At 32.9% G+C, this 57,671-nt stretch carries 56 protein-coding genes, 1 tRNA gene and 1 pseudogene (2 of these 58 running past the window's edge); 43 read left to right on the top strand and 15 right to left on the bottom strand.

Going from position 1 to position 57,671, the window contains the following annotated elements; translation table 11 throughout:
- The 3 genes from cls to pepF all read left to right on the top strand — a co-directional run.
- On the top strand, positions 1–95 hold the 3' end of the coding sequence (cls, locus tag ACSBO6_RS05120; protein WP_098844229.1) for a cardiolipin synthase. It extends 1,453 nt beyond the left edge of the window; the window shows 95 of its 1,548 coding nt (coding positions 1,454–1,548); its start codon lies off the left edge, out of view; the stop codon is at positions 93–95.
- Positions 96–259: 164 nt separating this feature from the next.
- The gene (locus ACSBO6_RS05125; RefSeq protein ID WP_098844227.1) at positions 260–1,465 is read left to right on the top strand and encodes a competence protein CoiA; all 1,206 of its coding nucleotides are present in this window, start codon (positions 260–262) and stop codon (positions 1,463–1,465) included.
- A 51-nt stretch (positions 1,466–1,516) separates the two neighbouring features.
- On the top strand, positions 1,517–3,337 hold the full coding sequence (pepF, locus tag ACSBO6_RS05130; protein ID WP_098844224.1) for an oligoendopeptidase F: 1,821 nt from the start codon (positions 1,517–1,519) through the stop codon (positions 3,335–3,337).
- 270 nt (positions 3,338–3,607) lie between these two features.
- Here the strand turns inward: pepF and ACSBO6_RS05135 are convergent, their stop codons facing one another.
- Both ACSBO6_RS05135 and ACSBO6_RS05140 read right to left on the bottom strand, forming a co-directional pair.
- Positions 3,608–4,480 carry a DsbA family protein gene (locus ACSBO6_RS05135; RefSeq protein ID WP_098844221.1) on the bottom strand — a complete coding sequence of 291 codons (873 nt, stop codon included), beginning with the start codon at positions 4,478–4,480 and terminating at the stop codon, positions 3,608–3,610.
- Positions 4,481–4,862: 382 nt separating this feature from the next.
- Entirely contained in the window at positions 4,863–5,453 is a 591-nt protein-coding gene (locus ACSBO6_RS05140; RefSeq protein WP_098844220.1) for a CYTH domain-containing protein, read from the bottom strand.
- 135 nt (positions 5,454–5,588) lie between these two features.
- Here ACSBO6_RS05140 and ACSBO6_RS05145 point away from each other — a divergent pair, with 135 nt between their 5' ends.
- From ACSBO6_RS05145 to ACSBO6_RS05160, 4 genes are read left to right on the top strand one after another with little or no spacing between them, the layout of a single operon-like run.
- Positions 5,589–5,969 (top strand): UPF0738 family protein, encoded by a 381-nt coding sequence (locus ACSBO6_RS05145; RefSeq protein ID WP_498844263.1) that lies wholly within the window; start codon positions 5,589–5,591, stop codon positions 5,967–5,969.
- A gap of 15 nt (positions 5,970–5,984) precedes the next feature.
- Entirely contained in the window at positions 5,985–6,608 is a 624-nt protein-coding gene (gene yjbM, locus ACSBO6_RS05150; RefSeq protein WP_498844264.1) for a GTP diphosphokinase, read from the top strand.
- Between the two features lie 15 nt (positions 6,609–6,623).
- A complete protein-coding gene (locus ACSBO6_RS05155) occupies positions 6,624–7,415 on the top strand; it encodes an NAD kinase (protein WP_098844215.1) in 792 nt (263 codons plus the stop codon).
- Positions 7,416–7,429: 14 nt separating this feature from the next.
- Positions 7,430–8,317 carry an RluA family pseudouridine synthase gene (locus ACSBO6_RS05160; protein ID WP_498844265.1) on the top strand — a complete coding sequence of 296 codons (888 nt, stop codon included), beginning with the start codon at positions 7,430–7,432 and terminating at the stop codon, positions 8,315–8,317.
- 203 nt (positions 8,318–8,520) lie between these two features.
- On the opposite strand, the gene prpE is transcribed toward ACSBO6_RS05160, so the two are convergent.
- Positions 8,521–9,279, bottom strand: coding sequence for a bis(5'-nucleosyl)-tetraphosphatase PrpE (gene prpE, locus ACSBO6_RS05165; RefSeq protein ID WP_098844210.1), 759 nt, complete (start codon positions 9,277–9,279; stop codon positions 8,521–8,523).
- Positions 9,280–9,403: 124 nt separating this feature from the next.
- Positions 9,404–10,567 carry an FtsW/RodA/SpoVE family cell cycle protein gene (locus ACSBO6_RS05170; RefSeq protein ID WP_498844266.1) on the bottom strand — a complete coding sequence of 388 codons (1,164 nt, stop codon included), beginning with the start codon at positions 10,565–10,567 and terminating at the stop codon, positions 9,404–9,406.
- 381 nt (positions 10,568–10,948) lie between these two features.
- Between ACSBO6_RS05170 and fabI the strand changes: the two genes are divergently transcribed.
- Entirely contained in the window at positions 10,949–11,719 is a 771-nt protein-coding gene (gene fabI / locus ACSBO6_RS05175) for an enoyl-ACP reductase FabI (protein ID WP_098844207.1), read from the top strand.
- A gap of 166 nt (positions 11,720–11,885) precedes the next feature.
- Here fabI and ACSBO6_RS05180 read toward each other — a convergent pair whose 3' ends face one another.
- Together ACSBO6_RS05180 and ACSBO6_RS05185 are read right to left on the bottom strand one after the other, a co-directional pair.
- Positions 11,886–12,551, bottom strand: a complete 666-nt coding sequence (locus tag ACSBO6_RS05180) for a YwrJ family protein (protein ID WP_098844204.1) — start codon at positions 12,549–12,551, stop codon at positions 11,886–11,888.
- Positions 12,552–12,923: 372 nt separating this feature from the next.
- Complete coding sequence (locus tag ACSBO6_RS05185; RefSeq protein ID WP_098844202.1) at positions 12,924–13,397, bottom strand: DUF2642 domain-containing protein; 474 nt, start codon at positions 13,395–13,397, stop codon at positions 12,924–12,926.
- 242 nt (positions 13,398–13,639) lie between these two features.
- Here ACSBO6_RS05185 and ACSBO6_RS05190 point away from each other — a divergent pair, with 242 nt between their 5' ends.
- Positions 13,640–14,134, top strand: coding sequence for a CotO family spore coat protein (locus ACSBO6_RS05190; RefSeq protein WP_498844267.1), 495 nt, complete (start codon positions 13,640–13,642; stop codon positions 14,132–14,134).
- A 61-nt stretch (positions 14,135–14,195) separates the two neighbouring features.
- Here ACSBO6_RS05190 and ACSBO6_RS05195 read toward each other — a convergent pair whose 3' ends face one another.
- Positions 14,196–14,726 (bottom strand): CotY/CotZ family spore coat protein, encoded by a 531-nt coding sequence (locus ACSBO6_RS05195; RefSeq protein WP_098844197.1) that lies wholly within the window; start codon positions 14,724–14,726, stop codon positions 14,196–14,198.
- Between the two features lie 268 nt (positions 14,727–14,994).
- Here ACSBO6_RS05195 and ACSBO6_RS05200 point away from each other — a divergent pair, with 268 nt between their 5' ends.
- Complete coding sequence (locus ACSBO6_RS05200) at positions 14,995–15,345, top strand: DUF1360 domain-containing protein (protein ID WP_498844268.1); 351 nt, start codon at positions 14,995–14,997, stop codon at positions 15,343–15,345.
- Between the two features lie 54 nt (positions 15,346–15,399).
- Here the strand turns inward: ACSBO6_RS05200 and ACSBO6_RS05205 are convergent, their stop codons facing one another.
- From ACSBO6_RS05205 to ACSBO6_RS05225, 5 genes are all read right to left on the bottom strand, one after another.
- The gene (locus tag ACSBO6_RS05205) at positions 15,400–15,540 is read right to left on the bottom strand and encodes a hypothetical protein (protein WP_180232796.1); all 141 of its coding nucleotides are present in this window, start codon (positions 15,538–15,540) and stop codon (positions 15,400–15,402) included.
- Positions 15,541–15,861: 321 nt separating this feature from the next.
- Complete coding sequence (locus tag ACSBO6_RS05210) at positions 15,862–18,156, bottom strand: ATP-dependent helicase (RefSeq protein WP_498844269.1); 2,295 nt, start codon at positions 18,154–18,156, stop codon at positions 15,862–15,864.
- A gap of 182 nt (positions 18,157–18,338) precedes the next feature.
- Positions 18,339–18,770, bottom strand: a complete 432-nt coding sequence (locus tag ACSBO6_RS05215) for a GNAT family N-acetyltransferase (RefSeq protein ID WP_098844189.1) — start codon at positions 18,768–18,770, stop codon at positions 18,339–18,341.
- Positions 18,767–19,282, bottom strand: coding sequence for a YjcG family protein (locus tag ACSBO6_RS05220; RefSeq protein WP_098844187.1), 516 nt, complete (start codon positions 19,280–19,282; stop codon positions 18,767–18,769). Before ACSBO6_RS05220 ends, ACSBO6_RS05215 begins: the two co-directional genes overlap by 4 nt.
- 113 nt (positions 19,283–19,395) lie before the next feature.
- Positions 19,396–20,124 (bottom strand): alpha/beta hydrolase, encoded by a 729-nt coding sequence (locus ACSBO6_RS05225; RefSeq protein WP_098844185.1) that lies wholly within the window; start codon positions 20,122–20,124, stop codon positions 19,396–19,398.
- A 116-nt stretch (positions 20,125–20,240) separates the two neighbouring features.
- Here ACSBO6_RS05225 and ACSBO6_RS05230 point away from each other — a divergent pair, with 116 nt between their 5' ends.
- The 6 genes from ACSBO6_RS05230 to ACSBO6_RS05255 all read left to right on the top strand — a co-directional run bounded on the left by ACSBO6_RS05230 (position 20,241) and on the right by ACSBO6_RS05255 (position 25,205).
- Positions 20,241–21,155, top strand: coding sequence for a DMT family transporter (locus tag ACSBO6_RS05230; RefSeq protein WP_498844270.1), 915 nt, complete (start codon positions 20,241–20,243; stop codon positions 21,153–21,155).
- A 145-nt stretch (positions 21,156–21,300) separates the two neighbouring features.
- Positions 21,301–22,617, top strand: a complete 1,317-nt coding sequence (locus ACSBO6_RS05235) for a potassium transporter TrkG (RefSeq protein ID WP_098844179.1) — start codon at positions 21,301–21,303, stop codon at positions 22,615–22,617.
- Between the two features lie 14 nt (positions 22,618–22,631).
- A complete protein-coding gene (locus ACSBO6_RS05240; protein ID WP_098844176.1) occupies positions 22,632–23,288 on the top strand; it encodes a potassium channel family protein in 657 nt (218 codons plus the stop codon).
- Between the two features lie 99 nt (positions 23,289–23,387).
- Positions 23,388–24,593 carry a DUF6944 family repetitive protein gene (locus ACSBO6_RS05245; RefSeq protein WP_498844271.1) on the top strand — a complete coding sequence of 402 codons (1,206 nt, stop codon included), beginning with the start codon at positions 23,388–23,390 and terminating at the stop codon, positions 24,591–24,593.
- Between the two features lie 211 nt (positions 24,594–24,804).
- Positions 24,805–24,999, top strand: coding sequence for a hypothetical protein (locus ACSBO6_RS05250; protein ID WP_098844172.1), 195 nt, complete (start codon positions 24,805–24,807; stop codon positions 24,997–24,999).
- 133 nt (positions 25,000–25,132) lie between these two features.
- Positions 25,133–25,205: transfer RNA gene (locus tag ACSBO6_RS05255), tRNA-Val, on the top strand.
- Between the two features lie 167 nt (positions 25,206–25,372).
- Here the strand turns inward: ACSBO6_RS05255 and ACSBO6_RS05260 are convergent.
- Positions 25,373–26,287, bottom strand: a complete 915-nt coding sequence (locus tag ACSBO6_RS05260; RefSeq protein ID WP_498844272.1) for a proline dehydrogenase family protein — start codon at positions 26,285–26,287, stop codon at positions 25,373–25,375.
- Between the two features lie 43 nt (positions 26,288–26,330).
- A pseudogene (locus ACSBO6_RS05265) lies at positions 26,331–26,508 on the bottom strand (L-glutamate gamma-semialdehyde dehydrogenase); the annotation flags it as partial.
- Positions 26,509–26,809: 301 nt separating this feature from the next.
- On the opposite strand from ACSBO6_RS05265, the gene ACSBO6_RS05270 reads away from it, so the two are divergent.
- The 22 genes from ACSBO6_RS05270 to ACSBO6_RS05375 all read left to right on the top strand — a co-directional run bounded on the left by ACSBO6_RS05270 (position 26,810) and on the right by ACSBO6_RS05375 (position 49,608).
- Entirely contained in the window at positions 26,810–28,372 is a 1,563-nt protein-coding gene (locus ACSBO6_RS05270; RefSeq protein ID WP_498844273.1) for a sigma-54 interaction domain-containing protein, read from the top strand.
- 262 nt (positions 28,373–28,634) lie between these two features.
- Complete coding sequence (locus ACSBO6_RS05275) at positions 28,635–30,677, top strand: hydantoinase/oxoprolinase family protein (RefSeq protein WP_498844274.1); 2,043 nt, start codon at positions 28,635–28,637, stop codon at positions 30,675–30,677.
- Between the two features lie 2 nt (positions 30,678–30,679).
- Complete coding sequence (locus ACSBO6_RS05280) at positions 30,680–32,437, top strand: hydantoinase B/oxoprolinase family protein (protein ID WP_498844275.1); 1,758 nt, start codon at positions 30,680–30,682, stop codon at positions 32,435–32,437.
- Positions 32,437–32,757 (top strand): cupin domain-containing protein, encoded by a 321-nt coding sequence (locus ACSBO6_RS05285; protein WP_498844276.1) that lies wholly within the window; start codon positions 32,437–32,439, stop codon positions 32,755–32,757. Before ACSBO6_RS05280 ends, ACSBO6_RS05285 begins: the two co-directional genes overlap by 1 nt.
- 44 nt (positions 32,758–32,801) lie before the next feature.
- Positions 32,802–33,578, top strand: coding sequence for an aspartate/glutamate racemase family protein (locus ACSBO6_RS05290; RefSeq protein WP_498844277.1), 777 nt, complete (start codon positions 32,802–32,804; stop codon positions 33,576–33,578).
- Between the two features lie 146 nt (positions 33,579–33,724).
- On the top strand, positions 33,725–35,080 hold the full coding sequence (locus ACSBO6_RS05295; RefSeq protein ID WP_498844278.1) for an MFS transporter: 1,356 nt from the start codon (positions 33,725–33,727) through the stop codon (positions 35,078–35,080).
- A 217-nt stretch (positions 35,081–35,297) separates the two neighbouring features.
- The gene (locus ACSBO6_RS05300) at positions 35,298–35,840 is read left to right on the top strand and encodes a helix-turn-helix domain-containing protein (protein ID WP_498844279.1); all 543 of its coding nucleotides are present in this window, start codon (positions 35,298–35,300) and stop codon (positions 35,838–35,840) included.
- A gap of 558 nt (positions 35,841–36,398) precedes the next feature.
- Positions 36,399–36,560 carry a YetF domain-containing protein gene (locus ACSBO6_RS05305; RefSeq protein WP_498844653.1) on the top strand — a complete coding sequence of 54 codons (162 nt, stop codon included), beginning with the start codon at positions 36,399–36,401 and terminating at the stop codon, positions 36,558–36,560.
- Positions 36,561–36,957: 397 nt separating this feature from the next.
- Positions 36,958–37,707 (top strand): sugar phosphate isomerase/epimerase family protein, encoded by a 750-nt coding sequence (locus tag ACSBO6_RS05310; RefSeq protein ID WP_498844280.1) that lies wholly within the window; start codon positions 36,958–36,960, stop codon positions 37,705–37,707.
- Between the two features lie 208 nt (positions 37,708–37,915).
- Positions 37,916–39,187 carry an MFS transporter gene (locus ACSBO6_RS05315; protein WP_498844281.1) on the top strand — a complete coding sequence of 424 codons (1,272 nt, stop codon included), beginning with the start codon at positions 37,916–37,918 and terminating at the stop codon, positions 39,185–39,187.
- A gap of 113 nt (positions 39,188–39,300) precedes the next feature.
- Positions 39,301–39,951: a bifunctional 4-hydroxy-2-oxoglutarate aldolase/2-dehydro-3-deoxy-phosphogluconate aldolase gene (locus ACSBO6_RS05320; RefSeq protein ID WP_498844282.1), complete on the top strand. Its 651-nt coding sequence runs from the start codon at positions 39,301–39,303 to the stop codon at positions 39,949–39,951.
- A 127-nt stretch (positions 39,952–40,078) separates the two neighbouring features.
- On the top strand, positions 40,079–41,089 hold the full coding sequence (locus ACSBO6_RS05325) for a LacI family DNA-binding transcriptional regulator (RefSeq protein WP_498844283.1): 1,011 nt from the start codon (positions 40,079–40,081) through the stop codon (positions 41,087–41,089).
- Between the two features lie 497 nt (positions 41,090–41,586).
- Positions 41,587–42,549: a sugar kinase gene (locus tag ACSBO6_RS05330; protein ID WP_498844284.1), complete on the top strand. Its 963-nt coding sequence runs from the start codon at positions 41,587–41,589 to the stop codon at positions 42,547–42,549.
- Between the two features lie 43 nt (positions 42,550–42,592).
- Positions 42,593–43,228 carry a 3-hexulose-6-phosphate synthase gene (gene hxlA / locus ACSBO6_RS05335; protein ID WP_498844285.1) on the top strand — a complete coding sequence of 212 codons (636 nt, stop codon included), beginning with the start codon at positions 42,593–42,595 and terminating at the stop codon, positions 43,226–43,228.
- A 1-nt stretch (position 43,229) separates the two neighbouring features.
- Complete coding sequence (gene hxlB, locus ACSBO6_RS05340) at positions 43,230–43,781, top strand: 6-phospho-3-hexuloisomerase (protein ID WP_498844286.1); 552 nt, start codon at positions 43,230–43,232, stop codon at positions 43,779–43,781.
- Positions 43,782–43,799: 18 nt separating this feature from the next.
- The gene (locus ACSBO6_RS05345) at positions 43,800–44,792 is read left to right on the top strand and encodes a Gfo/Idh/MocA family protein (RefSeq protein ID WP_498844287.1); all 993 of its coding nucleotides are present in this window, start codon (positions 43,800–43,802) and stop codon (positions 44,790–44,792) included.
- A gap of 445 nt (positions 44,793–45,237) precedes the next feature.
- Positions 45,238–45,378: a transposase gene (locus tag ACSBO6_RS05350; protein WP_498844288.1), complete on the top strand. Its 141-nt coding sequence runs from the start codon at positions 45,238–45,240 to the stop codon at positions 45,376–45,378.
- A 273-nt stretch (positions 45,379–45,651) separates the two neighbouring features.
- A complete protein-coding gene (locus ACSBO6_RS05355; protein ID WP_098844153.1) occupies positions 45,652–47,118 on the top strand; it encodes an alanine/glycine:cation symporter family protein in 1,467 nt (488 codons plus the stop codon).
- Between the two features lie 329 nt (positions 47,119–47,447).
- A complete protein-coding gene (locus tag ACSBO6_RS05360) occupies positions 47,448–48,362 on the top strand; it encodes a hypothetical protein (RefSeq protein ID WP_498844289.1) in 915 nt (304 codons plus the stop codon).
- Between the two features lie 65 nt (positions 48,363–48,427).
- Complete coding sequence (locus ACSBO6_RS05365) at positions 48,428–48,619, top strand: hypothetical protein (RefSeq protein WP_098844149.1); 192 nt, start codon at positions 48,428–48,430, stop codon at positions 48,617–48,619.
- A gap of 67 nt (positions 48,620–48,686) precedes the next feature.
- Entirely contained in the window at positions 48,687–48,869 is a 183-nt protein-coding gene (locus ACSBO6_RS05370; RefSeq protein ID WP_498844290.1) for a hypothetical protein, read from the top strand.
- 403 nt (positions 48,870–49,272) lie between these two features.
- Positions 49,273–49,608 (top strand): dockerin type I domain-containing protein, encoded by a 336-nt coding sequence (locus tag ACSBO6_RS05375; protein WP_498844291.1) that lies wholly within the window; start codon positions 49,273–49,275, stop codon positions 49,606–49,608.
- 272 nt (positions 49,609–49,880) lie between these two features.
- On the opposite strand, the gene ACSBO6_RS05380 is transcribed toward ACSBO6_RS05375, so the two are convergent.
- A complete protein-coding gene (locus tag ACSBO6_RS05380) occupies positions 49,881–50,789 on the bottom strand; it encodes a LysR family transcriptional regulator (RefSeq protein ID WP_498844292.1) in 909 nt (302 codons plus the stop codon).
- 291 nt (positions 50,790–51,080) lie between these two features.
- Between ACSBO6_RS05380 and ACSBO6_RS05385 the strand changes: the two genes are divergently transcribed.
- The 5 genes from ACSBO6_RS05385 to ACSBO6_RS05405 all read left to right on the top strand — a co-directional run.
- A complete protein-coding gene (locus ACSBO6_RS05385; protein ID WP_498844293.1) occupies positions 51,081–52,598 on the top strand; it encodes an aldehyde dehydrogenase family protein in 1,518 nt (505 codons plus the stop codon).
- 57 nt (positions 52,599–52,655) lie between these two features.
- On the top strand, positions 52,656–53,864 hold the full coding sequence (locus ACSBO6_RS05390) for an iron-containing alcohol dehydrogenase (protein WP_498844294.1): 1,209 nt from the start codon (positions 52,656–52,658) through the stop codon (positions 53,862–53,864).
- A 92-nt stretch (positions 53,865–53,956) separates the two neighbouring features.
- Positions 53,957–55,474: a long-chain-fatty-acid--CoA ligase gene (locus tag ACSBO6_RS05395; protein ID WP_498844295.1), complete on the top strand. Its 1,518-nt coding sequence runs from the start codon at positions 53,957–53,959 to the stop codon at positions 55,472–55,474.
- Between the two features lie 37 nt (positions 55,475–55,511).
- On the top strand, positions 55,512–57,416 hold the full coding sequence (locus tag ACSBO6_RS05400) for an alkyl/aryl-sulfatase (protein ID WP_498844296.1): 1,905 nt from the start codon (positions 55,512–55,514) through the stop codon (positions 57,414–57,416).
- Between the two features lie 137 nt (positions 57,417–57,553).
- Positions 57,554–57,671, top strand: the beginning of a protein-coding gene (locus ACSBO6_RS05405) for an MFS transporter (protein WP_498844297.1). The gene runs 1,154 nt beyond the window's last position; 118 of the gene's 1,272 nt are visible here — the first part of the coding sequence; the start codon lies at positions 57,554–57,556; its stop codon lies beyond the right edge, outside the window.

Genomic DNA, 57,671 nt, shown 5'->3' on the forward strand with positions numbered 1-57,671 from the left:
ATTCTGAAGCAATTATTTTTAAAGATTTTAAAAAGCGACCTATATTCAAAAGGATATTTGAATCATTATCAAGATTAATGGCACCACTTTTGTAATGTGCGTTCTTAATTGATAGAACATTGATAGAACAATATTTATAGTCACCTACCAAATAGAAAGTTTAATTTGGTAGGTTTTTTATTTGAAAAATCGTTTTTAAGTTTTTTGAAGGAAAATACAAATATGATAGTGAAGTAATTTTGGAAAGGAGGTAATAAACATGATTGTCGCATTAAATACAAAAAGCCATACCATTAACCTATTTGAAATTAATACGAAAGAGGAGTTATTAAGATTAAAGGAAAACGGACCATACTATTGCCCAATTTGTAAAAAGCAAGTTAGGCTCAAAATTGGAGTAAAGAGAGTAACTCATTTTGCACATATTGATTTGACTGAATGTGAAAATGAGAGAAAAGAGAGTATCGACCATTATAAGGGTAAGCTTGCTTTGTATCAATTTTTTAAAAGATTAAATGTAAATGTTGAGGTTGAAAAATTTATACCAGAAATAAATCAAAGACCTGATTTATTTATTAGATTAAATAGTCTAAAAATGTGTGTTGAATATCAATGTTCGCTTATTCCTTTAGAAATAATGATCAAAAGGACTAACTCATTTAAAAAAAGTGGTATGAAGGTTTTGTGGATTCTAAATGACAAATTATTAAATCAAAAAAGATGGTCTTCATTTCAAATTAATTCACTTTCAATTTATTCACTAGTTAGAATTAACTCTTTTTCACTCCTCTTTTATAATCCTACATTACAATCATTTACAGTACTTTCCTCGTTAATCGCATTTTCTCCAGTCCAATATATTGGTCAAAAGAGCGTATTTCCAATAAATAATTTCAGCCTTAAGGAATTTTTATCTCAAAATGGTATGGATAAAAAGGTATTTGTATCGAAATGGACTCGCCTAAAAAAGGATTTTAGACTATATCAACATTTGCATACGAAAGGTAATTTAAAAATTTTTAAACAGTACTTGTACAATGCAAATATTAATTATTTTCCGGCAGTCATTGGGGTTCCTCTAGAAAGTAACTGCATTATTAAAGAAAATTGTATCTTTTGGCAAGGGGTAATCTATTTTAAATTTTTTCATGAGGCAGAAATTGGACAATTGATTTTTTTAGATAAAATATATCAGTTCGTAAAATTGGAAGTACAGAATGGCAAATGGAGAGTAAATCAATTTCAAGATAATGAAATAGGTAATTTGGAGAAATGTGTAGAAAAGTATATTGACTTTTTAGTAAAAATTAGAATCGTAAAACGTATTAAAAATGGTAAAATAATGAAGATAGCTAATGCTATTATTTCAACAACATTCCAACAAGCATTGGATGAAGACCGTCTGAGCACTAATACAGCATTTGATTTGTTGTTTAATGCAAGAACTGATTCAAATGATTATTAATATCGGACATTGGAATGTTATTAATAACTAATAATAATAGGGGGATCAGACATGCTAGAACAAAAAGCTGTAAAAAAATTACCAACTAGAAGTGAAGTTCAAGAAGAATTAACTTGGAAGTTGGAAGATATTTATGAAACGGATGAAGTATGGGAAGCAGAGTATAAAAAAGTACTTGAATTAATCCCATCATTTTCAGAGTTTAAAGGTAAATTAGGTGAGTCATCACAAACACTTTTAAATGCATTAAAAAAGCAGGATGAAATTTCGTTTTTATTAGGTAAATTGTATACATACTCTCATATGCGTTACGATCAAGATACAACAAATTCTAAATACCAAGCTTTAGATGATCGAGCAAAAAATCTGTATACTAAAGCAGGAAGTGCAATGTCATACTTTGTGCCTGAGTTATTAACCATTTCAGAAGATACATTGAAGAAATTTATTGAAGAAAATGATGAACTGAAATTGTACAAGCATTCTTTAGAAGAAATTTTAAAGCAAAAACCACATGTTCTTTCAGCAGCTGAAGAGGAAATTATGGCACAAGCTTCTGAAGTGCTATCTGCTTCTAGTAATACGTTTGGAATGTTAAATAATGCGGATTTAAAATTTCCGACGATTGAAGATGAGAATGGTGAAGAAGTAGAAATCACACATGGTCGTTATATTCACTTTTTAGAAAGTGCAGATCGTCGTGTTCGTAAAGAAGCTTTTGAAGCGGTTTATCATACGTATGATGCGTATAAAAACACATTTGCGAGTACGTTAAGTGGTGCTGTAAAAAAAGATAATTTCAAAGCAAAAGTTAGAAAATATGATAATGCTCGTCAAGCAGCATTAAGTAATAATGAAATACCTGAAATTGTTTATGATCAATTAGTTTCAACTGTAAATGAGCATTTAAATTTATTACATCGTTATATTGGAATTCGTAAAAAAGCGTTAAAACTTGATGAAATTCATATGTATGACTTATTTACTCCATTAGTGGAAGAAGTAAAAATGGAAGTAAAGTATGAAGAAGCAAAAGAAATTTTAGTAAAGGCTTTAAAACCATTAGGTGATGAATACATTGAAATCTTAAAAGAAGCGTATGAGAACCGCTGGGTAGATGTAGTAGAAAACAAAGGAAAACGTAGTGGTGCATACTCTTCTGGCGCGTATGGTACAAATCCATATATCCTAATGAACTGGCAGGATAATGTAAATAATTTATTTACATTAGCACATGAATTTGGTCATTCAGTGCATAGTTATCATACTCGTAAAAATCAACCTTATGTATACGGAGATTACTCAATCTTCGTAGCTGAAGTTGCGTCTACTTGTAATGAAGCACTTTTAAATGATTATCTACTAAAAAATACAGATGATCCTAAGCAAAGACTTTATTTACTAAATCACTATTTAGAGACTTTTAGAGGAACTGTATTCCGTCAAACAATGTTTGCAGAGTTTGAACATCAAATTCACGTATTAGCTCAAAATGGAGAGGCATTAACGCCTGACTTATTAACGAAAACATATTACGAGCTTAATAAAAAATATTTTGGTGACGAGATCGTCATCGATGAGCTAATTGGTTTAGAATGGAGTAGAATTCCGCATTTCTATTACAATTATTATGTTTACCAATATGCAACAGGCTTTAGTGCAGCGACAGCACTTTCAAAACAAATTTTAGAAGAAGGTGAACCAGCAGTTGAAAGATACTTAGGCTTCTTAAAAGCGGGAAGCTCGGATTATCCAATTGAAGTATTGAAAAAAGCTGGTGTTGATATGACTTCTTCACAACCAATCGTAGAAGCATTGAAAGTATTTGAAGAAATGTTAAACGAAATGGAAGAACTTTTATTTAACGAATAATTTACGTAAACAAACACATGTAGTATCTAGCTATATGTGTTTGTTTCTTTATTTTTATTCTGACTATTCCCACCTACTATTTTGTGTCTAAAATGTGAAATATTTCTCAAACGGTTGCCAAACTCTAAAATAAATTGTATTATAAGGGTGTGAATTACTTCACAAACACAAATACCCCTTTGTTGAACGTGAAAATTTCTCCCATCCCCTTGATGTAAATTATTACATCAAAAAAAAGACCTAGTGAATGCTAGGTCTTTTTTTGTTTAGTTAAACAACATACTGATAATAAATATGGTTTTTTTGGACAATTTTCCTCACTTTTCTACGTAGAATTAATTTTTTTAATTCTAACTCCATACATTGAGTCGATTGTTCGTAAATCATACATAATTCTTTAATCGTAACAAATGGTTGGAATTTAATAAATTCAGCTAAATCAGGTAGTTCTCGTTTTTCTAACTTCGTATTAGTCATTAGTTCTAATATTTTTACATAAGTTTCATAGCTTTCAAAACCAGAAACCTTCAAACCTTCTTCTTCAATATTTTCATTAAAAAATACAACGCTTGGAATTTCTGTTACATGCATTTCTTTCGTAACTTTAATATCGCATTGCAAAGCTTTAATAGAGTGGGTACTGTGTAAATCTTCCATAAACTCTTTTACATCAATATTTATATCTTTAGCACATTCGATAAGTACATCTTGATCTGTAATGTCTAAATCTTTCAAGAAATAATATTCTTGTAACTTTTTTAAGTAATTAACGCCAGCAACTCTTCCTTGAAGTTCAGCAGCTTTTATTGCAATTGCAGAGTAGTATGGGTATAGCTCTTTATTATCAATCCATAAGTGGTCGTCACAAAGGATATCCGATCTGCTAGCTGTCTTCTCCCATACGAATGAAAGTTGAGAAGGTCGTTTTTCTAATAGTTTTTTAGTTGTGTAATATCGATTAACTGGAATATAAGTAGATGAGAAATATTGACCATATTCTATGTGGAACTTTTTTAATATTGTACTAAAATCCCAACAATTTCTACAAAGTGGATCTATGAATACATACAATTCAATCGATTTTTTTGTACAATTCTGCTCGGGAAGCGTGATTGATTCTTTTTTATATTGTTTGCCATTCATATATTTCACCCTTAATGCAATTCATACGTCCGTACTATAACAGACATGAAAATTAATTTGTAAGATATAACACGTTTGTTCTCTAATGGTATTGTAGCAACGGAAAGTTAATATTTCAAATATGATGCTCTATTTTTCTTTAATCTATTAATATTTTCTTAATACATTTGATGAAGGCAATAAGAAGAGGGGCTAGAGAAGTGTAAACGAGAATAAAGTCTGTTCTCAATTAAGATTTCAGAATCGGTCAGAAATGCAAATGAAATTTGAGAAACGATGCTATTTTCTCATAAAACGGATTGCTAAAATACCTCATACAAAAATACGCCGAAAGATACCATTTAAGTTTCTCCGGCGTTTAATCAAAAATAATGTTAAGGTCTCAATTAGCTTGATGACCTTGTTTTACATTAAAAAAGCGTCTAATTTTATTTAATGTTTTTCGCTGAGGGATTTGATGCTTTTCTAACAGATTGATAAATTGTTGTTTACCAATATTTTCGTCCGTAACTTCGAATTCTAACTCATAATCCTCGTGATTTAAATACGTACTGTGATCTAAAACTAAGAGTCCATCTTCATACGGTAATTCTACTCTGTTTGTTGTTAAATCACCTATTAAAACTAGGGAATTTAAGTTTAAGTTAGCTTCTTTGATATATTCTTTAACTTCTCCTTCTGGAAGTATATATGTTTTTAGCATGGCCGATGCTTCAGGTTCACTAATTTTTTGATTAATTTCTAAATGTCCGACTGCTTGTTTTATTTTTAAAGTTAAAGTAAATGAAGTTCGGGACTTTTTGCGGATTCTTAGCGCTCCACCATGTTCTTTAATAGCAAAATCAGGTGTTTCAAAATAATAGTTAGTTTGTAATTGGAAACTTGACTCGTTTATTTTGAAATAAGATTTTAGCTTTTCAAATTCCTCTTTTGTTAATAAGTTCTTAAATTCAATTTCAATTTCTTTTGCCATAATGGACTCCTTTATTTTTAGGATTATTTTTGTGATTGAATGTGCAAGTCTTCGTCTATTTTCTATTTGATATGTTACAATAGAAATGGTCAAATTTAAATAAAATACATACATTAAAAGGTTGAGGTTTTAGTGATGAGAAAAATGCTTGAAATAAATGGAATAAATATAAATGAAGATGGTTTATTTCTGTTGATCGACGAAACAAAAATGAATTTAGAACAGTGTCATGAAGTAGGTACAATGATTGCAGACTCAGACCAAAGTTCACTTTTGTATATATTAGAAGAAAATGAAGAATTTGTATATGTTACAGTTCCTTATAAATATTGGTCGGACTTGAAAAAAGCAATTGATCAAAATTTAAACGTATTTTTAAAAGCTGGTGAAAAGAGTCTTTCACTAAATAATTGGAATGAAGAGTTAACTTATTTAATCCAAAATGTTGAAGGTAATTTTAACTATGGAGAAGAATTTGTTAAGCAAGTTCAAAGTGCATTTTTAGAAGAGAAGTAAGTTGGTGGTGATTGGATGAACGGTCAATGGGAAAGTTTTTTAGCACCTTATGAACAAGCAGTAAGTGAATTGAAAGTTAAGTTAAAAGGGATTAGAAAACAGTTTGAAGAAACTAATCAACACTCTCCAATTGAGTTTGTAACCGGGAGAGTTAAGCCTATTCACAGCATTGTTAATAAGACAATAAGAAAAGGTATTCCGTTAGCGAATTTAGAAACTGAATTACAGGATATTGCCGGTCTTAGAATGATGTGCCAATTTGTAGAAGATATTAAGAATGTAGTTGAGCTTCTTCGCAAACGTAAAGATTTTACAATTGTAGAAGAGCGAGATTATATAACAAATAAAAAAGTTAGTGGTTATCGTTCTTATCATGTAGTTGTTGAATATCCAGTTCAAACAATTGAAGGTGAGCGAAAAGTTTTAGTTGAAATTCAAATAAGAACACTTGCGATGAATTTTTGGGCAACAATAGAGCATTCTTTAAATTATAAGTATAAAGGGAAATATCCTGAAAATATTCATGAACGATTACAAAGAGCGGCTGAAGCAGCGTTTCTTTTAGACGAAGAAATGTCTCTTATTCGCGGCGAAATTCAAGAAGCGCAAGCGGAGTTTTCGAAAAAAAACGACCAATAAGGAAAGGGCGAGAAAATGAAATTCGTAATTATGTCTAAGGGCGATCAAGAGTCCAATGAACTGACGAAACGAATGAGAGATTATTTAGAGAGTTTTAATTTTAAATATGATGAAGATGATCCTGAAATTGCTATATCTGTAGGTGGTGATGGGACGTTACTTCATGCTTTTCATAATTACACTCATCTTCTCGATAAAGTATCTTTCGTGGGGGTTCATACTGGGCATTTGGGGTTTTATGCTGATTGGGTACCAAGTGAAGTAGAGAAACTTGTTATTGCGATTGCGAAGACTCCATTTCAAGTAGTTGAATATCCTTTATTGGAAGTCATCATCCGTTATAAAGATGGAAGAAAAGAAATGCAAACCTTAGCTTTAAATGAATGTACAATAAAAGGTCTTGAAGGTACATTAGTAATTGATGTTGAAATAAAAGGTCAGCATTTCGAGACATTTAGAGGTGACGGTCTTTGTATTTCTACACCTTCAGGTAGTACAGCGTATAATAAAGCACTTGGTGGAGCGATTATTCATCCTTCAATTGAAGCGATTCAAATTGCTGAAATGGCTTCAATTAATAATCGAGTTTTCCGCACAATAGGTTCACCTCTTGTTTTACCTAAACATCATACTTGTTTACTTAAACCTGTAAGAAACGCAAATTTTCAAATTACATTAGATCATAAAACAATCGTACATCAAGATGTTAAATCGATTCAATGTCGAGTTGCTCATGAAAAAGTACGCTTTGCACGATTTAGACCTTTTCCATTTTGGAAACGTGTCGTTGATTCTTTTGTTAAATAAAAATGGTGAAGTATATGAAGCAATTTAGTTTATCATGGGAAGTAAAAAAAGAGCATAATGGAATTTTACTTAGAGAGTTTCTTAAATTAAAGGAGCTCTCTAAACGTGCTCTCACAGATATAAAATTTCAAGGTGGAAAGATTACAGTAAATGGTGAAGAAAAAACTGTACGTACTATTTTAAAAGAATTAGATCATGTACAAATCTATTTTCCGATTGAGAAACCAAGTGAGGACCTTATAGCTGAAAATATTCCATTTGAAATTGTTTATGAAGATGATGCTGTATTGGTTATTAATAAACCTTTTGGAATACCAAGTATACCTTCTAGAGAGCATCCTAATGGCACTCTTGCAAATGGATTATTATTTTATTATCAATCAATAGGATTACAATCGACCATTCATATTGTAACTCGATTAGACAAAGATACTTCGGGATTAATGCTAGTTGCAAAAAACCGATATATTCATTATTTGTTTTCGAAAAATGAGTTAAAAAATGTACAAAGAAAGTATTTAGCGATTGTTCATGGACAATTGAATGGCACTGTAGGGGTAATACGAGCAAAGATTGCTAGGAAAAGTGATAGTATTATTGAGAGAATTGTTTCAGAAGAGGGACAAGAAGCAATCACTCATTATAAAGTACTTGAAGTAAAGAAAGACTACTCAGTTGTTGAATTAGAATTAGAAACAGGTCGAACACATCAAATTCGGGTTCATATGTCTTCGATTGGGCATCCATTAATCGGAGATGATTTATATGGAGGTAATACTGATCGTTTAAAAAGACAAGCATTGCATAGTTATCAATTATCATTTATTCATCCGATTGATCATTCGAAAAAAAACTTTGAAATCGCTTTACCTGTTGATATAAAAAGTTTATTGGAAGCGTGAATGTCAAGTAATAAAATTGTCTAAAATTTGAATAATTTATTGACAATATATGAATAATAGATTATTTTTAGTATGTAGTGTTTCTCCATGGGGATGGAAGAGACTAATATATTAAGCTGATAAGTGAGCGCTTACATTATCAGCAAAAAAGTAGGTTCCGATCTGAAACCTACTTTTTTTTGTATCTATTTAAGCTAACTTTCCTAAACTCTGCTTTCATTCTCTTCATAAAAACTAAATTTTTCTTCAATGTATGGCATGGAAGATTGTACTTGGGTATATTTCCGTTCTGGATACGAAAATGCTGTTAGTTTACCACCAAAGACTGCGCCAGTATCAATATTAATTGTATTATTTAATTCTCTTGGTTCCTTAATTGGGGTATGACCGTAAACAATTAATGCTTTACCTTTATACTCTTTAGCCCAATCTTTTCTAACAGGCATTCCGTTTGGAAGTACTTCTCCATTTATATCTCCATATAATACAAATGTTTTAACATTATTTGAATGCTTACCAATCATATCTTCACGTATACCCGCATGACTCACAACTAATTTACCATTGTCCAAAACATTATATAGAGGGGAGCCTTCATAAAGTTTTTGAAACGACGTCTGATAATGGCTTCGCTCTTTACTACTAACTGACTCCAATTCAGCAACTGTCGTTTCTAGCCCATGTTGAATTTTTACATTGCGACCAAGAAAATAACGATAAAGTTTATTACAATGATTCCCTGGTGAATAATGTGCTTTCTTATGCTTTATCACAAGTTCATATACTACTTTTATTACTGCAAGTGAATTAGGTCCCCGATCTGTTAAATCACCAACAAAAACTAATTTACGATTCTCAGGATTAACAGGAATATTATTCTCCCATAAATAGCCAAGTTTTTTAGTTAATTCAACAAATTCATCGTAACAACCATGAATATCACCTATAATATCGTATTTCATTCTATCAATCCTTTTTTCAAGTAATAATGGTAGTATGTCCTAAAAATAGCAACGTCTATAGTAAAAAACAGGGATAAAGATCTTCATTTGATCTTTATCCCTGTCTTTTTATATCTCGACTCTATTAGTCAAACATATACTTATTTGTTCTTGATCTTACATTAAGGATGAACCCTATTGCTAGAAGGTTTGTTGCTAGAGAGCTTCCTCCGTAACTTACGAATGGTAGAGTGATCCCTGTAATCGGTAGTAGACCAATTGTCATACCGATATTTTGGAAAATCTGGAAAGTAAACATTCCGACTACACCAGCACAAAGATAGCTACCAAATTTGTCATTACTTTCTAAAGCAATATGAATCATTCGATAAATCAATAAGAAGAATAATGAAATGACTACACTTGCTCCAATGAACCCATATTGTTCACATATTACTGTAAAAATAAAATCTGTGTGTGGTTCAGGGAAGTATGCTTCGCCGTTTTGGAACCCTTTACCTGTTAGTAAACCAGAACCCGCTGCCATTAGTGCCTGAGTAAGCTGATAACCTTGTGAAGGGTATTCATAAGGCGCTAACCATCCATAAAAACGATTTAACTGGTATTCTTCAAGCACATGTGATGTGAAAAATTCAAAATGATAAAAGTATAGATAAACCATGAAAGCACCAAGACCAATCGTTAATCCAACTAGTCCAAGAATATAACGCCAACGTATACCAGAAATTAAAATCATTGTTGCGATAATTGCACACATAACCATTGTATTTCCTAAGTCAGGCTCTTTGGCAATCAATAGTAGTGGTGGCAATGAAATACCGAATATTTTACCTAAAAGTAAAATATCTTCTCTCTTTCCACGAACAGCGTACATTTCATTATGTCTTGAAATAATTGTTCCTAAAATAATGATCATAAAAATTTTCATTAATTCAGATGGTTGGAAGTTACCAACACCAGGTATGGTGTACCATGCAGTTGCACCTTTAATGGTCTTAGCACCTGGAACATGCAGTTCCAATCCTAGTAGAAGGAGTAATCCAAAACCATACATATACCAAATAACATTTTTATATCGATCAAAATCAATAATCATAATAAAGGCGATACCAACAAGCCCAATGATATACCATTTAATTTGTTGTGCAGCGAAATTGATGTTTCTTAGATTTGCAGGAAGGCTTGGCATTGCACTAGTAATTGCAAGATAACTTACAACGGCAATACAAAAAAGAATAAAAAGTAATTTAAAATCAATTTGAAAGGGAGATGTACGGTCTTCCTTCATGTCCTCACCTCTCTAATACATGTTTTATTAGTATGCTTTGAAATAGACACTTTTAATGTACGACAATCATCATTATAAGTTATTTTTGCCTTTAAAGGAATTCAAAACTATAAACTCTTATTAAATAAACTATTATATTTATATTTTTCACTTTAAAGTATATATTGGCAGCTAGGAATAGAACTAGACGTGGTAGCCAATTCTAGGAAGTAAGTATAAGTGCAACTACGCCTCTGACTTCACTAAAAAAGGCTCGTCAGTCACCGATTTTTCTTTTTGTGGATAAAGCTATAGATAACTTTACTATTTTCAATTCATTGTATTTGTGCTACTATTTTAGTATCTAGTACTAATAACTAATAATAAAGGAGATTGAATGATATGATATCATTACAAGGCAAAACTTTTGTTGTTATGGGTGTTGCAAACTTCCGTAGTATCGCTTGGGGAATTGCACAATCATTACATAGCGCGGGAGCAAATTTAATTTTTACATATGCAAATGAAAGATTAGAAAAAGGTGTTCGTGAACTAGCTGACTCTTTAGAAAATCCTAACAATCTTTTAGTTCAATGTGATGTAACTAGTGATGAAGATTTAGCGAAATGCTTTGCTTCAATTAAAGAGCAAGTAGGCACAATTCATGGTGTAGCACACTGTATCGCTTTTGCTAATAAAGAGGATTTAAAAGGTGAGTTTGTAGACACAAGCCGTGATGGATATTTATTATCTCAAAACATTAGTGCATACTCTTTAGTTGGTGTAGCTCGTGAAGCAAAACCATTAATGGTTGAAGGTGGAAGCATTGTTACGCTAACCTACTTAGGTGGAGAGCGAGTAATGCAAAACTATAACTTAATGGGTGTATCTAAAGCAGCTCTAGAAGCTTCTGTACGCTATTTAGCGAACGATTTAGGGAAATACAATATTCGCGTAAACTCAATCTCTGCAGGACCAATTCGTACGCTTTCTGCAAAGGGAGTAGGCGATTTTAATACCATCTTAAAAGAGATCGAAGAAAAAGCACCGTTACGTAGAAACGTAACACAAGAAGAAGTAGGAGATTCTGCTTTATTCTTATTTAGTGACTTAGCAAGAGGTATTACTGGAGAAAACATTCACGTTGATTCAGGATACCATATAATGGGATAAGAAAGATAAATAGAAGTCAATATGACTTCTATTTTTTCCTTCCTTATATGGGTAGACGTTCTGTTAGTGAAATTAACCTAATATTAGTTAAAAAAAGTGCCTTCTTATGTTGATCATAAATAGGCACTTTTTTATTGTAAATGTGGCATTTTAATTTTATTAATTGTTACGGAATAAAAATTGACTTTAAGTGACGAAGACCTACTAATTTGCTTTCTCCTCTAGATGTAGTCAACTCTATGAAATTTGAGTCAATGGAACTCAATTTACCTATATATTCGTAATTTTCTCCGCTGTTCATTACCACTAATTCGCCAATCAATTTATTTAATTGAACGTCTAACGTGCGTGCTAAAGGGATATTAGAAGGATTAACAGGTAATAAATTATGGTTTAACATATAAGGGGTTTTATCAGTGAGATACGGGGTTAGCCACTTTAAATGCTGTAGGGATATATACATGATTTTATAAATCGGTGAATAGAATACAAAGTAATTATTCATAATGGTTGTAATAAAACCATGAAAAGAACGATTATTTGATAGATTAATTTCTACAAAAATCCCTTTGGCAGCAGTTAAGACTTTACGTAAGGATAACTCATCTTTTTCGTGTTCTAATTCTTGTAGGGAAGGAACAACACCAAAGGATTCTTCAAGTATACTTTCACTTAGATTATGAATATGAAGGAGTGGAATATAAAGGAAATTTTCACCATTGAAAACAACTAATAAATCATTTCCAACCTCAATTAAGATTCCATCAACATTACTGTTACCAGATATTTCAATTGTAACTTGTTTGTTGAGAAAATTTTTGAAACTTGCCATGATTTTCTCCTTTCTTAAAAAGATAAATCATTATTATTCAGACATGTTCATTTCTGAAAAAGGATTTTCAATTTTATTAATATAGGCATATCCATTTAGAATGATAGTTTGTCTAAATAAAATCAGTCATTTCATTTAAAGATCGGTAACAAAAGAATGTGCCTGTCTCATATGAATGAAAAAAGATTATTAAGTTTGTAAATTTTATAGTTGGATCATAACGGCATACTTCCAATTATTTATTGATTACCACTCAAAATTAAGTATCGTTTCAAATTACTTTATAATGGTTTTACATAATTAGAATGGCATCGAGGGTCAAAGTTTTAAAAAAAAGGGTCGTTTTAATTTATAAAACGACCTTTCTAAACATTATTTTCTTCTTCTTAATGTTTGGCTTGTCGTATTACTTCTTTCGTAAACTTCAAATTTTTCTCCGAAACTTACACTCTTGATATGATAAGTAGCAATATACACTAGTTCATCGTTAAAAGAAATTTCTACATAATCATGATTTGCATCAAGAAGAATACCTTCAACTTTGTCGTGGCCACCGCGATTAATTTTTACCCATTGTCTAACTTGAGAATTTAATAAGTCTACAAAATTCTCGTTTGGTAATAATTCAATCGTATTGTACATTTCATCAAAAGATAATCTACCTTTTGCAAATGAAGTTACGCTTTTAATATGAGTATAAGGGAAGTAAATTACACCTTCAGCCTCTGTAAAAAGCGCGATATGTGTTCCATATGCACCAAGTAATAAACCTTCTTTAGATTCATGACCTCCTCGACCAATTCTAACTCCTTTACCTACGAATACTGAGAATAACTCTTTATTCACTTTTTCATCGCTCCTTGTTTTTTCTGTGCGGTTACAATGTATTTATATGTGCCCTGTCAATTGTTTGTACTAGGATATTTGTCCAATTTATATGAATATGTTCAAAATTAGTCAAGTGTTGATAGGCAATTATATATTATTTCGTTAAATTCGATCGGTTACTTGAATGCGAAAAAAGTAACATGATAAATATTCTCCGTTCATATAATTTATGAGAGCACACTTATGAGGGAGGAACAACGATGGCAAGAAAAGAGTCTAAAGAGGGTGTAAAGCCATTATTATATATTGCGCAGCCAGATTTTCAAGAAGCCAAGTTGAACATACAACACTCTTATGTGGTTAAAGTAACTAATCAGGATCAAAAACAAAAGGATAAAGAATATGTAACTTCTAAATACGTGGAAGCGGAAGAACTAGAGGAATTAGAAGATGTTGTGAATTTAGATGAACAAGAAGAACAACAAGAAGAACAAGAAGAACAAGCTGAAGCAGATAATAATTGGATGAAAAAACCATTTAAAGCTATGACGAATGAGGAAAAAGTTTTATTTATGATAAATAAGCCTCATTATATTCCAAAGGTTGAATGCCGAATTCGAACAGATAAGGATTTATATATCGGTTATATAATGGGTTACAACGAAGGGAAGGTTTCAATTAAAGTTTCTTCAAAAATTAATGACGTAGAATTGGATATTCAAAGTATCGTAAGTATTCAAATGGTAGGAATTTAAGGCGTTAAAAAGGTGGTAGATACATGATCTACCACCCATAGTTTTTTAGTTTACATTAAACTTACAGATTTGAAACGTGTACGTCACGTAAGCATTGGATTGCACAGAAGCAATCTAAATCAACAGTTACACAAGTGTTTGATGCTACAAACATTTCAGCGTCTACTAATTCGCAGAAAGTATTTTGGTTGTTGTTTTTGTTGTTTCCTTGTGCTGGATTAACAGGGACTAATGCTCTTAACACTGCACAGCAATCGTCATCTACACTTTCGACACGGAAAACAACAGTATCTTGGCAATTATTGACTTGTGCATTTTTGTTATTGTTATCTCCGCCGCCATCACGTTGTTGAGCCATGATTGGCATCATATTGTTATTAAATGCTGGTACTCTAAATAATTCACCGTTTGCTAAATACAATAGGAAAGGGCGAGTATTTGCAAGTGGTACATTAGGGTTAGCACCTAAAAATGGAACGTCACAACCTGTTGGGCAAGTGTTTGTTGCGCAATCTTGTAGATCATTTATGAATTTTACAACGTCACATACGCAATGGTTTCTTTTTTTGTCGTGGTTGTCTTTGCAACTCATCATTTTCACTCCTTATCACTTTAGATGGATATTACATTACTATGATATTAAGCAGGCGAAAAACGGTTACTGAAGATTGTTGCTTTTTTAGATAAATGGGCTTAGGAGCATGTAGTGCAGTTTCTGGATCTGTAATAGGGAAAAAAAGAGAGTAAAAAGAAAAGGGAGGAGAAGGGTTGGAAGGGATTAGAGGAGCATAAATGTAGGGTAAGGAGGTTTTATTCTTTTTTACCCCTTGCATCTATATCCCTTGTCCTTCGTACTTAAAATGGATATAAGTTGGTTGTTGCTATTCATCTTAATTTTGGCAAGCTTTCGGTTAACTCGTTTAGTTGTTCACGATAAAATAACAGCTTTTCTAAGAAGACCTTTTATTGATGAAATAACTCTGGAAGAAAATGGGATGCCAGTAACTTATACAAAGATTAAAGGAAGGGGGATTCAATATTTTTTTGGTGAGTTATTAAGTTGTACTTGGTGTAGTGGAATTTGGTGTACAGCGATTTTACTATTATTATATGTGTTCCTTCCACATGTGGGAGAGTTCATCATCATTTTGTTAGCTATTGCAGGGGCAGCTGGCGTAATAGAAACGATTGTTAATAGAATGAATTCGTAATTTTAGGTAGAACGATTGAATATTCCTTTCATATACTATAATGAATAGACTTAATTAGGAGGGAAGATATGTATAATCAAGGTCAAGGTCAAATGACTCCTTTTCAATGGCAACAACTCCAACATCAACAACAGCAATACCAGCTGCAACAACAACAAATGCAGCAACAAATGAATCAAGCGAACTATAACCCATATTATCAAGGCGCTCCGGACGGCTATGTGAAAAAATCAGGTTGTGGCTGCAGCGGAAGAACAACTAGACGTTAATCCATAAAAAAAGGTGAGCAAAACTGCTCACCCCAGACTGCCCGAAAACGCTCGCTTTCTTCGTTGCTTCGCCTGCCTGCGGTGCTCATTACCGTCTTGGGTAACTTAAGCTCCTCACCAGGCTTCGCGCCTCGAAAGACAAGCGCTTGCAATCAGTCTGAAAATCAAGTTTTTTGTACATTGTCTACACACTGAGGTGAGTAAAAAATGCTCACCTTTATTTTTTGAACAATAGTTAAATTCAATCTCATTTCTTATTAATAAAACGTCGAATTAATCTAGATGAATTAGCTTTTTTTCCTCTTCTTTTTTGAAGAATCGATAAGTATAATAGCTTTCTAGCTCGTGTACAAGCAACATATAGAAGACGACGTTCTTCTTCTAGTTGATCTAAGTTACCATTTTTTAAAGACTCTAAAGCATAATCATGAGGGAATCCCCCGTCTACTACACCGAGAATATAGACATAATCGTATTCTAATCCCTTTGATCGGTGAGCGGTTAAAAGCGAAATATTCCCTTGTGATGATTGATTTTTTTTCTGCTTATATTCTTTAAATTTAGCAGAGATATGAAATGCGTGTTCCACAAACTCTCTAATTGATTTGAAATTTTTACTTACGACCTTTAAATCTCTCAAATCATCAGAAGGTCGTTCGATTTTATTCGATTCATTTCCACGCTTTTTAATATAGTCAGTAAATGCTGAACTTTCTTCAATTCGCTCAATTGCTTCTAAAGGAGATGCATGTTTTAAATAGCGTAAAGTTTTAATCAGGTTTTCAATTTTTTTAATTTGAAATGGCGCCGCACTTTTAATCGTCGTAAAGGCTTCTAAGAAAGATAGATTTTGTAATACACTGTTCATCTTTGCATCTTGAAATGCTTGTTGTTTTAGGAAAAAGACAGGTAATATTTCTTTTAATGCTCCTTGGTGATCCTCATCCCCTATTAATAGTAAGAAAGAAATCATTTTTCGAATAATCGGTCGATCATAAAATGAGTCACCATCTTGGTCGATTGTAAATGGTAAGCTTGTTCCAATTAATCGCTCAAAAACGGCCCTTGAAGCAGTATTTGTGCGATATAAAATTGCAAATTGTCCTGGATTTGCACCATTATTAATTTTTTCTTTAATATCATTAATAATCATCGTTGCCTCTTCTTCTTCATCGTATGGAAAGAAGAATGAAGGTACTTGATCGTAATCATATTGGGCATGCATTGATTTTACAAAACGGTTTTTATTAGGCTTAATGACTTCGTTTGCCAATGATACGATCCCGTGGGTGGAGCGATAATTTTCACTTAAATGATAAATTTTAGATCCTTGGAAATGCTCTTTAAAATCTAAGATAAACCTCGGGTCACTTCCTCTAAAAGCATAAATTGATTGATCGTCATCACCAACAGCCGTAATATTTTCGGTATGTTGAAAAAGGATTTTTAGAATATTAAACTGGATTTTATTAATATCTTGAAACTCATCCACTAATAAACATTTAAATCGATTTTGATAATGTAAAAGTAATTCATTATTTTCATTTAACATTTCAAAGCAACCGAGTAACATATCGTCAAAATCAAATTGCCCATTTTGTTTTTTTAAAGATTCATAGCCTTCATAAAGAGAAGCGACTTGTTCTTCCCAAGCATCTTTTGATCTAATTTCATGTGGATAAATACAAGAGTTCTTCCATAAGCCGATTTGTTGAATAGCCTGGTCGTAAGCAAATGACTTTTCATCAATTTCAAGTCGTCGACCAATTTGCTTTAACATGATCTCCTTTTGAAAATCTGATTTAATTAAACGACTCGAATCCCATTTTGCACGATTGAATCGTAAAAGCATTTTATAGAAAATACTATGAAACGTACCAATTTCCATCTGTTGAATAGGGTAACCTAGACCTTTCAGCCTTTCTTTCATTTCTGCAGAAGCTTTTGATGTGAATGTTACGAGCATCATTTCATGAGGGAGGATACCGTTATTCATTAAATGCATTGCTCTAGTTGTTATGACTCGAGTTTTACCACTTCCAGCACCAGCAAGTACAAGTAATGGTGAACCGATATGTGTAACAGCCATCCATTGCTGTGAATCTAATGAAATTTGATTGATTACAAATTCATCCGTCTTTTGTTCATTTTTTTTATATGGTGGGATATTGTAAAAAGGTAATCTGTTAATAAATTGATTTTCATCTGTTTTTTCGATTGTAGCTGTATTTGAGATTGAACGTTTAGTAGGTAGTTTAATAATACGATCATTCGTATTTTCGGTAGTAGAATGATTATGTTCAAATCTAGCAACTATTTCTTGCTCCAACTCTACGTTATGATTTTTACATGCTAGATTTTGCTCTTTGTTTATATGATAAAAATGAGGAATATCATAAATAGTTAAAGTGAAACTTAATTTTTGGTGGCAATTAACACATTTAACTTCCCCACGAATACTGGCTTGATATATTTCCTCATATCTTGAACGAGGGAATTCAGGTAAATAGATTGATTGATTTTGATAGTTTGCAATTTTCATTATTTTCCCCCTTAAAATTAAAGCAGACTCATCTATGTTACCAAAAAGATTTGTGTACGAAAAGTGAATTTTAATGGGAATAAATTATCTTTTCATATGGATTGAACGAAATACATTAAACACATAGTTTCCAAATCCCCATGAAAAAACTATGATTCAATTGAATCATAGTTTTAGTTTGTTTAATTTAATTTTAGTTTCATTTCTGCATGTGGAATGCCAGCTTCAAAAAATAGTTCGGAAGAGATTTTATAACCTAATTTTTCATAAAAAGGAATTGCAGATTCTTGTGCGTGTAGGACTAATTGATCTAATCCTTTTTCCTTTGCAGTTTTATGAATTAAGTACATAATTTCATTCCCAATTTTTTTTCCTCGATAGTTACTTAAAACGCAGATTCGCTGAACTTTACCAGTCGATTCAATTATTCTAAGTCGACCTGCAGCAATCGGTTGTTCTCCATCGTATGAAACAAAATGTATACATTTTTCGTCTAGGCCATCAAACTCTAATTCTCTTGAAATTTGTTGTTCCTCTACAAAAACTTCTACTCGTACTTTAAGAGCGTCTTGTATACTTTCATCTGTTTGAGCTACTATAGTGCGAAAGCTCATTTTTTTGCTCCTAATTTAAATGTTTCATATACTTCCCAAGCACCGTTTTCTAATTGGTAAACTAGTTTAAAGTTATCTACTACTTCATTGTAATTAAATTGAATCATGCGTAACTGACCTAGAATATCAGCAAATTCAGCATCTTGTAGTTGCTGACCAATTGTAATATGCGGTACGAATGCATAGTCTTTTATTTCTGGGAACGCGCCAGAGTGCATTTTTTCATGAAGCTCTTTTAATGCCTCAACAGGTGTAACTTTTAAATAAATGACATTATTTACTGGTGCAAAAGAACTTACTTTATTAATTTCCAATTCGAATGGTTCAATTTGACTCGCAATTTCATTTAATTGTGAAATAATCGTTGGAAGTTGGTCTTCACTTATTTCGAATCCACTTCTTACTGTTACATGAGGAGAGATTAACGTATAAGCTGGATCAAAACGTTTTCTATACTCATTAGCCTTATCTTGAACGAAATTAGATGGGAAAATAACAACGCCACATTTCATAAAAATTACCTCCTGTTTTCGATACTATATATTTTAATTTGAAAAAATTAACGAAGGAAAAATACCTAATATTAATTATACCAAATTTTTTGAAAATCGCTAAGTTTCATGAATTATTTTGCTAAACTAATTTTTAATACGTCTTCAAGCTGCTTTTCCCAGTTTGTCCATGTATGGTCCCCATCATATTCTGCATAATGTAATTCTACAGGGAATTTAGCTAGATAATCTTTTAATTGTAATCCACCTTTGACAAAATTAACCCATTGCTTACTCGGTGTGAAAACATTTTCTTCTTGTTTTCCAACAGTTTGAACAATGGATAGAATTGAATTTAATTTTGTTTTCTTTAAAAATTCGATCACATCATCGTTCACAAATGGTGATTGCATAATGACTTGTCCAAATGTATTAGGATATGTAAAAGCAGCTTGTAATGAAACTGTACCACCTAATGAATCACCGATTAATGTTCTGCTATGGGCTAAGCCAAGTAAAGGTAAGTGATCATCTAAATATGGAAGTAATTCCTCAGCTAAAAAACGAATATAATTTTTTTGTCCAACTTGAGAAGGGTGATATAGTTTAAAACGCTCCTCTGGTGAAGAATATGGAATTCCTACAATGATTGTAGGTTGAATTGAACCTTCTTTTGTTAATTTTTCAATTACACGATGAACTTTTCCTAAATTAAAATAGTCTTGTCCATCTTGGGCAATTAATAAGTGATGTTTTATTAACGGTGTGTACATGCTTGAATAGTATATTGTAAATGTAATTTCTCTTTTGATGTGTTCACTATATAATGTATGTTCTTCTCTAGTACCATTTGTTTGAATCATAAAATGTCTCCTCTTCTTTTCCCTAGGATGATATAATTAGATGTTACTTCATAGTAAAAATTTAGAAAAGTAAAATGTATTAAACGCTTACAAAATAAGTGTAAAAGAGGTGAAACATGAATAAAAAACAACCTAATGCAATGATGTCTCTATTAATTTTGTCCATTATTGCAATTTCAACTTCAGCTATATTAGCGAAATGGACAAATGCTTCTCCATCTGTTTTAAGCATGTATCGCCTCTGGTTTACGTGTATATGGATGCTTCCATTTGTATTGAAGCGAAAAAATGAATTAAAAGCTTTAAAAAAATCACATTATAAATCATTTGCTTTAGGTGGTTTAATGTTAGCAGTCCATTTTATTTTATGGTATGGTTCATTAGTTTTCACTTCAGTGGCGAGCTCAACGATTATACTAGCTCTCCAGCCATTAGTTGCAATGATTCTTGGATTCTTTGTCTTTAAAGAACGTACGTCTATGCAATCTAAAATATGTATGATTATTGCTATTATTGGTGTATGTCTAATAGGATTCGGTGATATCGGCTTAAGTATGTCAGCGTTTAAAGGTGATATTCTTTCATTTTTAAGTGTAATTGCTGCAGTACTCTATTTAATGGTTGGACAAACAACCGTAAAAAATACATCTCATTGGGTGTATAGTTTTTGGGTATTCGCATTTTCGGCTGCATTTTTAACAATCTATAATCTCGTAACGATGGATAATTTCTTTCATTACCAATCAAAAGATTGGATCATTTTTATCGCATCTGCCATTATTCCTTCATTAGCACATATCATAAATAACTATTTATTAAATTATGTAAATGCTACAACGATCTCAATGAGTATACTCGGTGAACCAGTCGGTGCATCTATTTTAGCATTTTTCCTTCTTAACGAAATGTTAACCTCGTTTCAGTTAATTGGGGGTACAATCGTTATTGTGAGTGTATTCTTGTACTTATATCAACAACAAAAAGAAGTAACATCAATACAAGTCAAAAAAGATAATTCTTCATCAGCTTAAATAATTTCAATAAGGCTTTCAAAACTTTCATTTCGTTTGAAAGTTTTTTTGTTTTTTAACTAAAAATAGGTAGAATAGATAATAGCGATTTGAAAAATATTCCATATATTTTTATTAAGCAATTAAAGGAGAAAAAGAGCTACATATGAAAAAAAAGAAGAAAAAAGCCAAAAATCCTCTCCATTACATATTTATTTCTTATATAATCATTATATTTTTATTTTCATTCTTATACTATCTTCCTTTTACGCGAATTTCGCCTATCAATTATATCGATAGTTTATTTGTTTCAACGAGTGCTATTAGTGTAACTGGATTAACAACAGTTAACTTAGTTGAGACGTTTAATGTTTGGGGGAAGATACTATTAATGATCCAAATGGAAATTGGTGCAATTGGAATTGTTGTATTTATTAGTTATGGTTTTATGATACTTGGTATTCGGATGACGATTTCAAATTTACTAGTTGTATCAAAGGACCAAAACCAAAGCAGCATTAAGTCAATTAGAAGATTAAGTTTGTCAGTTTTATATACAACTTTATTTTTTCAATTTCTAGGCGGTCTCTTTTTTTATAGTCAATTTAGAGGGAAATATGATACTGCATTAGAAACTTTATTAGTTACTGCTTTCCATTCAATTGCAAGTTTTACAAATACAGGTTTTGATTTATTTGGAAATAGTTTAATTTCATTCCAAAAAAATAATTTAGTGTTAATTGTAACGGCAGTATTAATTTTTATAGGTGGACTAGGATATCCAACGATTATGGAGTATATCTATAAATACAATAAGAAAAAATCCTTATTTACAAGGATCAATATGCGTTTGCATTTTTCATTTATGGTTCTTGGAACAATTGTATTTTGGCTTTTAGAAAAAGGACATGCGTTTAAACAATTAAATTTCTTTGATCAACTTACTAATTCATTATTTTTATCAGTAACTAGTCGAAATGGAGGATATGCACCTCTTGATATTGGTGAACTAACATTGCCAGCAATCTTAATCATTTTAGTATTAATGTATATTGGTGGAGCTTCATCGAGTGCAGCAGGAGGGATTCGTTTAACGACAGTTTCGGTATTAGCAGCAAAAATGTTTTCAGTTATTAAGTCACAAGAGGATACAATTATTTTTAGAACAAGTGTAAAGAAGGAAGTTGTTGACCGTGCATTTGTTATAGCGATGAGCTTTATTATATTAATCACTGTAGCAACGATAACAATATCAATTTTTGAACCATTTCAGTTAGATTTTATTTTACTAGAGGTCATTTCGGCAATTACAAATACCGGATTATCATTAGGGATTACAGCAAATATTCATACTATGTCAAAAATAATATTAATTTTATTAATGTTTATTGGTAGAATTGGGATTTTCACGCTAATTTATTTTGTATTAAGAGTTGAGAATCAAAAATTAAAATATGTTGAAAAAGACTTAGCTATTGGGTAAGGAGGAGTGTATGTATGCCAAAGCAATATTTAGTAATAGGTGCTGGACGTTTTGGGCGAGGCATTGTAAAAGAATTTGATCGGTTAGGTCATGAAGTAGTTGTATGTGATATAGATAAAAAAACGTTAGATCAATTAGAAGAATACACAGAATATGCAGTTATTGGTGATTTGCGTGATGAGTCTATTTTAGAGGATTTACATGTCAGTCAATTTGATGCAGTATTTGTAGCAATTGGAACGGATTCATTAGCATCTATCTTAATTACGAGAAGATTGAAAGAGAGAAATGTAAAAAGGATTATATGTAAAGCAAATAATCGTGAAGTTGGTGGCATTTTAGAAAGTATTGGAGCGGATTTAGTAATTTATCCAGAAGAAGAAGCTGGACATAAAGCAGCACGTATGGAAGCGATGAGTGGAATCATCGAATACATCGAAATTACCAAAAATATTGCGGGAGTTGAAACAGTCATCCCTGAGAAATTAGTTGGCAAAACACTAAGAGAAATGAGTTTTTCAATGAAATATGGCATAACTGTTGTCTTAATCATCCGCGACGGTGAGCCAATGGTATCACAAATTGGAGATGTAGTTTTTCAAAGTGGTGATTTAATTTTTATTGTAGGCGAAAAATCAAAAATTGAATGGTTTAAGAAGAAAGTGGGATAAATTTATTAGGGCTCAATTACATTTCCCTAAATGGAACGTTTAAACATCATAGATGAATATACTAATCTTAAATGACATATCAAGGATTGGTGTTTTATTATGAGCCAAGTTATGGAGGTAATTGGGGCCTGGGTGAATGCCATTGGAACAATCAGCTCAGCAATTAGTAGTACACCCATGAGAGGATTAAAAGGAGAAAACCGAAAAAGATGGGAGGATATCAGTTTTCATCTAGATTTTGGTGGGAATTCCTTTCAAGCAATCGGTAACATAATAGAAGCATTTTTAGGCGAACCAAGTATATTAGAAGATTCAGGGGAAATTATCCAAGCATCAGGTAATGTCACAGTATTATTTAGTTTATTAGCTGCAGAAGCGGAGGAAGGAAAAGAAGAAGAAGAAAAAAATGTCGATCGAGCAATAAAACTAAATATGATAGGGAATGCCCAACAAGCATTTGGGGGATTAATTGCAGCCTTAGAAGAAGTAAGCCAAGAAGAATTTGATGTATCTGGATTTATGGGGAATCTCTTACAATCGATTGGAAACACTTTACAAGTATTAGGAGGGGTCGTAGAGCTAGAAATAGAAGATTTAAAAGACTATTTAAAAGAAACCACTGGGCAAGTAGGAGAACCTAGCGATTTATCAGATGGGGTCATATTTGACGTACTTCAAGAATATCATGGCAGTGCACCAGAATCAGATGCTAGTGAACTTTCGGACGGAATTATTTTTGATGAATTGCAAGAATCTCTAGGTAGATTGCCAGAAGATGATACCGTTAAACTTACAAATGAGATGGAAGAGGAAAATGAAAAAATATATGATCGATCAAGTGAATCGTCTAATGAAGAAATAGAATATCTTTTTGGTAGAATACCAGATTACGAACCTGAAGAACCAGATGAAATAATTCCAAGACAACAGGATGAATCAATTTCTAGCGAACAAAGCGTGCCAAGTGAACTATCAGATGGAATCATTTTTAATGTACTCCAACAAGTTGCAGAAGAAACCGAAACAAACCCATTAATTAAAGAATACGAAGAATTAGCATTGCTATTAAAATATAGCGGAAGTTGGATTCAAGCTGGCGGTTCAATCATATCCGTCTACTCTGAACAAAAAGAGTTATTAGAGGTGAATGCAAAACTAAAGGAACAGGAGAAAAAAGAACTAGAAGAGAACGAGAATTCCAAAAGAAGAAATAAAAAGAGAAAAAATTCTGAGGAAAATAGGGTCGAATTAAATCAAAAGAAAAGCAAAACCTCGGAATATACAGAGAGAAAGAAAAAGAGCTAACAAAAATAAGCTATAGTGTGGATGTTAGTTCTAAATACATAAAAGAATGACCAAGGAACTTAAAATAATCTTGTGAAAATAATAATAGTACTGATATTCTAAATTTTTGTTTACATAATAGGCAATCAGGAAAATATTAATAATAAAGAGAGTACATCTTCACCATTTATGGTTAAGGAATATTAATATTTAACTATTGGAGCGATCGCCTATGAAAAGTAGAATAATTAAAATCGTTAAAAACTATAAAGTTCAGACATTTGTATTTAGTGTGGGTGTGTTACTATTGTTCTTAACAATTGTAGTTGGAAGTATTCTATTAAGCAATATACCAAGAGACAAAGATATGAGATGGAAAGATCTAATGCATACAATAAACGAAATAGAAGCAAAATCAGATAGATGAGTATTTTTTCAAAATGAAATCTATATTCTAGTGGATTAAATTCGAAATTTTTTGTTAAATATTGGTTGAAGAGTAGGAGACAAAACAGTATAATAGACTTAATAAGAGAGAAGTATTTCTCCTTAAATATTACGATTCCATAGCTCAGCTGGGAGAGCACTACCTTGACAGGGTAGGGGTCGCTGGTTCAAGTCCAGTTGGGATCATACGATTAAGGAAGCTCAAACCTAAGTGTATCAAGGGTTTGAGCTTTTTTATTTTCTGCTAGTTTGATTTTTTTATGTTAATTATTCATTACGATTCTTTTTGTATCAGTGAGAATTTTTCAACAATTGAAAGGATGATTTAAAGCACCATCCTTCTTAATAAAATATTATTTTGAAAAGAAACCTTTTAAAGCAAAGGAAACATTTTGTGGCCTTTCTGCAAGGCGACGCATGAAGTAACCAAACCAGTCATCGCCGTAAGGTACATATACTCGTACTTTGTAACCTTCATTAACTAAGCTAAGCTGAAGTTCATTACGGAATCCATAAAGCATTTGAAATTCAAATTGACTCTTTGGAATGTTTTCTTGTTTAATAAATTCCTTTACTTTATTAATGATTACATGATCATGACTGGCGATGGCGGTGTAGGTTCCGCTTAGTAAATGTAATTTGATAATATTTAAGTAATTTTTATCTATTTCTGATATATCTTGAATAGCTACATGAGCAGGTTCTTTGTAAGCCCCTTTTACAAGGCGAAGTGGAATCCCACTCAGTTCTTTGACATCTTGTTCTGAACGGAAAAGGTATGCTTGGATAACAGTGCCAACATTTTCATATTCCTTTCGCAATTCTTTTAATAGATCAAGTGTAACTTGATTGCGTGATGAGTCCTCCATATCAATACGAACAAAAATATCATATTGTTTTGCTATTGATACAATTCTTTTCATATTTTCCAAGCAAAAGTCAAAATCAATATCAAGCCCTAGTTGTGTTAATTTTAAAGAAAGATTACAGTTTACATTTGACTTCTTAATCGCATTTAGTGTTTGAATACAATAGTCGGTAGCAACCTTCGCTTCATCTTTACTTGATACAAATTCACCAAGATGGTCTAATGTACAGTAAAGTCCTTTTAGATTTAATTCTTTAACTTTAGCTATAGCAGTATCTATGGTTTCTCCTGCAACAACCTGTCCCGCTCCAAATTTTAGTCCCCATCTACGTGCGGCCTTATTCAGTTTTTTACTTTGTGAAATTCGAAGAAAGAATTTTTTTGAAATCACTTCGATCACTTGTAACACCCCTATCCCTTTTATTTTATGAGAAGCTATCTAATTAAAATAATTCAGATGTTGTCTTTGCCTGCATATGTAGAGCTAAGTAATCAGGACATCAACCTTAGAATCTGTACCTGACATATTATTAAATCTACCAAACGGTAGATAACCAACTATTTCCCCAGTAAGACTCTATTAATATATAAGTTTCCTACGTGGAGTTCTTTTCTTGCTCTTCAATATAATCGTTTGTTAGATATAAGTGACAATTTGATAATTAACAAAGTCTAAAGCATGTTTAGATGCGTTTTTATTTTCCCCTTTTGAAAATTAGTAAAAGGTACATGTTTATAAGATAACAATTAATTTCCTCCTTATTATTTGATACTAATAAATAAGCAAGTATTGTGCCAGAAAGAAAATTCGGAAAAATCAATGATTTACTAAAATTTTGTGTAAATTGCATTTACAAAAGTGTAAACTTACTGTAAATGTTAAACACTTTTGTAAACCAAATAAATAGTAAAGGAGATTAATATGCTAAATGATCGGATTTCTTTACTTTCCCTTTCCCAAGAGATTAATAGGGGAACTAAACTTGAGAACATGAAGACATATACCGTAGATAGCATGCTTTCGGATGTAACTGATCTAAAACCTCAACAGGATATTCTCTTAGTGGACGAAATTGGAAATCCAAAAGGGGTTATTCCTTTTAATATCTTGATGGATGCTATTTTTCAAGAATGGAAAAGTTATGCGAAAATTTTTCCAACTCTATTACATGCTGTGGATGATGCTATTACTATAGTTGATCGCAATGGAAAAGTGATTTCTTGGAACCCCAAGGCTGAAGAATTGTACAATACTTCATCTGAAAATATCATCGGTTCTCAAATCACAGATTACTTTCAACAGGAATCAGTGATCTTAATGTCTACCTTAAGTGATGGTAAAGGTGTGATTCGGAAGTACAATCAACCTAAGCAGGGGGTCCATGTTCTTATAAACACATTGCCGGTGCTAATAGACGGAAAAGTCATGGGAGGAATCTCCGTTGAACGAGATATTACTGAAATCGTAAAACTTAATGACGAACTAACTACCACTTCTGCTTATATTCAGGATTTAGAAAGTAAAATGTCTCTGCCACATAATGATGATCCTTTTCATAAAATTAAAGGGAGAAGTCAAGCGTTAAATTCTTCTATTCAATTAGCAAAAAAAGTTTCAAAAACTGATGCAACCGTTATGATTACTGGAGAAAGTGGAGTTGGAAAAGAATTATTTGCGCAAGCAATTCATAAGGCGAGCGACAGAGCGAATGGTCCATTTGTCGGTCTTAACTGTGGAGCTATTCCAGTATCCTTGTTTGAAAGTGAATTATTTGGCTATGAAAAAGGAGCATTTACAGGGGCAATTAAAGAAGGTAAAAATGGGAAAATTAGTGCAGCAAAAAACGGTACGCTTTTTTTAGATGAAATAGGTGAACTTCCACTTGAACTCCAGGTAAAGCTACTTCGTGTATTGCAGGAAAAACAATACTATCGTGTTGGGAGTAGCACTCCTATTCCGATTAACGTTAGAATTATATCGGCAACAAACCGTGATTTAGTGCAAATGATAGAAGCAGGGTTATTTCGTGAAGACCTTTACTACCGTTTAAATGTTGTCTCGATTCCAATTCCACCTTTACGAAATAGAATGGAAGATTTGCCCGAGCTTGTTCATATGTTTTTAAAAGAATTTTCTATTCAATATAAAAAGCCAATTCCTGAGTTGGATCCAGAAGTTCTGGTAACCTTCATGCACTCCCCTTGGAATGGAAATATCCGTCAGCTAAAAAACACAGTGGAAAGGATGACGATTTTAGCAGATGATAATTTTATTAGCATCGATCAGGTACCAAATGAATTATTAAATCGTAGGCAACATCCTTATAGCTATTTTGTTAAAGAAATGGAGGAAGCTATCATAGATGAGAAGTTGAAAATCGTTGATGCACTACAAAAAACTTACAAAAATAAATCAGCTGCTGCAAAATTACTAGGTATTTCACGTGTTACACTGTATAACAAAATGAAAAAGTATGGGATATAAAACTTAACTGGATGCCTTTTAGGCATTTTTTTTATTCATAGAAAAATATTTAAGTTAGAATAAAATAAATATTCGAAAAATATTGAAATTAAATAAAAATATGATAATATTAAAAATAATTACAGTATAAGTATAAAAATATATGATAATTTCAATATATTGTAATTATTCACACTTAGTTAACCTAAAAAACTTGAATTTTTGATAATTTTATCTAAAATCTATTAAACTTTTATTTTAAAAGGAGAGGTGGAATTAAATCATGCGTGTAGCAACGGATATTGGTGGCACATTTACTGATCTAGTTTATGTTGATGGTGAAGGTAATTTTGGAATAGCAAAGAGTTCTACGACACCCCCGAAATTTGAGGAAGGTGTTATTAATGTAATTGAAAAAAGCGAGATTGATCAAAAATCTATAAATACGTTTATACATGGAACAACGGTTATTATCAATGCTTTAACGGAAAGAAAAGGCGTGAAAACAGGGTTAATCACAACAAAAGGATTTCGTGATGTTTTAGAAATAGCTAGAGGAAATCGTCCTGATCTTTTTAATGCACAGTACGAAAAACCAGAACCATTTGTCGATCGGTATTTACGCCATGAAGTCGAAGAAAGATTGAACTATAAAGGAGAGGTTTTAATTCCTTTAAACAAATTACAATTGAAAAGTATTATTGAATCATTCAGAAATGAAAATGTAGAAGCGATTGCGGTGTCATATTTACACTCTTATGCAAATCCGTTACACGAAGTTGAAACGGTAAAAATGATTAACGAGATATGGCCAGAAGTAGAAGTTACGGCATCCCATGAGGTAACAAAAGAATGGAGAGAATATGAAAGAACAAATACGACGATCTTAAATGCGTATGTTCAGCCTATTGCTTCAACTTACATTGACAACCTCAATACGAAACTACATGCAAATGAAACAACTAGTCAAAATTATATTATGCAATCAAATGGGGGGACTACCACATTTGAGCAAGCGAAAAGAATCCCAATTAATATGGTAGAATCAGGACCGGTTGCAGGTATATACGGGGCTGCTGTACTTGGTGAATTAATCGGAGAAAAGAATATAATCGCTTTTGATATTGGTGGCACTACAGCCAAGTGTTCACTTATTGAAGACGGAGAAGTAAAAGTTTCAACGGATTATAGTATTGAAAAAAGTATGAGAAGTTCGGGGTATCCAATTAAAGTACCTGTAGTAGATATTGTTGAAATAGGAAATGGCGGAGGATCCATTGCTTGGATTGATGATGCTGGCTCTTTAAAAGTTGGCCCTCAATCTGCAGGTGCATTACCTGGTCCAGTGGCATATGGATTAGGAGGTACTGAACCAACAACAACTGACGCAAATTTAGTTACTGGAAGATTATCTCCCGAAAATTTCGATTATAACGTAGATTTAACTCATGTTAGGAAAACAGTACAAGAAAAGATTGCCACACACTTTAATGTAACAACTGAAGAAGCTGCGCTTGGGATTATTAGAATTGCAAATTCTAATATGTTAAATGCTTTAAAGTTAATTTCTATTAGAAAAGGTCATAACCCGCGTGATTTTTCATTAGTCGCATTTGGCGGTGGTGGGTCCATGCATGCAACTGCCTTAGCAAAAGACCTTGGTGTTAAGAAAGTAATTGTACCCTTAGCTTCACCAGTTTTCTCTGCTTGGGGAATGTTGATGACGGATCTTAGACATGATTTCATTAAAACTTATATTAAACGCATAAATGAAATTGATTTTATTGATATAAACAACCAATGGAGTTCGATTGAAACGGAAGCAACTAAACAATATGCAAGTGAAGGCATAGATCAAAAAGATACATCATTTGTCCGTTATGTAGATATGCGTTATTTAGGTCAAGAGCATACTGTAAAGGTTCCCGTACCAACTGGTACATGGAATGATCAACTTGCAAGTGAAATTATCGAAAAATTCCATGAATTACACGAGAAAAATTATACTTTTAAATTATTAGATGCGAGCACAGAAATTGTTAACCTACATGTTATCGCTTTCGGAAAAGTACAAAAGCCTACTTTGAAAAAAGTAGAAAAATCAGGAGAATTGGAAGAGGCATTAATCGAGGAAAGAAATGTCTACTTTGAAGAAAAAGGCTGGATTAGCTCTAAAGTGTATTCACGTAACGAGCTTCCAACCAATAAAATTGTACAAGGTCCGGCAATCATAGAAGAAAAGGCTGCTGTTACCGTTCTTTATGAAGGACAATCACTTTATGTTGATGTATACGGAAATCTTATTATTGATACGGGGGTTGAATGATTATGGTGACAAACACAGCTTCTAAAATTAATCCATTTACGCTTGAAATTGTGAAGGATTCTTTACTTGCTATAGGGGATGAGATGTTTTATGCGCTTGCTAGAACATCTATGAGTCCAATTGTATATGAGGTTCTTGATTATGCCAGTGGGTTAACGGATGCAAAGGGACAGCTGTTGACTCAAGGGAATGGGGTTACAGGATTCATTGGCATGTTAAGTTTTATGGTGAAGCATACCATTGAAAAATATGGGGAAAAGGGTGATTTAAAACCAGGGGACATCATTATCATTAATGATCCATACGGAGGTGGCGGATCTCATTTATCCGATGTTGGATTGGTGATGCCTATATTTTATAAAGACCAATTGATTGCCTTTTCTGCCAATAAAGCACATTGGACAGAAGTTGGCGGAAAAGATCCAGGCTCATTTACAAATGATGCAACAGAAATTTTCCAAGAAGGCTTACAATTTCCTTGTGTGAAACTTTTTGATGAAGGGAAATTAAATCAAGCTCTAGTCGATATCATTGAATCGAATGTTCGTTTCCCAGATCTCTCATTGGGAGATATGTGGGCACAAGTTGCAGCTTTAAAAACAGGTGACAAGCGTTTAAGAGAAATTTGCGAGAAATATGGAAAAGATGTCATTTTGTCTTCAATTGATTATTTACTTGATCATGGTGAACAGCTATCTAGAAAGGAATTGGCAAAATTACCAAAGGGTACCTTTGAAGCAGAAGACTATATTGACACCGATGGAATTGGAAATGGACCTTTCAAAATTAAAGTAAAAGTAACAATTACAGATGATGAATTCATTTGTGATTTTAGAGGAAGTCATCCACAAGTTCCGGGTACAGTAAACTGCTCATTTACAGGTCTTGCTTCAGCGGTTCGTGCTATTTTCCTTGGTATCACCAACCCATCTCAAGATGTAAATGATGGTGTGTTTCGACCTTTAAAAATTATAGTTGATCCAAAGTCAATTATGTCAGCAGAAAGACCTGCTCCTGTATCGAATTATTTTGAAACGTTATTAGGTAGTTTAGATTTAATTTGGAAAGCTCTTGCACCGCATCTACCAAATAGATTACCAGCAGGACATTACCTTTCAGTATGTGCGGTCACATTAACAGGCCTACATCCTGATACATCAGAGCCTTTTCTTATTGTTGAGCCTTCACTAGGAGGATGGGGAGGTGCAATGGGTCACGATGGTGTAAGAGGACAATTTTGTATGGCAAATGGTGAAACTTACAATATCCCTGTTGAGGTTGCAGAGACAAGATATGGAATTCTAGTTGATGAGTACAACTTAAGAACCGATGGAGCAGGTGCTGGTGAATTTATTGGTGGATCAGGAGTAATTAGATCGTATAAAGCATTAACAGATGGGCAAGCAGCAACAGTCACTTTTGGACGAAATAAATTTAAACCTTGGGGTATTAATGGTGGACTTGAAGGATCTTCTAATGAATTCTATGTTGAAAAAGCAAATGGGGAAGTAGACGGCCCTTATGGATTCTATGCCAGATATCAATTAAATAAAGGTGATGTAGTTAAGTTAATGACAGGTACAGGTGGAGGTTATGGTAATCCACTTGATCGTTCACCAGAAAAAGTGGTCTATGACGTAAAGAATGGCTATTATACCATTGCACAAGCAGAAGATATTTTTGGAGTTTTAATAAATGAAGAAACACTAACTGTAGTAGGAATAACAGCTAAAAGAATAGAAAGGGAGGAGCTACGTTAATGGAACTATTAACTATTGAAGAAATCGATGTTGACTGTAACGGGTTAAAAACAGTTTTTGAAGAAAACAGAAAAGCAGAAAAAGTAACAATGGGAACAGTGGTAATTCCACCTAAAAAGCGTGTACCACTAAAAGGTTTATCTAATCATATGGAACATGAGTATTCATTTATTATTAGAGGTTCAGTATTAGTAGAGAGCGGCGGTAAAGCACATCGAGTAACAGCTGGTCAGGCAACTTATATTCCTTCTGGAGAAGAACATTGGGCTGTTAATGATAGTCCTGATGAATGTGAAATTATTTATGTTTTAGTAAAATGACCTATTAATTACTGAGTAAAAAATATTTATAAGGGTGATTAAAAGTGCCAATTACAAAACGTATCTTATGGATAAATCCGATTGCTACAAAAATTTATGATCAACTATTTAAAGATGAACTTGAAAATATAAAAGATAAAAACACCATTGTGGATGTCATATCTTTTGAGGCTCCAAATGGTCCTACGCATTTAGAATATAATTGTTATGAAGCGATGATGATACCCAATATTGTTAATGCAGTAAGGAAAGCAGAACTAGATGGTTACGATGCTGCAGTAATAGGCTGTTTCTACGACCCAGCTCTAAGGGCAGCTCGTGAAGTAGCAAAAAAAATGGTAGTAACTGCTCCAGCAGAAGCTAGTCTTCATATTGCAGCAACTTTGGGCGAAAGTATTTCTATTATTGTAGGGAGAAAAAAATGGATTCCTGAAATGAAGGAAAATGTTTTTAAGTACGGATTTGGGCATAAACTTGCCTCATTTCAATCCTTAGAATTAGGTGTCCATGATTTCCAAAAAGATCACAAAGTAACTGCTAATCGAATTTTAGGAGCAGCAAGAGAAGCAATTACAAAAGATCATGCTGATGTTATTGTTTTAGGATGTACACTAGAATTTGGTTTTTATAAAAAAATTCAAGAAGAATTAGGGATACCAGTAATTGATGCTAGTGTTGCTCCATTTAAATATGCGGAATTTCTAGTGGAGTTAAATCAAAAGTTTAATTGGAGTCATAGCAAAATTATGGGTTACCAATCTCCTCCTGAGCATGAAGTTAATGCATGTAGAATATTTAATCAGGAGCTCTTTACAAAATAATAACTTTAATACAGTGAAAGATATCCTTTACTTCTAAAAAAATGCCTCTTACTAAAGAATGTTTGAGGCATTTTTTTAGCATAAAATAACTGATTATTTAGATTGTTGGAATTAATAATGGTAAAAAAATTTAAGGAGGTATTGCATTGGAAACACAGAAAGATTACCGTTTAAGCAGTAAAGATCAAGATTTATCCTCGATTGAAATTGGTCATGTATTTGAAAGAATGCCGTTAACTTCTCAACATTGGAAAGCTGGTTTTGCACTATTTTTTACTTTTGTTATTGAAGCATGGGAAATGATGATTATGGTATTTATTAGTAGTATGATAGCGGCAGACTTTGGCTTAAATAATATAGAAACAGGAGAAATAATAGGAAGTATTTTTTTAGGTATGATCCCTGGAACTTTAGTTTGGGGAAAGATAGTTGATAAATATGGTCGAAAAAGATCTATTATTACAAGTCTTATACTATATGGTATTTTTTCCTTAATTAGTTCATTTTCTACTAGTTTCGAAATGCTATATGTAACACGTTTTTTATCTGGAGTTGTATTTTCGGGAGTATTAGTCGCGACATTTCCATATTTTTCGGAATTATTACCATCTAAATCCAGAGGAACGGTAGCTGTTTATTTAGCTTCCGGTTGGCCAATAGGAACGCTCATCGCATTAGGAATAACTTTACTGTTTAACCATTTAAGTTGGCATTGGATCTTAGCGATAAGTTCCTTGGGGGGATTATGGTTTCTTGTTGTAAAAAAGCTTGTTCCAGACTCACCTTATTGGTTGGCTGAAAAGAATAGAACAAATGAAGCTAAGGAAGTAATTCTAAAACTATCAGAAAACAAATTAGAGCCATTTATTAAAGATAAAAAAATAATCATCTCACAAGCGACTCGTGGATCCGTATTCGATATTTTTAAAGGGAAACTATTGAAGACGACAGTCCTTCAAGTTGTGATAAATTTTTGTTTCTCGTGGGGATATTGGGCGTTGTTTTCTTGGATGCCATATATGTTAGCCGAAAGTAAAGGATTTTCATTTGTATCTAGTTTAGGTTTTGTACTAGTCTCTGCGCTAGTACAATTTCCGGGGTATATCGCCGCATCTTACTTAACTGGGAAGTTTGGACGCAAAAAGGTAATGTCCATATTTGTTACTTTTGCAGCCATAGGTGGTTTTGGATTTGCTTTATCTGGTACTGTTACAGAACTTCTTATTTATCTAGCTATTCTATCTTTCTTTAGTTTAGGCTCTTGGGGAGTTTGGGATGTATGGATGGGAGAATTATATCCAACAAATATTCGTGGAATAAGCTATAGTATAGGAGCAAGCGCACAACGTGTTGCTAACTGGATTGCTCCAACGGCAATTGGAGCGTTACTAGCACTTAAAACCAGTTTTTTCGTAACGAACGGTATTATTGCGAGTTTCCTAGTTATTACAGCAATTGCAACGTTGTTTTTACATGAAACAGAGGGGGAAACGCTAGAATAATAGAATTAATTTTAAAAACATTATTTAAAACAAGGGTGAGGAGTGATTTCCTTGCCTTTATTTATTTATATGAAAACTTTAGATAGTTAAAGTCCTTGTGTAATTTTTTTTGAAAAACCAGCAATAATTTAAACTGAATATAGCATTGTTAAAATTATTTGAGTTATACTGTAATTATCATATTATGTAAATTGACGAATGAATGGGTGTATATAAAATGGAAGAAATTTACAAACGAATTAAAGAACTTCGGAAACAAAAAGACTACACTTTAAAGGATTTAAGTGAAAAGACAGGATTATCAGTAAGCTTTCTTTCACAAATTGAGCGTGGTGCGACTTCGCTGGCCATTACTTCATTAAAAAAGATTGCAGATGCGTTTGAATTACCGATAACTTCCTTTTTTGAAGAAACCGTTTCCCATAATTATAGGGTAAAAGTTGAAGAGCAAAAATCATTTAGGATTGAGACTTCAAATAGTGAATATGTAAGAATAAGTGGTGAGTTTCCAGGTCGTATGTTAGAATCTATAATCATTACAATTGATCCAAATGTTGAGAAGGACATAGTACATACACATCAAGGTGAGGAACTATACTATGTGCTCGAGGGTGTCGTCATTTTTAATATTGATGGTGAGGAATATCTAGTGAAATCCGGAGAATCAATTCATTTTCCTTCGACACTTCCACACTATTGGTCCAATCCTCTTAACCAACCATCCAAACTGTTAAGTGTTCTGACCCCTGTTATTTTTTAATGCATTTATGAATGTGAATGTTATTGTAAAACGAAAAAAGACTAGCATGGAGCGTAAGTCTTTTTTTGTTCGATTCTAATGCTGCATCAGTTGTTTTTATGTTAAATAATCAATTTTTCTATTAAAAGCGCCGCCTAACTCGCATTAAGCTATTCTTTTTTCGATTGCAAATAAATTGCACAGATTTATTAGAAACTATAGAATTAATAGATTTACGATGAATAAAATTTCATCGACCGCATGATTTTCTGGACTCTATTGAACTAAAATATTCATAAATACTGAATTATACTCGTATTCTGTAATTAATAGGGTAGGGGTCGCTGGTTCAAGTCCAGTTGGGATCATACGAGTAAGGAAGCTCAAACCTAAGTGTATCGAGGGTTGGGGGCTTTTTTTTTCAGTTACTTCCATTTTTTGTAATGAATATTATGCATTTCACAAAGACTGCAAAAAGAGTTATTTCTCAATAAACATGATTCGTATATTTGGTTAATAAATTTATAAAACTAAAAAAGTTTTAAACTTATTCTATCTGAGATTATTTCTGATGGTTAAATAGTATATAAAAATTTAAAAGAATTGAATAAAAGTGAAGAATGGGTTATTAAGAAATTAGAGCAAAGAGGTATAAGTAAAATTGAGGAAGTATATTACGCAGAAATACAGTACGATGGTACATTGTATGTTGATTTGAAAAGTGATCATTTAAAGGAATAGTAAGCTATTGTGGTTGGAGAATTTGTTATGTAAAAATTTATACAATTGGATTCTTCATATGTAAAATTACATTTTCATATGGAGCTTTATCTTAATACGTTATAGATATTGATCTAATTGTAGTCCAAATACTTGTTGTGATGGAAACCCCAAGTACTGATAGTATAGAAAAAAGAATTCTAATATCATTTAAAAAGAATTTTATCGTTGTATCAGTTTAAGTTGTACCTCCTGTTAATTCAGGAGGTTTTTTATTTTAGTAGTAATTTGGGTACGAATTATTTAATTCCATTTTATCTATTGTAAAAGCGTTTTCATTGAGATATAATCTTAATAAATCGATTTACTAAACCGGTTTATCAATTGAATTATATCTTTTAGAAAGGAGGATATTTCTATGGGTAACGTTATTATTCCATTAAATGCCTACAAAAATGAAATGATTACAGTGGAGGAACATGAATCTTTAATTTCAGCCATTTCTGAAGCCGGGGCAGATGGAGTGGAAATTCGCAAGGAATTATTGTCACCTGAGGATTTTGACTTTCGTGCGTTACATGAACTGGTAAGAAGGTACAATTTATTCATTGTATATTCTGTACCAATCCCTCTATGGAAAGAAGATGGGGGTTTGAATAAAGAAAATGTGATGCAAGCTATAAACGAATCTAGAGAATTAGGTGCAATGATGGTTAAGTTTCCTTTAGGTTGGTTTAGAAATGAAGCCTCTTATTTAAAAGAATTAAAAACTTTGATGAGGGAATATGCGACTGAAATAAAGCTTTTTGTGGAAAATGACCAAACGAATTATGGAGGTAATATCCAAAACCTATTATCCTTTTTTGAAAACGCTTCTAATCTTGGTGTACCAGTTAAAATGACTTTTGATGTTGGAAATTGGATGTATACTGGTGAAGATGTTTTTGAAGCCATTAAAAAACTAGAAAAGTATACTGAATATGTGCACCTAAAACATGTTGAAGAAAAAAATGGTCAGCTGATTTCGCTACCTTTACCAATTCAAAAAAATGCAAAATGGAAAAAAATATTAAGTTATTTTTCAAATGATTTACCAAAAGCTTTAGAATTTCCACTTGAGCCAGGAAATATGACTGAACAATATGTAGATTTAATTAAAAGACAATAAAAAGAGTTTATGATATTAATAGGAACAATCTTAAAAGATAATGACATAAATTTCGGGTTATGTAATTCAATTTTGGATTACAAAGTACTGAATATATTTGCAACTCAGGTCTATTTTGAAATCGGATACATGAATTTGTGTTGTTTACGAAAGAGGATTATAAACCACATAGAAATATACTCATTATAAAATTATAGAGGTGGATAAAATGAAAAACACACTTGCTAAATCACGCTGGTATTTTCTTATTCCAATTGCTTTTATCACATACAGTTTAGCTTACTTGGACCGTGCAAACTATGGTTTTGGTGCTGCTGGTGGGATGGCTAATGATTTACATATTACTGCATCGATGTCTTCCTTATTAGGATCTTTATTTTTCCTTGGGTATTTTTTCTTCCAGATTCCAGGAGCTCATTACGCTGAAAATAAAAGTGCTAAAAAATTAATATTTTGGTCACTCATTCTATGGGGCGGACTTGCAACTGCTACAGGTTTAGTGAGTGATGTAAGATTTTTAATTGTTATTCGTTTTATGCTTGGAGTAGTGGAAAGTGCAGTAATGCCATCTATGCTAGTCTTTTTAAGCCATTGGTTTACAAAAGCGGAGCGTTCCCGCGCTAATACCTTTTTAATTCTGGGAAATCCGGCAACCGTATTATGGATGTCCATTTTATCCGGGTATTTACTCGAGTCAGTGGGCTGGAGATGGATGTTTATATTCGAAGGTTTGCCTGCAATAATATGGGCATTTATATGGTTGAAAATAGTAAATGACAAGCCAAAAGAAGCAAAATGGCTAACTGAGAACGAGAAGAAGCAATTAGAAGAAGAAATTGAAAAAGAACAACAAGGATTAAAACCGGTCAAGAATTATGTTGAAGCTTTTAAATCTAAAACAGTTATTTTACTTTGTCTGCAATATGCTTTTTGGAGTATTGGTGTTTATGGATTTGTGATGTGGCTTCCGACTATTATTAAAGCTGCACCAAATATGGGGATCGTGAAAACTGGTTGGTTATCATCTGTTCCGTATATTTTAGCTATTATTTTAATGTTAAGCGCTTCTTATTTTTCAGATAAAACATTGAACAGAAAAGCATTTGTTTGGCCATTCTTATTAGTTGGTGCATTGGCTTTTTACGGATCTTATTTAATAGGAACGAGCAATTTCTGGTTATCCTTTATCCTACTTGTTATTGCAGGTGGTGCTATGTATGCGCCTTATGGTCCTTTCTTTGCCATTATTCCTGAAATTTTACCACGTAATGTTGCAGGCGGAGCAATGGCTTTAATCAATAGTATGGGAGCTTTAGGTTCATTTGGTGGTTCTTATATTGTTGGATACTTGAATGGGACTACTGGTGGATTTGGGGCATCCTATATCTTTATGGCGGGGGCATTATTCATATCTGCAATTTTAACAGTTGTCGCTGTTAAAGAATCCCGTAAAGACTTAATTCAAACCTATCAAGCTTAAAAAATAGAAAAATACCGAAATTATTTTATGTATAAATCTTAAAAGGTTCGGCTCTACTTTTAGTTTAAGAGGAGTAAATTATCTGAGTTGTACTGTTAGAAAGGAATTAATCTATGGGAGTCTATGAAATTAAGAAGCGTGGAATTGTTGCAGTTATTCGAAATGCAACGATAGAAACAATTATCCCAATAGCGCAGGCATTAAAGATAGGTGGGGTAACAGCCTTGGAAATTACAATGGAAACTCCAAAGGCTATACAAATTATTGATGCCTTACGTACAGAGTTTTCAGAAGAATTATTGGTTGGTGCGGGAACTGTATTGGACCCAGAAACAGCAAGAGCAGCTATAATGTCGGGAGCACAATTTGTGTTTTCCCCGACTGTAAATGTGAAAACAATTAATATGGCTAAGAGGTACGGGGTTATAAGTGTCCCAGGAGCTATGACACCAACTGAAATTCTAACTGCATTTGAGGCAGGTGCGGATATAGTCAAAGTATTTCCAGCACATATCCTTGGTGCAGAATACATGAAAGCTTTATCAGGTCCACTTTCTCATATTCCGTTGATGCCTACAGGTGGGATCGACTTAGATAATGTACAGAAGTTTATAAAATCCGGAGCTATTGCAGTTGGAATAGGGAGTACTTTAGTAAATACAAAAAAAGAAGTAAACAGTGAATACCTATTTCATTTAACAGAAACCGCTAGAAGCTTTACCGAAAAAGTGACTGAGGCCAGAAAAGTGTTACTGAATGGCTAATAGACATTTTTATTTTCTCTTCATATTGTAAGAACATTCTGTATGCAAAAACTAGATAATGGATTTGATAACTGCTAAAATAAGTCTAAAGAGATGAATTATACTTGAGTCAAGAGGAAGATTAATTATGAAGAGAGTGACCATGATTGATGTGGCAAAAGAAGCGGGTGTTTCCAAAAGCACAGTTTCACAGTTTTTGAATAAGCGCTTTGAATATATGGGTGAGGGAACAAAACATAAAATAGAAGAAGCTGTAAAAAGACTTGGATACCAACCAAATTACATAGCTCGAAGCCTTAAGCAGAAACAGACATCTATGATTGGCATAATTGTCGCGAATATTATGCATAGTTTCTCAACAGAAGTAAGCAGAGCTGTAGAAGATTATTGTCATGAGCATGATCTGCACGTCATTGTATGCAATTCCTATGATGATCCTGTTAAAGAAAAGAAGTATATTGAAATGTTGCGTGCAAGGCAGGTTGATGGTCTAATTATTTTTCCTACAGGTGGGAATATAGAGTTATATAAAGATTTGGAAGAAGAGAAGTATCCCGTGGTATTTATTGACCGAAAGATTGATGACGCGAATGTGGATACAATTGTCGTTAATAATAAAGAGGCTACTTATGACGCAGTAAACTATTTTATCCAAAACGGTCACCGCAATATAGCGATGATAACGCCACCATTAATTACTTATCCACGTATGGAGCGGCTTGCCGGCTATAAACAAGCCTTAGAAGATCAGGGTATTGAATGGAATCCGGATTATGTTAAATCAGTAGAAATAAAACAAATGGCCTCAGAACTAGAAAGCATGTTTTCTCTTTCTGATAAACCAACTGCTTTGTTAGCAAGTAATGATTTATCTTTTCTAGAGGCCATGATCTTTATAAAAGAAAATAATATTCGAATTCCCCAAGATGTATCTGTTATTGTTTTTGATAATATTCAATTTGCAAACATTTATACTCCGACAATAACAACGATTTCGCAACCAGCATACGAAATGGGGAAAAAAGCAGCAGAATTACTTCTAAAACAGATTAAAAATGAATCGGGTTGTCCAGATTTATATACGTTTACATGTAAATTGTCAATACGTGAATCCTCGACGTGTAATGTCAGGCCCTAAAATGGGATTTTGGATTTAATAACAATCTACAGCATAATGTATTAAAGTTTCGTTTCTCATTAACCGATTTATAAAAGTGACTGAATCACTTAAATAAAAGACCGCAAAGTTATTTTTTTTAAAGCTTTGCGGTCATTTTTTATAGAAAAAATACTATGTTTTTAATGTTCATTTCTGCATTTTAGGTTTGTTTTGCACTTTTTACCTAGGTGCATTTTAATAGATCTACTTTGAAGTTGTAAACAAAAATTGGGATGAAAGGATAGTTGTTGGCAACACCGAATTAAACATTCTTTCGCTTTTCATAAAAACTTTTTGTTTTTTAATACAATATATTGAAAAAGCGTTTTCATCGGGTTATAATCTTACTAAACCGTTTTACTAAATCGGTTTAGTGAACCTCGAAAAAATGTCTTTTAATAAGTGTTCCTTTGCAATGTATCTATAAAAATATATTTTTCATAATTGATAGTTTAGAAAAATAAGGGGGAAGTATAATGTCACAACTAGATATAATAACATTTGGCGAAGCGATGGCTATGTTTATTGCAGATAAGTCGGGAAAACTGTTTGAAATTAATCATTATACTCGGGCGTTAGCCGGTGCTGAAACTAATACAGCTATTGGGTTTTCAAGATTAGGCTTTAAAACAGGCTGGGCGAGCAAGGTAGGCAAGGATGCTTTCGGAGAATACATTATTCATTATTTGCAGAATGAAGGTGTATGTACAGATCAAGTTTTAATAGATGAGAATTTTCCAACTGGATTTCAAATAAAATCCAGAGTCACAGAAGGAGATCCGGAGGTTCAATATTTTCGAAAAGGATCAGCTGCTAGCCATTTAGGTGTAAGCGATTTCAATATAAACTATTTCCTAAAAGCAAAGCATTTACATATGACAGGGATTCCACTAGGTATATCGGATGAAACAAGGGAATTCTCAAAGCATGCTTTAGAATGTATGAGTAAGGCGGGGAAAACAGTTTCATTTGATCCAAATTTGAGACCATCGTTATGGACATCTCAAAAGGAAATGATTGAAGTTACGAATGAATGTGCGTTTAAAAGTGATTACGTACTTCCAGGTATTCATGAAGGGGAGGTATTGACAGGCTATACCAACCCAAGAGATATTGCGTCTTTTTACCTTGAAAAAGGAGTGAAACTCGTTGTTGTTAAATTAGGAAGTAAAGGTGCTTTTTATAAAACAGATACAGAGGAAGGGATCGTAGCTGGGTATGAAGTCCGTGAAGTAGTGGATACCGTTGGAGCCGGCGATGGGTTTGCTGTAGGTGTGGTCAGCGGTTTATTAGAAAGACTTCCAATTCGTGAGGCTGTATTACGGGGAAATGCAATTGGTGCTTTAGCCGTTCAATCATCGGGAGACAGTGAAGGGTATCCGACTCGCGAGAAATTAGAAAGTTATATGAAGCAAAGTTTACTAAAAATAAGGTTATAAAAATTTTTTCTAATAAATCAATTATATGAGGAGGTTGGCAAAGGTGAAGATACAACTGGCCCTTGATCGCATGAGTATACAAGATGCCATAAAGATGACAAAGAAAGTTGAAAATTACATTGATTGGGTTGAGGTTGGAACCTCTTTAATAAAAGAATTTGGCATGAATAGTATTTATTTACTTAAGGAAGCTTTTCCGAATAAAACGATAGTTGCTGATATGAAAACCATAGATAATGCGAAGTATGAATTTCAGCTATGTTTCTCAGCCGGGGCAGATGTGGCAACTGTTATGGGTGTGGCACCATTGGAAACAATAGAAACATGCGAGAGTGAAGCGGCTAAACACAATAAAAGGGTAATGATTGATTTACTAAATACTGAAAAAGAAAAGGTTTTGCAACTTGCTCAGTATAATTCAATTTTATGTGCCCATATAAGTAAAGATCAGCAAGAGATTTCAGGATTAAGAAAAAAGAATCTTGAACATATGTTTACAGATGTACCTAGCCTTTCAGAAATGGCCGTTGCTGGAGGCATTTCGATAAATTCTATGAATATGCTAAAAAGTATTGCGCCATCTATTGTTATCATTGGTTCGGCAATTACGAAAGCCGATGATCCAGAGAAATCGGCGAAAGAATTAAAAAAATTCATTAGTTCAATAGAGGAGATATGAAATGAGTAATTACATGGAAACAATTCTTACTGAAATTCAAGATGTTTTACGTTTCGTTGAAGAGACAACCATTGCAAAAGTGGGAAAGGTTCTAAGTGAATCTGGTCGAATTTTTGTTGCGGGAGAAGGGCGTTCTGGATTAATGGCTAAGTCATTTGCAATGCGCTTAATGCATTTAGGTGCAGAAGTATTTGTCATTGGGGAAACGATCACCCCTGCTATTAAAAAAGGGGATACATTAATTGTAGTCTCTGGATCTGGAACATCCAAAAGTGTTGTATGGGCTGCTGAGAAAGCAAAAGAACTAGATTGTTTTGTGATTGCATTTACCACTAATCTTGAATCGAAACTAGTTTCTTTTGCAACCTTGCCTGTTCATATTCCGGCTTCGACTAAATATCGACGTGAAGGAGAAATGGAAAGCATTCAGCCTTTAGGTTCTTTATTTGATCAATGTGCGCATATAATTTTTGACTCAGTATGTTTATGCTATGGAAAGCAAAAGGACATTGAACATAGTACTGCGTTTCAATTGCATAGCAATTTAGAATGAATTCAAAGGAGAACAAAAATGATACGATTTGGAGTAATCGGAACAAATCGAATAACAGATAAGTTTATACAAGATTCATATGGAATAAAGGAGTTTGCTTTATCTGCTGTTTATTCACGCACAGATAGTAAAGCAAAAGAATTTGCTAGTAAATACAATGTGAAATCTGTTTTTACAGATTTAGAAAGTATGGCTAAAAGCGATATAATTGATGCAGTTTACATTGCTAGCCCAAATTCACTCCATGCAGAGCAAGCAATTCTCTTTATGAAAAATGGTAAACATGTGTTATGTGAAAAGGCTATTGCTTCCAATTCAGCAGAATTACAAGAGATGCTCCTAACTGCCCAAAAGTATAACGTAGTTTTAATGGAAGCTTTAAAATCAACATTACTTCCAAATTTCCAAAGTGTAAAAAATAATTTACACAAAATAGGCAGAATTCGCCGATATTTCGCAAGCTATTGTAAATATTCCTCTCGTTATGATGCTTATAAGAATGAAGGAACAATTTTAAATGCATTCAATCCTTTATTTTCAAATGGTGCCATTATGGATATAGGTATCTATTGTATATATCCAATGGTTGTGCTATTCGGAGAACCATCCAATGTACAGTCAAATGCATTGTTGCTTGACTCAGGTGTAGATGGGGAAGGTAGCCTATTATTGAAGTATAAAGAGATGGATGCAGTAATAATGTATTCAAAAATAACGAATTCGTATATACCTACTGAAATTCAAGGGGAAAATGGAAATATTATGATTGATGATATCAATAACCCACAAAAAGTAGAAATTCGTTATCGGGATGGCAGTATAGAAGATATTACACAATCTCAATCGAGTAAAATCATGTATTACGAGACAAAAGAATTTATTAACCTAATTAAGAGTGGTCAGTTAGAATCAACTATCAATTCGCACAATCATTCTATGATAACTATGAGGATCATCGAAGAAGCACGCAAACAGATTGGTCTTGAATTTCCAGCAGATCGAGTAAAATAAGTACGGAATCCCCCGTGCTTATCGAGTTAAAAGAAAAGTTTCTAGTGTGATTGTCAGATGATACTAATAAATTACATTATTAATTTCTCAACATAGATATAGAGCTAAAGAGGCTACCGATTAAGTTTTTTTCTAATTATAAACAAAATTACCCTATAGAAGGCACTATTTTTTAGCGTCTACTTTATAGGGTAATTTTTATTGTTTAGGTACTCTTTTTATCGTTTCCAAATAGAAAGAAGTCTTCTATTGATTAGTCTTAGTCATAATTTTTGAATTTGAGATTTAAACCAAATCATAATCATGGAAAAATAGATAGACTGGACTAGAAGAATATAAAAATTTTAATGAAATGTTTTATAAATTTCCTTCTTAGTGATAATAGAGTGAATTTCTTGCAAACAGTCATAAAGTGACTGTTATGTAATAGAAAAGTAAAAAGAAAATGCGTCATGTCTTCTATAATAAGGTTGAAAAATTAACCGAAGAGGATCAATGGTATCTACAACGCTATTTAAATTTTTCAAAAGAATTAAAAGCAGCTTATCAGTTAAAGGAAAGATTTAATCAATGGTTAAAAAGTTAAAGAGAATGAATCAAAAGTTATTCTTAAAACGAAAGAAGATGTTGAATTATTATAGAAGATTAGTAATCATATCCCAATCCCCACCAGTTTTTCTTATTAACCTATCAAACTATTGGTTATTAAACCTATCTCTTTTTAACATAATACTAGATGATTAAATAAGGTAATTGACTAAATATTTATTTTGGAATATTGAAAAAATACAAAATATTCCTTTTTTTAATCAATACCCTGTAATATAATAGAAAAAAATCAAGTAAAAGGAGAGATGATATGGAGCAAATAGTAAACTGGCTAAACGGTATAATTTGGAGTCAAGCACTTATCTATTTATGTTTAGGAGTAGGTTTGTTTTATTCTTTAGCAACTAGATTTCTGCAAATAAGGCATATGAAAGATATTTTCAAACTAATGTTCAAAGGTGGAAAATCAGAAGCAGGTATCTCATCTTTTCAAGCGTTGAATCTTGCATTATCAGGAAGAGTAGGAACAGGAAATATTGCCGGAGTTGCAACAGCGATTGCCTTTGGTGGACCAGGAGCAGTTTTCTGGATGTGGGTGATGGCTTTCTTGGGAGCTGGATCGGCATTTATTGAATCAACTTTAGGACAAGTGTATAAGTCAAAAAAGGATGGTCAATTCCGAGGTGGCCCTGCGTTTTACATAGAAAAAGGGCTAAAAATAAAATGGTATGCAATCTTGTTTGCGGTTGTGACAGTTATTTCGACAGGTTTACTTTTACCTGGTGTACAAGCAAATAGTATTGCCCAAGGTGTTGAAAGCGCCTTCGGAATTAGTCCTTCGATAACGGGTATTGTTTTAGTTGCTTTACTCTCTTTCATTATATTTGGAGGAGTAAAACGTATAGCTCGTGTAGCTGAATTTGTCGTGCCATTTATGGCGCTTAGTTATATTTTAGTAGCTATTATTATTATAGTATTAAATATTTCTGAACTACCAGGCATTTTAAAGCTGATCTTTTCAAGTGCTTTTGGTACAGATGCTGCATTTGGAGGAATCCTAGGTGCCGCTATTTCTTGGGGAGTTAAACGTGGAATATATTCTAATGAAGCCGGTCAAGGGACTGGTCCACATGCCGCTGCTGCTGCAGAAGTATCTCATCCTGCTAAACAAGGTATTGTTCAAGCTTTTTCAGTTTATGTAGATACTTTATTAGTTTGCTCTTCTACAGCATTTATGATTTTGATTACAGGAATGTACAATGTTACTCCTGAAGGTAAAACAAAAATAGTTAACAATCTTGCTGATATAGAACCTGGTCCAGGTTATACTCAAGCTGCTGTTGAATCCATGTTTCCTGGCTTTGGCGCTCCTTTTGTTGCAATTTCGTTATTATTCTTTGCATTTACGACGATTATGGCATATTACTACATGGCAGAAACGAACCTTGCCTATATTAATAGTAAAACAAATCGTGTATGGACTGAGTATGTTTTAAAAGTTCTAATTTGTGTGATGACATTCTATGGAAGTGTAAAAACTGCAAGTCTAGCTTGGGGATTGGGTGACATTGGTGTAGGAAGTATGGCGTGGTTAAATATCATTGCAATCCTACTTTTAACGAAACCAACATTAAAAGTACTTAAAGATTACGAATCACAGTTAAAAGCTGGAAAAGATCCTGTTTTTGAACCTGCGAAACTTGGTATAAAAAATGCTGATTTCTGGGAGAAAGAATATAAATATCAAAATTCTAACAGTGATAAAAAGACTGGCTGATTTTTGTGGAAAAGGGCAACTTATAATATGATCCCCTTATAGTAGACACCAAAAAACATCTGTAAAAGGATAGGTAGTCTACTATTGGGGGTTTTTATTATGTCTAAAAATATCCCCCAAAAAATTATCAATAACGAATTCATGTCGGACCAAAACGATATCAGTATGTAAACCGAATCGTTAAAAATATTTTAGTAGGATTTACCAATTGAGATAGAAAAAGCTCAATGATTAATGTATAATTTAGACTAATAATGTATATTTTTGAAAGAGTTTGATTAATTACCTAAAACGTCTATTAAGATAGTAAAGACTAAAAAGGAGATAATATGAAATATATTCTCTTGATATTAATCGGTATACTAATTGGGATTTTTGGGACCAAGTTTAGCGAAAAACATGAGATTAAAAAAGGTATTTCCTACTTATGGTCTGTTAGGGTAGTTATTCTTTGGCTTACTTATTTAATTATTCTAGGATTTATAGTGCAACAAAATTGGAATTTGCTAATGAATCCAAGTCCTATGAAAGATCTTGCAGCTGTAAAATCACAGCTTGGAAACAATAAAGGGAATCTTATTTTGTTAAACTGGGCGGTTTTTTTTGGTCTTGCTGGATTGGTGGCTATAATTGTTAAACTGCCATTCATGAGTTGGGAAACCCTTAAATTCTGGGGCTTTGAAGGTAAGAGGCTTGTTCAAGAAACGAAAGATTCCGCAAGAGAAGAATTATTACGTCAAATTCAAATTGACCAAGCAAGGACTTCATCGATTTTGGAGATGAGTAGTGAGGAAATGTATACAGACTTTTCGTTAAGTATTTCTCCAAATGGAACGATAAACGGTGAAAATGTTATTCAAATGTTTTTAAATGTTTATACTAGTACCATTAGGGATTACCTTGGAATCATAATTAATGCGGGAGCTATTGAGGTAAATAATAATGGACTACTTAATATTGATTTACTTCCGGATCACATTCAAAAAGTTGTTAAGCATTCCTACTCACAAAATGGCCTATCAAAAGAGGTAGATGAAGGAGGACATTCTATTAGAGTCTATCGTATGGCTTTAAACGCAAGTCCTGCACATCCGTATTATCTTGTTTATTTACATAGTAATTCATATCTTTTTGGTGCAAATGATTTTTTTGTTATCCAATATATAGAAAACATGATAAAACAATTTACTAATCGCTTAGAATTGGAAATAAGTTTACAGCAAGGTGCATATGATTTAGCATAATATTAAAAAAAACGCTAATTTTATGTTAGTATAAAAGTAAGTAATATAGTGAGGAGGGATGGAAAGTGGATAGAAGTGATACAAAAAAGAGTGCGAAAAAAGTACTAGTTTTTTCAGCTGCTGAATCGTCGCAAACCAATGAAACTTTTAATACATCCCATCATGTACGAAGGGCGATAGATCGGCTAAGGAATTCTAAACCTGAAAGTTCTTTTGCAATGAAACAACTTGAGAAAAGATTTGCCCAAAATAAATAAACTGTATCGAATTAGGCAAGACTTCATATAATACGGATAAGATAAAATCATTTAGGAGATGGTTATCTTGTCCGTATTTTATTTGAAAAATAATGGTCAAAAAAATCAACTTTCTTTGGATGAAGTTAGTCAACGTGCTACTCAAAGAGCATTGAAGAGGCTATATAATTTACCTGATATTAAAGAGTCCCCCACATTAAAAAGATTCGATGAAATAATGGAAAAAGTGGGAAAAGGTAAATATTATTAAAAGGGTTAGTTTTTAATTTGTAGTGACCCCATAATATTAGGCATGAACTCGGTATTTAACAGGGCTAATGCCTTTTAATTCTGCCTTAATACGTTATTTATTGTTTTAATAATAGTAAATCTATCTCTTTTGATTTCTGGGTCAAGTCTAGTTGGATCATACATAAGAGAAGTCTTAATCCTTTGGGGGAACAAGGGGTTAGGGCTTTTTTTCTATTTTCCAGCAATTCTTCTATTAATGTTAAATGACCAAATGACCACATTCATTTTTTTGATGCAACAATTTTCATAGCTTTTTTTAATTTTAAAGCAGAATCATGTTGCATATCAGGTAATGCATGACTATATAAATCGTGAGTAACACTTGTTTTACTATGATCTAATCTCTCTGATACAATTTTTGGATGTTCATTTACATCGGTACTTTAAAAGTCTTTAAAGATGGGAAAACCATTCGAGGAGAAAAAGATAGTTTACCTACTCGACCATTAACTGCTGGTGATGTGAATGGAGATAACGTAATCGATATAATGGATGCACTTGCAATCCAAACATATTGGGAAACAAACAAACGAAGCGCAGATATTAACTTTGATGGAAATGTAGACGCTAAAGATTTTGCATTCGTAGAAAAGAACTTCGGACTACAAAATCATGTAATTCCTAATGCTCCAACACCGAAAAAGAAATATAAAGGTCTTACACTAGCGGATATTAAGAAAGAATTAGGGATTCAATAAAAAATAATGATAGAAAAGTACTTAGCTTAAAATAATATGTTACCCGAATAATAGACACTTAAGATAGAGTCAATTATTCGGGTGATTTTATGTCCTGGGCTTTTAACACTCTTTTATAAACATGAGATTGAGTAAAGATAAGTAAAATTATGTTTAATAGTTTCTAAATAAAACAACTTGAAATAAATAGTCCAGAGAATCTAAATGATTCGTCGGACTATTTATTTTTACGAGGATATTTATTATGACGTAGAGATTATAAATGATGCTTATTAACTTATATAGTATTCTAATTCAGATTTAATAAACTTCATTAAGTGTTTCTCTATTTTTGAAGGAGCTCTATTCTTACCATAAATAATTCCAAGTGTAACATTTACAGGTTCATAGTTTATCAGCTCAATTTCAACCATTTTGCCTTCAATAACATAAGGGTTACTTTTCGTCGCAAAATCTGGTGCAAAACCAATTGCAAATCCTTCGGAGATTAGTCGTGATAATTCTTCCGTTTGATTTGAAGAAAAAAGAATATTCATTTTTCCAAATTTTAGTTGAAAATTATTAACGAACCAATTGATATAATCACCATTGTATAATACTACCGGCTGTTGAAGGACTTCCTCAGGTGTTATTTTTTTCTTTTTAGCAAAAGGAGAATTGCTACTTACATAAACCTTTAGTGTCCCCTCAAGAATCCTTTCAAAATTTAAGAGCTCTATGCTTTTCAAGATATTTTCGTATATGCATATAAGTCCAATCTCAGCTTTATTTTGTTGAACCGCTTCAACTGTATGCTCAGTTATATTTTCTAAAATTTCAATGTTTAAATTTGAATATAAATTCTTAAATTCAATTAATGGTTTTAATAAATAAGTAAAGAAAGCAGGTATCGTTGAAACCCTTAAATTTCCAGAATGTATTTCTAAAATGATTCTTGCCTCTTCGATCATTTCTTCATATTTTAACAATACTTCATTTGCTTTATTTACAATTTTAGCTCCTTCATGTGATAGAACTACCCCATAGCGAGAGCGATCGAAAATTTTTATTCCTAATTCATCTTCTATTTTTTTTATATCTTGACTAATGCCAGATTGAGTTATATGAAGATTTTGACCTGCAATAGAAAAAGACCCAGTTTTAGCGACTTCAGAAAGAATCTTAAGTTTTTGAATGTGCATATGGTGACCACCTTTTAAAAAGAATACTATATTAGAAAAAAATTTGGGTAATAGAAACCACTAATTTTAGGTATTAAAAAATGCGGACAAGGTATTACAAAACGTAATTTTACTTAGTAAAAGTGTAGTTATACAATTAATTCAGATAATTCTTAATTTTTTAATTAAGGTAAATCCTTAATAATATTTTCTAAAAATTTCTTTTGATTTGCAAGCGTTTTCTTTAAAGGAGGTCAGTTGTTACTGTAATTCAAACTTATTTAATGAATAAATATTTTAGGAGGTTTTTAAATGCAAACGATTCAAAAATTATTGGAATTTCCTCTTTATATTGATGGACAGTGGACACCTGCAAAAAGTGGTGAAACGTTTAGTGTGAAAAATCCTGCAAATGGGGAAGTAATCTCTCTTGTAGCTAAAGCAGGTAAAGAAGATACCGAAGCAGCTATTAATTCTGCTCGAAATGCTTTTGATTCAGGAGTTTGGTCAAAGAAATCACCAAAAGAAAGAGCACAAATCTTAATTAATTTCGGGAATAAGATTGTTGAACATTCGGAGGAACTTGCATTCTTGGAATCTATTAGTTCTGGAGCTACTGTAAGACGAATCTCAAATTTGGATATTTTATATTTAGTCGATTTACTTCAGCAAACAGCGAAATTTACTGTTGAGTATCCATTTGTTGAATCTTTACCTGTACTACCTTTTCCAGGACCTAGTAATAATCAAGTATGGCGAGAAGGCTTAGGTGTTGTAGCAGCTATTACACCATGGAATTTACCGATGCTTTTAGCAATGTGGAAAATTGCCCCAGCTTTGGCAATGGGGAATTCTATTATTGTAAAACCGGCATCAAATACTCCACTGTCCACTTTGAAACTAGCAGAATTAGCTACTGAAGCTGGAATCCCGGCAGGTGTTTTCAATGTTGTATCTGGACCGGGTGCTACTGTTGGAGAAGTGTTAGCAACGCATCCTTTTGTAGATAAAGTTGCATTTACGGGATCTACTGAAGTAGGAAGACGAATTATGGAGTTAGCATCTAAAACAGTTAAAAGAGTCACTCTAGAATTAGGAGGAAAATCACCATCTATCGTTTTACCAGATGCTGATTTAGATATTGCTATTGCTGGTAGCTTATTTGGTTTCTGTCTTCATTCCGGACAACTATGCGAATCAGGAACGCGACTTTTAGTACATGATTCAATCTATGATGAAGTAGTTGATCGATTAGCGAAGTTGGCTTCTTCAATTAAGATTGGAAACCAGCTTGATATGACAACTGGAATGGGGCCAATGGCTTCAGAACAACAACTACAAACTGTTTTATCTTACGTTGAAGCTGGAATAAAAGAAGGAGCTCGTTTAGTTTGTGGTGGTAAACGCTTAACAGGTAAGGGATATGATAATGGATATTTTCTTGAACCAACGATTTTCGCGGATGTTAATAATAAAATGAAAATCGCTCAAGAAGAGATTTTTGGTCCTGTTCTTTGTGTCATTCGATATTCTACGATTGAAGAAGCAATTGAAATTGCTAATGATACGATTTATGGGTTAGCAGCTGGTATTTGGTCTAAAGACGTAAATAAAGCACTTCAAATTTCAAAAGATTTAAAGGCGGGAACAGTCTGGATTAATGACTGGCATATGTTAAGAAGTGACGCACCATTTGGAGGATATAAACAAAGTGGATTTGGTCGTGAGCTTGGCCGATATGCGTTAGACGAATACACGCAAGTAAAACATGTTCATTGTTCACTTACTCCGGAATTAAGCCAAAAACCTTGGTACGGTATTTTATTATAAAAAATAGATTTGAGATTTACGATTATAAAAAAAATATAGAAAAGAGAAGGTGATCCCTTGATAACATCATTTTTCCAGTTTTCGGTTCGTACAGTTGTAAACAGTGGGGCTGGAGCTCGTTCAATGTTACCAGAAATGATTAAAGGACTTGGCGGTAAAAGAGCAGTTCTTTACGTTGATAAAGGAATAACTCAGGCGGGAATTACAGATAAAATTAAGGAACTATTTGAAGAGATTCCTAGTGCAGTACAGTTAGTAGGAGTTTTTGAAGAGATTGAACAGGATGCTAAAGGTGAAATCATAAACCGCGGAGCTAAGTTCTATAAAGAATGTAATGGAGATGCATTAATTGCTGTTGGTGGCGGAAGCGTTTTAGATACAGTAAAAGCAATTAAATGGATGTTACATAATAAAGTTCCTGATATTCGTGATGAACTTCTTGTAGGAAATGTAATGGAATTTTGGCCAAAAGCTCAGTATATCCCAATTCCTCACGTTGCAATTGCAACAACGGCTGGTACTGGGGCAGAGGTGTCACCAATCGCTGTAGTATTCAATGAAAAGATCGGAATTAAAACGAATATCCTAAATACATTTATAAGCCCTGATATGGCAATTTTAGATCCAGAACTTACAATCGGTTTGCCTCCAAAAATTACTGCATTTACAGGATTTGATGCGTTAACTCATGCAATTGAGGCATATTTCTCTCCTCAATCGAATCCAATGACAGATGCATACGCACTTCAATCAATTCGAATGATTGTAGAAAATTTGCCTACAGCTGTTCATGATGGGGGAAATCTTGCTTCTCGATCTAATATGTTAATGGCTAGTGCAATGGCAATTTCTGCTTTCAGTCTTTCTGTTAATGCGATTCCGGTTCACAATATAGCACATGTATTTGGGGCAAAATTCGGAATTCCTCATGGACTTGCAAATGCAGTGTTATTGCCAAATGTAATGGAATCATTAGCACCATTTTATTTAAAGCGAATTAATGATTTTGCAAAAGCGCTTGGCCTAAAAAATATACCGGAGACTAAAGAAGCATGTCTAGCAGAAGTTGTATTATTCATTCGTAATCTGCGTGAAAAAGTTGGCTTACCAAGCACGTTTGCTGACTTTAGGGTGAATGTGGATAATATGGCAAATATTGTTACACTAGTTCATAGCGATCCTTGTGGAATATTCTTCAAAATTCCGCCTGAAGTAATTGCAAAAATTTCAAATGAAGTTGTTGGCTCTAACTTAGTGAATTCATAATTTTAAAGTTAAAAGGCACCTTCAAAAGTGATGATGGTGCCTCAATTATTTTCATATTGCTGGTATTACTTGAGAGATCAGGAGGCTTAGTAATGAGTTTGAATTTATATGAAAGTTTAAAAAAAAGTGCAGAGAAATTTCCAAATCATAATGCAATTACATTTAAAAATAAAGATGTTACATATAGTGAATTACTTTCTCAAGTTGAAAATTTTGCATCTATATTAATACAAGATGGAATCAAAAAAGGTGATAGAGTAGCATTGATATTAGGGAATTGTCCAGAATTTGTCACTGCTTACTATGGGATTCTACGCGCAGGTGGAGTCGTTGTTCCGGTAAACCCAATCTTTACCAAAGACGAAATCTCATTTATCTTATCGAATAGCCAAGCAAAGGCTGTTATTGCGGATTCTACTATGGATACAATCATTGATTCTCTTAAACTAGAGTTAAAACAGATTGAAATGTTGTACTATGTGGAATCGAATAAAGCAGAACTTAGTTGGGTGCAATTGCTTGATAAGAAGTCAAATGACAATGAATTCCCACTAATTATAGAAGAAGATCTTGCTGTCATTTTATATACGTCTGGGACAACCGGTAAACCAAAAGGTGCAATGTTGTCTCATCGTAATTTAATTTCAAATGCGCAATCAATTGTAGAATTGGTCGAGTTTAATAAAAATGATCGTATTTTAGCTGTTCTTCCAATGTTCCATGTATTCTGTTTATCAATCTGTGTTAATACTTCAATCATGTGTGGAGCAAATATAGTAATCGTCCCAAGATTCAGTCCGAGTGAAGTGATAAATACAATCTTTAATGAGCAAGTGACATTATTTGCTGGTGTTCCAACGATGTATAACTTCTTATTACAGTTAGAAGAATATTCAGCTGAGTATTTCGCTTCGATTCGTGCATGTTTTTCAGGTGGAGCATCTATGCCTGTCGAGTTACTTCAAAGGTTTGAAGAAAAATATAAGACTATCATTCTCGAAGGATTCGGTCTTTCAGAAACAGCTCCTGTTACGGCATTTAATCCATTAAAAGGAGAGAAAAAACAGGGTTCTGTTGGAATAAACATTCCTGGTGTAATTAATAAGGTTGTTGATAAAAACGGATTTGAAGTGCCAAGAGGAGAAATAGGTGAATTAATTGTAAAAGGTCCAAATGTTATGATTGGCTATCTTGGTATGGCTGAAGAAACAGCTAAGGTCATTAAAAATGATTGGTTTTATACAGGTGACTTAGCAAAGATGGATGAAGATGGTTACATCTATATTGTTGATCGAATAAAAGACATGATTATTGTAGGTGGATATAATGTCTATCCAAGAGAGGTAGAGGAAGTTATTTATCAACATCCGGCGATCGTAGAGGTGGCAGTAATTGGAATTCCTGATAAAGATTACGGTCAAATTGTAAAAGCTTTCGTTGTGTCTAATGAAGAATTCATAACGAACGATGACATTTTGCATTTCTGCAAATACAAACTAGCTAAATACAAACTACCGAAACAAATCGATTTTATGAATGAGCTACCAAAGAATAGTACAGGAAAAATACTAAAGAGAGCTTTAATTGTAGAACAAATGGAAGTTAATTAATTTTAAACTTTTTTTATAACAACTCTTGGAGGTTCTTATGACAAATAAAGTGCTAATTCAATCAAAACCCGCAACTTCTTTTACAAAAGATGTTAATTTATCAGTCTATGATACTCTAAATTTTAATGATCGACAGGACTTCATTGATGCAAACAGGGGATTTATTGCACCACTAGAAGCAAAGATTATTAAAGATGATTCTGGGGAAGTCGTTTGGGACATTGAACAGTTAAACTATTTAAATGACAGTGCTCCTGAGACTGTGAACCCTAGTTTATGGAGAAATGCACAATTACAGGCTATATCTGGTTTGTTTGAAGTTGTAGAAGGAGTATATCAAGTTCGTGGACAATCTTATGTCACTAACATTTTTATTGAAGGAAAGCAGGGAGTTATTGTAGTTGATGCTTTAGGAAGTAATGAATCAGCTAAAGCCGCTATGGAATTATATTATAAACATCGACCACAAAAGCCAGTTACAGCGATCATAATCAGTCAAAGTCACGCTGATCATTTTGGCGGTATTCAAGCTGTGCTTAAATATGCTGAAAATCCTAATATTCCGATTATCGTTCCTCAATATTTTATAGAAGAAGCGTTAAGTGAGAATGCACTTTTAGGTACGATCATGGCACGTCGTGCAGAGTATCAGTTTGGGAAAGATTTACCAGACGGTATAAAAGGCTCCGTATCAGTAGGTATTGGACCAACAATGGGTTCAGGTACTATGAGTTTTCAGTTACCAAATGTAGAAATAAGAAATGAAGTCCAATCGATGGAAGTCGATGGTGTAACATTTGAATTTTTATTAACACCAAACACAGAAGCACCAGCTGAAATGCATTTTTATATTAGGGATTACAAACTATTATTTGTATCAGAGAATGCCAATAAATTGATGCATCAAATTTATACAGTAAGAGGAGCAAAAACGAGAGATGCATTACATTGGGCGAATTCACTCGATAAAACAATCTTATTATTTGAAAATGAAGAAATCGATGCATTACTAATGATTCATGCATGGCCTATATGGGAGAAGGATAATGCAATCAATCATTTAAAACTTCAACGTGATTTATATAAATATATGCACGATCAGACGGTACGCTTAGCAAATCATGGTTATACAATGGATGAGATAGCTGAAATAATCAAACTTCCAAAAGAATTAGATACTTACTGGGGAAATCGTGGGTATTATGGAACTTTAAAGCATAATTCAAAGGGAATTTACAATTATTATTTAGGATATTATAGTGCTCATCCTTCTGATTTGGATCCATTACCACAAGTGGAAACTGGTCAAAAATATGTAGAATACATGGGTGGAGCAGCAAATATTTTGAGACAAGCTAAAGCTGATTTTGAAAAAGGTGAATATCGTTGGGTAGCTCAAGTATTAAAAAATGTCATAATGGCTGACCCAAAAAATTCAGAAGCTAAAAATTTATTAGCAGATGCATTTGAACAATTAGGGTATCAAGCTGAATCAGCTAATTGGCGCAATATTTATCTTGTTGGCGCATCAGAACTAAGATATGGAATTAATAAAGATAATTCTCCATTAGATGTATCAGGGATCATTAAGAATATGCCAGTCAACGAATTCTTAAAATTAATAGCAGTAAAAATAAACGGTCCAAAAGCAGAGGGTAGAAAAATAACGATAAATGTAACCCTGTCAGACACTAACCAGCTATTTACATTGAATTTGGAAAATTCTGTTTTATTTTCTAGAGCAAATACGTTAGATGACAAGGCAGATGTTTCATTAACAATTGATCAATTCGCATTTTATGGAACTTTCCTTGGTCTTCTTTCACCTGAACAAGCAGTTGGAGCAGGAAAATTGATTATTTCAGGTGATCAAACAAAATTGAACGAATTTTTATCACTTTTAGATGAGTTTGACCGCTATATAAATATCGTAACTCCTTAATAAATAGAAAAAATAATCAATGTAAACAAGCATCTGCACAAGCCATGTTCGAAAAATTTGATTGTGCAGGTGTTTTCCAAAGTTGTGATTACTGGTTTATTGAAAAAGTATAGATTTGTTGAGAGGCTGGAGTTTGAATGAAAAGTTGGGCGAAATGGATCATTTTATTTTCACTTTTTATTATGGCTATTATTAATTTTGCTGACAAATCAATTTTAGGTTTAGCTGGAATTCCTATTATGAAGGATTTGAATG

Origin of the sequence: Bacillus sp. AL-1R (assembly GCF_052180195.1) — a bacterium.
GTDB lineage: Bacteria > Bacillota > Bacilli > Bacillales > Bacillaceae_G > Gottfriedia.

Coding starts and splice junctions, on each gene's coding strand:
- ACSBO6_RS05125 (WP_098844227.1), top strand. CDS start 260: ATGATTGTCGCATTAAATACAAAAAGCCATACCATTAACCTATTTGAA.
- pepF (WP_098844224.1), top strand. CDS start 1,517: ATGCTAGAACAAAAAGCTGTAAAAAAATTACCAACTAGAAGTGAAGTT.
- ACSBO6_RS05135 (WP_098844221.1), bottom strand. CDS start 4,480: ATGAATGGCAAACAATATAAAAAAGAATCAATCACGCTTCCCGAGCAG.
- ACSBO6_RS05140 (WP_098844220.1), bottom strand. CDS start 5,453: ATGGCAAAAGAAATTGAAATTGAATTTAAGAACTTATTAACAAAAGAG.
- ACSBO6_RS05145 (WP_498844263.1), top strand. CDS start 5,589: ATGAGAAAAATGCTTGAAATAAATGGAATAAATATAAATGAAGATGGT.
- yjbM (WP_498844264.1), top strand. CDS start 5,985: ATGAACGGTCAATGGGAAAGTTTTTTAGCACCTTATGAACAAGCAGTA.
- ACSBO6_RS05155 (WP_098844215.1), top strand. CDS start 6,624: ATGAAATTCGTAATTATGTCTAAGGGCGATCAAGAGTCCAATGAACTG.
- ACSBO6_RS05160 (WP_498844265.1), top strand. CDS start 7,430: ATGAAGCAATTTAGTTTATCATGGGAAGTAAAAAAAGAGCATAATGGA.
- prpE (WP_098844210.1), bottom strand. CDS start 9,279: ATGAAATACGATATTATAGGTGATATTCATGGTTGTTACGATGAATTT.
- ACSBO6_RS05170 (WP_498844266.1), bottom strand. CDS start 10,567: ATGAAGGAAGACCGTACATCTCCCTTTCAAATTGATTTTAAATTACTT.
- fabI (WP_098844207.1), top strand. CDS start 10,949: ATGATATCATTACAAGGCAAAACTTTTGTTGTTATGGGTGTTGCAAAC.
- ACSBO6_RS05180 (WP_098844204.1), bottom strand. CDS start 12,551: ATGGCAAGTTTCAAAAATTTTCTCAACAAACAAGTTACAATTGAAATA.
- ACSBO6_RS05190 (WP_498844267.1), top strand. CDS start 13,640: ATGGCAAGAAAAGAGTCTAAAGAGGGTGTAAAGCCATTATTATATATT.
- ACSBO6_RS05195 (WP_098844197.1), bottom strand. CDS start 14,726: ATGAGTTGCAAAGACAACCACGACAAAAAAAGAAACCATTGCGTATGT.
- ACSBO6_RS05200 (WP_498844268.1), top strand. CDS start 14,995: ATGGATATAAGTTGGTTGTTGCTATTCATCTTAATTTTGGCAAGCTTT.
- ACSBO6_RS05205 (WP_180232796.1), bottom strand. CDS start 15,540: ATGGGTTATAGTTCGCTTGATTCATTTGTTGCTGCATTTGTTGTTGTT.
- ACSBO6_RS05210 (WP_498844269.1), bottom strand. CDS start 18,156: ATGAAAATTGCAAACTATCAAAATCAATCAATCTATTTACCTGAATTC.
- ACSBO6_RS05215 (WP_098844189.1), bottom strand. CDS start 18,770: ATGAGCTTTCGCACTATAGTAGCTCAAACAGATGAAAGTATACAAGAC.
- ACSBO6_RS05220 (WP_098844187.1), bottom strand. CDS start 19,282: ATGAAATGTGGCGTTGTTATTTTCCCATCTAATTTCGTTCAAGATAAG.
- ACSBO6_RS05225 (WP_098844185.1), bottom strand. CDS start 20,124: ATGATTCAAACAAATGGTACTAGAGAAGAACATACATTATATAGTGAA.
- ACSBO6_RS05230 (WP_498844270.1), top strand. CDS start 20,241: ATGAATAAAAAACAACCTAATGCAATGATGTCTCTATTAATTTTGTCC.
- ACSBO6_RS05235 (WP_098844179.1), top strand. CDS start 21,301: ATGAAAAAAAAGAAGAAAAAAGCCAAAAATCCTCTCCATTACATATTT.
- ACSBO6_RS05240 (WP_098844176.1), top strand. CDS start 22,632: ATGCCAAAGCAATATTTAGTAATAGGTGCTGGACGTTTTGGGCGAGGC.
- ACSBO6_RS05245 (WP_498844271.1), top strand. CDS start 23,388: ATGAGCCAAGTTATGGAGGTAATTGGGGCCTGGGTGAATGCCATTGGA.
- ACSBO6_RS05250 (WP_098844172.1), top strand. CDS start 24,805: ATGAAAAGTAGAATAATTAAAATCGTTAAAAACTATAAAGTTCAGACA.
- ACSBO6_RS05270 (WP_498844273.1), top strand. CDS start 26,810: ATGCTAAATGATCGGATTTCTTTACTTTCCCTTTCCCAAGAGATTAAT.
- ACSBO6_RS05275 (WP_498844274.1), top strand. CDS start 28,635: ATGCGTGTAGCAACGGATATTGGTGGCACATTTACTGATCTAGTTTAT.
- ACSBO6_RS05280 (WP_498844275.1), top strand. CDS start 30,680: ATGGTGACAAACACAGCTTCTAAAATTAATCCATTTACGCTTGAAATT.
- ACSBO6_RS05285 (WP_498844276.1), top strand. CDS start 32,437: ATGGAACTATTAACTATTGAAGAAATCGATGTTGACTGTAACGGGTTA.
- ACSBO6_RS05300 (WP_498844279.1), top strand. CDS start 35,298: ATGGAAGAAATTTACAAACGAATTAAAGAACTTCGGAAACAAAAAGAC.
- ACSBO6_RS05310 (WP_498844280.1), top strand. CDS start 36,958: ATGGGTAACGTTATTATTCCATTAAATGCCTACAAAAATGAAATGATT.
- ACSBO6_RS05315 (WP_498844281.1), top strand. CDS start 37,916: ATGAAAAACACACTTGCTAAATCACGCTGGTATTTTCTTATTCCAATT.
- ACSBO6_RS05320 (WP_498844282.1), top strand. CDS start 39,301: ATGGGAGTCTATGAAATTAAGAAGCGTGGAATTGTTGCAGTTATTCGA.
- ACSBO6_RS05325 (WP_498844283.1), top strand. CDS start 40,079: ATGAAGAGAGTGACCATGATTGATGTGGCAAAAGAAGCGGGTGTTTCC.
- ACSBO6_RS05330 (WP_498844284.1), top strand. CDS start 41,587: ATGTCACAACTAGATATAATAACATTTGGCGAAGCGATGGCTATGTTT.
- hxlB (WP_498844286.1), top strand. CDS start 43,230: ATGAGTAATTACATGGAAACAATTCTTACTGAAATTCAAGATGTTTTA.
- ACSBO6_RS05345 (WP_498844287.1), top strand. CDS start 43,800: ATGATACGATTTGGAGTAATCGGAACAAATCGAATAACAGATAAGTTT.
- ACSBO6_RS05350 (WP_498844288.1), top strand. CDS start 45,238: ATGCGTCATGTCTTCTATAATAAGGTTGAAAAATTAACCGAAGAGGAT.
- ACSBO6_RS05355 (WP_098844153.1), top strand. CDS start 45,652: ATGGAGCAAATAGTAAACTGGCTAAACGGTATAATTTGGAGTCAAGCA.
- ACSBO6_RS05360 (WP_498844289.1), top strand. CDS start 47,448: ATGAAATATATTCTCTTGATATTAATCGGTATACTAATTGGGATTTTT.
- ACSBO6_RS05375 (WP_498844291.1), top strand. CDS start 49,273: ATGTTCATTTACATCGGTACTTTAAAAGTCTTTAAAGATGGGAAAACC.
- ACSBO6_RS05380 (WP_498844292.1), bottom strand. CDS start 50,789: ATGCACATTCAAAAACTTAAGATTCTTTCTGAAGTCGCTAAAACTGGG.
- ACSBO6_RS05385 (WP_498844293.1), top strand. CDS start 51,081: ATGCAAACGATTCAAAAATTATTGGAATTTCCTCTTTATATTGATGGA.
- ACSBO6_RS05395 (WP_498844295.1), top strand. CDS start 53,957: ATGAGTTTGAATTTATATGAAAGTTTAAAAAAAAGTGCAGAGAAATTT.
- ACSBO6_RS05400 (WP_498844296.1), top strand. CDS start 55,512: ATGACAAATAAAGTGCTAATTCAATCAAAACCCGCAACTTCTTTTACA.